Source organism: Celeribacter sp., from assembly GCF_048266405.1.
In the GTDB taxonomy this organism is placed as follows: domain Bacteria; phylum Pseudomonadota; class Alphaproteobacteria; order Rhodobacterales; family Rhodobacteraceae; genus Celeribacter.
Map to the genome: position 1 here is coordinate 1 of NZ_JBLWZO010000002.1, position 57,122 is coordinate 57,122.

The window sequence follows — 57,122 nt, forward strand, 5'->3', positions numbered from 1 at the left end:
TGCTTAACTATGAACGCTTTTTGCGCGTCCGTGAACTTTGATGCTTTCATCGCATTCGCTCCTCTCCCAGCCAAAGGGAAATACAGCGAAAAACTCTAATCATAAATGGCCGGAAAACAGGGTTTCAGAGCAAGACAGTATGGGAAGCGCCTTATCAGAAATCACAATTCTCAGTGAAACTCAGCGTTTCAAGCTAAAGTCATCCATAGAACACGCCGTGATCTATGGAGACTTAACAGTTCTACAAAAAGCCGTTAGCGAGCTGAGTGATGCAGATGCAAGATCAATAGCAGCGCGCGTAATAGGTGGCTGCTTATACTCGCATAGCTTTAAGGTTATTGGAGGTGAACTTCGTCTGATTAAAAAACAGAAACTCAAATGGCGGAAACGTGGGCTGGAAGCTTTGATAAGCAACTTTAGTCTTTCACTCCCTCGGATTAAGCGAGAATTCTCATCCGAATTCTATGAACGGCTAGAAGCCCTTTGAAGAAGCCCCCCGCTTTCGCGAGGGGCTTTCCAATTTTGTAGGCTTTAAGGCTGCGCCTTAGAGACCAGTCGAGACGTCGATAGAATTGCCGTCTTCGAGCGTCACATAGGCTTTTTTAACGTCCTTACGTTTGCCGGCCATGCCGCGAAAACGTTTGGTTTTACCTTTGGTGATCGCCGTGTTGACCGCTTTGACCTTCACACCGAAGAGCGTTTCAACAGCTTCTTTGATCTGGGGCTTGTTCGCGTCGATAGCGACTTCGAACACAACTGCACCATTCTCGGAGGCCATTGTGGCTTTCTCGGTGATGATCGGCTTGCGGATCACGTCGTAGAGTTCAGCTTTGTTGGTCATTTCAGGCGAGCCTCCAGAGCTTCGATACCCGACTTGGTGATCACGAGCGTGTCACGTTTCAAGATATCATACACGTTTGCGCCCATCGTTGGCAGCACGTCGATGCCCGCGATGTTCGAAGCCGCAGCTTTGAAATTCGCATCAACTTCGGCGCCGTCAATTACGAGAACGCGTTTCCAGCCCTGCTCTTTGATCGCTTTGGCCAGCAATGCTGTTTTGGCGTCTGCGAGCTTCGCATCTTCCAGAACAACGAGATTGCCAGTTGCGGCTTTCGCGGAGAGCGCGTGCTTGAGACCGAGCTTACGGAATTTCTTCGTAAGCTCGTGACCGTGCGAACGCGGGGTCGGGCCTTTGTAGATACCACCTTTACGGAAGATCGGCGCCTTGCGGGACCCGTGACGTGCGCCACCAGTGCCTTTTTGGCGATAGATCTTTTTGGTGGAGTAGGACACTTCCGAGCGGGTCTTTACCTTGTGGGTGCCGGCCTGCGCATTGTTACGCTGCCAGCGGACCACACGGTGCAGAATGTCGGCGCGTGGCTCAAGACCGAAGAGAGCTTCGTCAAGATCCAGAGTGCCGGCTTTACCGCCGTCCAGTTTGATTACGTCAAGTTTCATGCTTCACCTCCTTCAACCGGAGCATCTGCGGCGGGAGCCTCAGTTGCAGCGGCAGCGGCAGCAGATTTCAGACCGGCGGGAAGCGGCGCGTTCTCAGGGAACGGCTTCTTCACGGCGTCTTTCACGGTAACCCAGCCACCTTTGGAGCCAGGAACGGCGCCTTTGACCATGATCAAGCCACGGTCGGCGTCGGTACGGACAACCTGAAGGTTCTGCGTGGTGACACGAACGGCACCCATGTGGCCTGCCATTTTCTTGCCTTTGAAGACTTTGCCCGGATCTTGACACTGACCGGTGGAGCCGTGCGAACGGTGGGAGATGGACACACCGTGGGTAGCACGAAGGCCGCCAAAGTTGTGACGCTTCATCGCACCAGCAAAGCCTTTACCGATCGACGTGCCGGACACGTCAACATATTGACCGTCAAAGTAGTGATCAGCGGAAATCTCTTCGCCAACGGCGATGAGGTTTTCTTCGTCTACGCGGAATTCTGCAACCTTGCGCTTGGGCGCAACGTTTGCAGCGGCGAAGTGGCCGCGCATAGCTTTGGAGGTCCGCTTTGCTTTTGCGGAACCTGCACCGAGTTGAACAGCAACATAGCCGTCCTTCTCGTTGGTCCGCTGAGCAACAACCTGAAGGTTTTCGAGTTGAAGAACGGTCACAGGGATCTGTTTTCCGTCTTCCATGAAGAGACGGGTCATGCCCACCTTCTTCGCGATTACACCAGAGCGCAACATATCTGATTGCCCTCCTTAGACTTTGATTTCGACATCAACACCAGCCGCAAGGTCGAGCTTCATCAGCGCGTCCACGGTCTGGGGAGTCGGATCAACGATGTCGAGAAGACGCTTGTGCGTACGGATCTCGAACTGATCGCGGGATTTCTTGTCAACGTGAGGACCACGGAGAACCGTGAACTTCTCGATTTTGTTTGGGAGTGGGATCGGGCCACGAACCTGAGCGCCTGTGCGCTTGGCCGTATTTACGATTTCCTGAGTCGACGCATCGAGGACGCGGAAATCGAATGCCTTCAACCGAATACGGATGTTTTGGCTTTGCATTGCAATGCCTTTCGTAGGCTTATTGAGATTGAGAGGTCGAGGCACTTCATTGTACCCCCACGTCGAATCTTATGGAAAGGGAGCGAATCCCCTCCGGACGTCACCCAAAGGCGAACTAGCGCGAGATACAGGGGCAAAGGCGCTATGGCAACACTAATTCGCGCCTTGAGCGTAAGTTTACACGGGAAAAGTTGACTTTTTGTCCCTTGGGCACCGATTAGCAAAAGGCCGCCCCGAGGGACGGCCTTTCAATAGATTTGCCGCTAATGCGACGAAGCCTCGATTACTCGATGACTTTGGACACAACGCCGGAACCAACGGTGCGGCCACCTTCGCGAATAGCGAAGCGCAGGCCTTCTTCCATAGCGATCGGAGCGATCAGCTCAGCGGACAGTTTGAGGTTGTCGCCGGGCATAACCATTTCCGTACCTTCGGGCAGAACACAGGTGCCTGTCACGTCGGTTGTGCGGAAGTAGAACTGTGGACGGTAGTTCGCGAAGAACGGCGTGTGACGGCCACCCTCGTCTTTGGTCAGGATGTAGACCTCAGCTTCGAACTTGGTGTGTGGCGTCACCGAACCTGGCTTACACAGAACCTGGCCACGCTCAACGGCGTCACGGTCAACACCGCGCAGAAGCGCACCGATGTTGTCGCCAGCTTCACCGCGGTCAAGCAGCTTGCGGAACATTTCAACACCCGTACAGGTCGTTTTCGTGGTGTCTTTGATGCCGACGATTTCAAGTTCGTCACCAACGTTAACAACACCGCGCTCAACACGACCGGTTACAACAGTCCCGCGACCGGAGATCGAGAACACGTCCTCGATTGGCATCAGGAACGGCAGGTCAACTGCACGTGTAGGTGTTGGGATGTAGCTGTCGACAGCTTCCATCAGTTTCTTGATCGACTCTTCGCCGATTTCAGGATCGCGGCCTTCCAAAGCAGCAAGCGCGGAGCCTGCGATGATTGGAATGTCGTCGCCTGGGTAGTCGTAGGACGACAGAAGCTCACGGATTTCCATTTCAACCAGTTCGAGCAACTCTTCGTCGTCAACCTGGTCAACTTTGTTCATGTAGACAACCATGTGAGGGATGCCAACCTGACGACCGAGCAGGATGTGCTCGCGTGTCTGGGGCATTGGGCCGTCAGCGGCGTTCACAACCAAGATTGCGCCGTCCATTTGGGCAGCACCGGTGATCATGTTTTTCACGTAGTCAGCGTGGCCGGGGCAGTCAACGTGCGCGTAGTGGCGTGTTTCTGTCTCGTACTCAACGTGAGCCGTGGAGATCGTGATCCCGCGGGCTTTTTCTTCTGGTGCGCCGTCGATCTGATCGTAGGCTTTAAAATCACCGTAGTATTTGGTGATCGCTGCGGTCAGCGTCGTTTTACCGTGGTCAACGTGACCGATCGTGCCAATGTTCACGTGCGGTTTGGAACGCTCAAACTTTTCCTTAGCCATGATGGCCTCCTTGATGATGGGTTAGGGGAGCGACTGCCCGCTCCCCGAATTCTGTTAGGCGAATTTAGCTTGGATTTCTTCGGAGATGTTCGAAGGTACCGGCTCATAGTGATCGAACTGCATCGAGAACTGCGCACGGCCCGAAGACATGGAGCGCAATGTGTTGATGTAGCCAAACATGTTGGCGAGCGGCACGAAGGATTCAATAGCGACCGCGTTACCGCGAGGCTCTTGACCCGACACTTGACCACGACGTGAGGTCAAGTCCCCGATGATCCCGCCAGTGTATTCTTCTGGCGTAATCACTTCGACTTTCATCATCGGCTCGAGCAATTTCGCGCCGGCTTTTTTCATGCCTTCACGCATACACATACGAGCAGCGATTTCGAAGGCGAGAACCGAGGAGTCAACATCGTGGAACTTACCGTCGATAAGAGCCACTTTGAAGTCGATCACGGGGAAGCCTGCCAATGGACCTGAGTCCATGACCGAACGAATACCCTTTTCAACACCAGGGATGTACTCTTTTGGAACAGCACCACCAACAATTCTCGACTCGAACGAGAAGCCTTCGCCAGGCTCTGTTGGGGAAATGATCATTTTCACTTCACCGAACTGACCCGAACCACCCGACTGTTTCTTGTGGGTGTAGCTGTGCTCGACTTCGTGAGAAATCGTTTCACGGTAAGCCACTTGTGGGGCACCAATGTTGGCTTCCACTTTGAACTCACGCTTCATGCGATCCACAAGAATGTCGAGGTGAAGCTCGCCCATACCCTTCATGATGGTCTGACCGGATTCGAGGTCAGTCTCAACGCGGAAGGATGGATCCTCAGCAGAAAGACGCTGAAGTGCGATGCCCATTTTCTCTTGGTCGCCTTTTGTTTTCGGCTCAACAGCAATCTCGATCACAGGATCGGGGAAAGTCATTGTTTCGAGAACAACAGGTTCTTTGACGTCACAAAGCGTATCACCTGTGGTGGTATCTTTGAGGCCGGCCAGAGCAATGATGTCGCCTGCGAACGCTTCTTCGATCTCTTCACGGTTGTTGGAGTGCATCATCATCATACGACCGACGCGCTCTTTTTTACCTTTTGTAGAGTTCAGGAAGGTATCGCCCTTTTTCAATACGCCCGAGTAGATGCGCGTAAAGGTCAAGGAACCCACGAAGGGGTCGTTCATGATTTTGAACGCAAGAGCGGAGAACGCCATATTGTCGTCTGCACGACGAGCAATGTCACGTGTCTCTGTTTCATCACCAGGCTTAAAGCCCATGTAGTCAACAACGTCGAGCGGGCTCGGCAGGTAGTCGACAACAGCGTTCAACAGCGGCTGAACACCGATGTTTTTAAAGGCAGAACCACCAAGGATTGGCACGAAGGACAAGTTCAAGCAGCCCTTACGGATCAACTCGCGCATTGTTTTCACATCGGGCTCGTTGCCTTCGAGGTAGGCTTCCATCGCATCGTCGTCTTGCTCGACAGCCGCTTCGATCAGTTTCTCACGCCATTCGGTTGCTTGATCAACAAGGTCGTCACGGATCGGAGCTTTGATCCAGGACGCACCGAGGTCTTCACCCTGCCACAACCATTCTTCCATGGTCACAAGGTCAATCACGCCTTCAAGCGCGGTCTCGGCACCAATTGGCAGCGCAACAGGAATAGCGCGCGCACCAGTGCGGTCTTCGATCATTTCAACGCAGTTAAAGAAGTCAGCGCCGATTTTGTCCATTTTGTTGACGAAAACCAGACGTGGAACTTTGTAGCGGTCAGCTTGACGCCACACTGTTTCCGTCTGTGGTTCAACACCGGCGTTACCGTCAAGAACAACAACAGCACCATCGAGAACAGCCAAAGAACGTTCAACTTCGATTGTGAAGTCAACGTGACCTGGTGTGTCGATGATGTTCAGGCGGTGCTTGGGACCATCAGGCGCAGTACCTGTTTCAGTCCGTTCCCAGAACGTCGTGGTGGCAGCGGAAGTAATCGTAATACCCCGTTCCTGCTCTTGCTCCATCCAGTCCATGGTGCCCGCACCATCATGGGTCTCGCCCATAGTGTGGTTCTTACCTGTGTAGAACAGGATGCGCTCGGAACATGTGGTTTTACCAGCATCAATGTGCGCAATAATCCCGAAGTTCCGGTACAAATCGAGTGGATACTCGCGTGCCATTTCTAATGACTCCTATTACCAGCGATAATGGCTGAATGCTTTGTTAGCATCTGCCATTTTGTGCGTATCTTCGCGTTTCTTCACAGCAGAACCACGACCGTTCACTGCATCAAGCAGCTCACCGGCAAGGCGCTCTTCCATTGTGTTTTCGTTGCGACCGCGCGAGGCGGAGATCAACCAACGAATAGCAAGGGCTTCGCGACGCTCAACGCGCACTTCGACAGGCACCTGATAGGTTGCACCACCAACACGGCGGGAGCGAACCTCAACGGAAGGCTTCACGTTTTCAAGAGCTTCGTGGAAAACCTCGATTGGGGCTTTCTTCAGCTTATCTTCGACGCGGGTCAGGGCGTTGTAAACAATGCGCTCGGCGGCAGATTTTTTGCCATCGATCATCAGGTTGTTCATGAATTTTGTCAGAACCTTATCGCCATACTTGGCGTCAGGCAGGACTTCGCGCTTTTCAGCGGCGTGACGACGGGACATACCAGTCTCTCCTTACTTAGGACGCTTAGCGCCGTATTTCGAACGACGTTGCTTACGGTCTTTGACACCTTGGGTATCGAGAACACCGCGGAGAATGTGGTAGCGCACGCCGGGAAGGTCTTTTACGCGACCGCCACGGATCAGAACCACGGAGTGTTCCTGAAGGTTGTGGCTTTCACCGGGGATGTAAGAAATGACCTCGAAGCCATTCGTCAGACGCACTTTGGCGACTTTACGCATAGCGGAGTTCGGCTTTTTCGGGGTGGTGGTGTAGACGCGCGTACAAACGCCACGCTTCTGGGGACACTGCTCCAGATGCATGGACTTGGAACGCTTGACTTTAGGCTGACGCGGTTTGCGGATCAGCTGCTGAATCGTTGGCATGGGCTATTCCCGTTCCTAACTCAAGTGCTACCCCGACGACGCCGAGGCGGTGAATTTCGCTGCGCTATACGAGGTTCGCATAACGCAAAACGCCGCAATCGTTTCCATTCCGAGGCAAACGACGCGGTGAGTTCCCAGAGGGTCGGCACCAAATAAGCGGTAACGGACCTTGATCACTACAATTTTGAATTCGACAATTTCGGGAAAAACCCTCTAGTCGGATTGGGCGCGGTATATGGAGAGTCGGACCCCTTGTCAACAGGCGCTCATCCGCGGGGACTGATCACCCTGTCTTGTGGTCTGAGCGCCCTGTCAGCCCTACCTCGACGGCGGGCCAACTGCGCCTCGCGAAGTATCGTAAAGAGTCCCGTGGCCGCGATGATGGCCGCACCAACCAAGGACCAAATATCAGGCCATTCGCCAAAGAACACAAAGCCCAGAACCAAGGCCCACACAAGGCTTGTGTAACGATATGGCGCGGTAAATGTCATGTCAGCCATACGCACAACAACCACCGACAAGGCATACCCTACGATCAACAGCGCGGCGGCGGCAAAGATCAATCCGGCAACGGGCCATGTCACAGGAACCCAGTCCGCACTGAGCGAAGCCACGCCCGCCCCTGCGGTGACGAACAGGACGGCAAAGAGTGTCACCGTAGCCGTAGGAACATTGGGCGACATGGCTCGCACACAAGCGTCACGCAGGGTGATGAAGACCACCGCGCTCAACGCCCAGAGCGAATAGATCGAAAATGCACCTGTTCCGGGCTTGATGATCAAGAGCGCCCCGACAAACCCGAAGGCAACCGCAATGGTGCGCCGCCAACCCAACGGATCGCGAAAGACCAGAAACCCCGCGAGCGCGATGGTCAGTGGCGCCATTTGTTCAATCGCCACCGCATTGGCAAAACGCATATTGGCAACTGCGTAGAGGAACGTGAATGCGCCCCCTGTCTCGCAGATCGAGCGTCCGATCACGAGCGCCCAGTCGCGGCGTGACAGATCAAATTTCACGCGGCCCATGAGCGGCAGCACCACTGCAAAGACCATAACAACATTGACCAAGCCACGCAGAAAGATGGCCTGAAACAAGGGCAGATGCGCCAGAACGCCCTTCATAATAGAGTCGTTGATGGTAAAGGCGGCCATCGCGCCAACCATGACCAGAGCCGCCTTCGCGTTGTTGGTCTGACTGCTCATCTGGCTTCACCTTTCATTGCGTCGCCCAGACCCGCTACCATCGCGCACAGCGTTTGAAAAGTGATTTACATTCGCAGCACTGTGGGGTGACATGGCGCAAAGAGGCACACCCATGAGATACACAGTCGCAGCAACCGTCCGGAACGAGGGACCATTTCTATTGGAGTGGCTCGCATGGCAGAAAATGCTCGGATTTGATGACGTGCTGTTCGTCCACAATGACTGCACTGACCACTCTGCCGAGATGATGCGCGTTCTGGCCGATGCGGGATGGTGTCTTGAGCATGAGCATGTGCCCGGAGACAAGGCACCCGTGCGGTCTGGTTTGGACGCCATGCGCGCCCACCCCGTGATGGAGGAGACAGACTGGCTGTTCATCTGCGATGTCGATGAGTACCTGATCCCCAAAGTCGGCAATCGCACGGTGGCGGCTTTTCTCAAGGGCAAGGAAGACCGGTTTGCGGGTATTGCAGTGCAATGGAAGGTGTTCGGCACCTCGGGGTTGATCCTCTATGAGGATACGTTTCTACATCAGACCTTTTTGCGAGGAGCCAAGACCAAGAGCTTTCCCAATGGGTTCTTCAAAAGCTTTCTGTATAAACCGACGCGCTTTCGCAAATTCTCCCCTCACTCGCCGCGCGGCATCGAATTTGAGGGGACATGGGGTGAACCGCCCAACCAATGGGGACGCGCCAATGGGCGGGCGTTTGATCTTGACCCGAACGGCGAGCATCGCCAACGCACCAAGCGCCCCTACATCACCCATGATGGCGCGCAGCTAAACCACTATGTTACCAAGTGGATCGAGAGCGTAGGCTACAAGCTCGGCAATGTCTGCCCGCTGCGCAAAGGCGACGTGCCGCGCTATAGCGAAGAATTCTTCGAGATCCATGACCGCAATGACGAATATGATGGCAAAGCCCTACGGTTCGATGAGCGTTTCGAGGCCGTCTACGCGCAGATCGCATCGGTGCCGCGTGTGATGGAGCTACATCATCTATGCTGTGCCGATTATATTAAAGCGATGCACGAAAAACGCGGCACGAAGGTCGAGGAAGATGAACGCTACACCAAGCACATGGAACAGGCGGCAGCCCTCGCCCGTTCTTAGGCAGCAATTATTCTGCTCGTGAGTGCCCCCCACAACGCCCTCACCGTGCCAACGCTAAACAATCCAAATGCAAAAAGGGCCCCGCGATGCGGAGCCCTTTTCAATATCTTTATCGTTAGATTTACGCGTCGTCTGCGGGAGCCTCAGCGGGTGCGGCGTCCATGACGTCAGCAGAGACATCTTCGGACGGCGCGGCCAATGCTGCGGCGGCTTCTGCCTCTGCACGCGCTTCCTCAATCACAGCACCATCACGTTCAGCAGCGATTTTGCGCACGCGCATTGTCGCACCACCCGTCCCCGCGGGGATCAAGCGGCCCACGATGACGTTCTCTTTAAGGCCGACGAGTTTGTCACGTTTGCCCTGAACAGAGGCTTCGGTGAGAACGCGTGTGGTCTCTTGGAACGACGCAGCGGAGATGAACGAACGAGTCTGCAACGAAGCTTTGGTGATCCCGAGCAAGATTGGCTGACCCTTGGCAGGACGGCCGCCTTTGCTCTCGGCTTTCGCGTTGGCTTCTTCCAACTCGGCCTTATCCACGTTCTCGCCTTTGAGAAGTGTGGTGTCACCGCTTTCCAGAATTTCCCATTTCTGGAGCATCTGGCGGACGATCACTTCGATGTGTTTGTCGTTAATTTTCACACCTTGGAGACGGTACACGTCTTGGACTTCGTTGATCATATAATCAGCCAAAGCCTCGACGCCCATGATGGCAAGAATATCGTGTGGCGCGGGGTTGCCGTCCATCAGATATTCACCCTTCTGGATGAAGTCGCCTTCGCCCACAGGGATGTGTTTGCCTTTTGGCACCATGTATTCCACTGGCTCCAGCGAGTCGTCTGCTGGCTCAATGGAAATGCGACGCTTGTTCTTGTAGTCGCGGCCAAAGCGAACGTAGCCGTCGATTTCCGCGATGATCGCGTGATCTTTCGGACGACGGGCCTCGAAGAGTTCAGCAACACGCGGCAGACCACCGGTGATGTCTTTGGTCTTCGCACCTTCGCGTGGGATACGTGCAATCACATCACCCGCTTTGATGTCTTGACCGTCCTCAACAGAGAGGATGGCATCCACGGACATCAGGTAGGTGACGGGGTTGCCCGCGTCGTTACGCACAGGTTCGCCGTCTTCGCCAAGAATGAGCAACTCGGGCTTGAGGTCGCCGCCTTTGGGAACGGAGCGCCAGTCCGACACGATCTTCTGAGTCATACCTGTTGCATCATCGGTCACTTCACGAACCGAAAGGCCCGAAATCAGATCGACGAATTTCGCTTTACCCGCTTTTTCCGCAATGATCGGAAGTGTGTAGGGGTCCCATTCGAACAATTTGTCGCCACGTTTGATATCGTCCCCTTCGGAGACAAATACCTTGGTCCCGTAACCGAGTTTGAACGACGCGCGCTCCACACCATGCTCATCGACCAAGGCCATGGACATGCTGCGAGCCATGACGATTTTCTCGCCATGCACGTTTTCAAGCAAGTTGGCATTGGTAAAGACCACCTTACCCTCTTGGTTGGCTTCTTGGAACGACTGTTGGCCACCCTGCGCAACCCCACCGATGTGGAATGTCCGCATGGTCAGCTGTGTACCAGGTTCACCGATGGACTGCGCGGCGATAATACCGACAGACTCACCTTGGTTCACCAAGGTGCCGCGTGACAGGTCACGACCGTAGCACATGGCGCAAACGCCCTCTTCGGCCTCACAGGTCAGTGGCGAACGGATGCGCATAGATGCGACGCCCGCTTCCTCAACCAGGTCGGCTTTGCGCTCGTCGATGAGTTCGTTCTTGGCCAAAAGCACTTCGTCTGTGCCTGGTTTGAGAACTTCATCAGCGGAGACGCGACCGAGGATACGTTCGGCAAGCGAGGATACCACTTCACCATCGTTGACCGCAGCTTCTGCTGTGATCGCGATGTCGGTGCCACAATCCACCTGACGCACGATGCAGTCTTGTGCAACGTCCACGAGACGACGTGTGAGGTAACCGGAGTTCGCTGTTTTAAGCGCGGTATCGGACAGACCCTTACGGGCACCGTGGGTCGAGTTAAAGTACTCGAGCACGGTCAGACCTTCTTTAAAGTTTGAGATAATCGGCGTTTCGATAATCTCACCAGAAGGTTTCGCCATCAGACCGCGCATGCCGCCCAGCTGTTTCATCTGAGTGACCGAGCCACGCGCACCGGAGTGGGCCATCATGTAAACCGAGTTCGGTTCCATTTCGGCGCCATTCTCGTCACGCTTGCTGGCCGAGATGGTGGACATCATGGCTTCGGTGACTTTGTCGTTACACTTCGCCCAAGCATCGACAACTTTGTTGTACTTCTCGCCCTGAGTAATCAGACCGTCCATATACTGTTGTTCGAAATCTTTGACGAGGGCACGGGTTTCATCAACCAGTGTCCACTTGTTGTCAGGGATCACCATGTCGTTCTTACCGAACGAAATGCCGCCCTTGAACGCTTCGCGGAAACCCAAGGTCATGATCTGGTCACAGAAGATGACGGACTCTTTCTGACCGCAATAGCGGTAGACAGTGTCGATGACCTTTTGCACGTCTTTCTTACGCAGAAGCTGGTTCACCAAGGAGAACGGCGCTTTTGCGTTCAGTGGCAACAGGCCCCCAAGACGCAAGCGGCCTGGAGTGGTTTCGAACAGAACGTTCACTTCCTGGCCATGCTCGTCGATCTGTGGGATGCGCGCTTTGATCTTGGCGTGCAGGTGCACTTCGCCAGCGTTCAATGCGTGCTCTACTTCTTCGATATCGGAGAAGATCATGCCCTCACCGACCATGCCCTCACGTTCCATCGTGACGTAGTAGAGACCCAAAATCATATCCTGCGACGGAACAATGATCGGTGCGCCGTTGGCGGGCGACAGAACGTTGTTCGTGGACATCATCAGGACGCGAGCTTCAAGCTGTGCCTCAAGAGAGAGCGGCACGTGAACAGCCATCTGGTCACCGTCAAAGTCGGCGTTAAACGCAGAACACACGAGCGGGTGAAGCTGGATGGCTTTCCCTTCGATCAGCGTGGGTTCGAACGCTTGGATACCAAGACGGTGAAGCGTAGGCGCACGGTTCAAAAGAACGGGGTGCTCGCGGATCACTTCGTCGAGGATGTCCCACACTTCGGGACGTTCTTTTTCAACGAGTTTCTTCGCCTGCTTCACGGTCGAGGAATAGCCTTTGGCTTCCAGACGCGAGTAGATGAACGGCTTGAACAGTTCGAGCGCCATCTTCTTGGGCAGACCACACTGGTGCAACTTCAACTCAGGGCCCGTCACGATGACGGAACGACCGGAGAAGTCGACGCGTTTACCCAAAAGGTTCTGACGGAAGCGACCTTGCTTACCTTTCAGCATGTCGGAGAGCGATTTCAGCGGGCGCTTGTTGGCACCCGTGATGACGCGACCACGACGGCCGTTGTCGAACAGAGCGTCGACGGATTCTTGCAACATACGTTTCTCGTTGCGCACGATGATATCGGGCGCACGCAGCTCGATGAGGCGCTTGAGACGGTTGTTACGGTTGATCACACGACGGTAGAGGTCGTTGAGGTCGGAGGTCGCGAAACGACCACCGTCAAGCGGCACAAGAGGGCGAAGCTCTGGCGGGATCACAGGGACCACGGTGAGGATCATCCACTCAGGACGGTTGCCAGACTCAAGGAAGCTCTCGACGATCTTCAAACGTTTGATGATCTTCTTGGGCTTCAATTCGCCTGTGGCCTCTTTGAGGTCTTCGCGCAGTTGCTCCGCGGCGGACTCGAGGTCGATGTTGGACAACATTTTACGGATGGCTTCGGCGCCGATGTCGGCTTCGAATGCGTCCATACCGTAGATGTCTTGCGCGTCCATGAACTCCTCTTCGGTCATCATCTGACCGTAGGTGAGATCGGTAAGACCCGGCTCAATCACGACGTAGTTTTCAAAGTAGAGCACACGCTCAAGATCGCGCAGCGTCATGTCGAGCATGAGGCCAATACGGCTTGGCAGTGATTTCAGGAACCAGATGTGAGCAACAGGCGCGGCCAATTCGATATGGCCCATACGCTCGCGGCGCACTTTCTGAAGCGTGACTTCGACACCACATTTCTCGCAGACAACGCCGCGATATTTCATGCGCTTATATTTGCCACACAGACATTCGTAGTCTTTGATTGGGCCAAAAATACGCGCACAGAACAGACCGTCACGCTCGGGTTTGAACGTCCGGTAGTTGATGGTTTCAGGTTTTTTGATCTCACCGTAGGACCACGACAGGATGCGCTCTGGCGACGCGAGAGAGACCTTGATCTCGTCAAACGTCGAAGGCTGTGCCAGCGGGTTGAACGGGTTGGTTGAGAGTTCCTGGTTCATATTATGAGTTCCTCATACGGTTGCGGAAGGGGGGAGGGAGTAAGGCGCGAGGCCTTACTCCTCATCCTCCGCATCCAGGAGTTCCATGTTCAGGCCGAGGCCACGGACTTCTTTGACAAGCACGTTGAAGCTTTCGGGGATACCCGCTTCAAAGTTGTCTTCGCCCTTGACGATCGACTCGTAGACCTTGGCACGACCTGCGACGTCATCCGACTTAACTGTTAGCATTTCTTGCAGCGTGTATGCCGCGCCATATGCTTCCAGTGCCCAGACTTCCATCTCACCAAAGCGCTGACCACCAAACTGCGCCTTACCACCGAGCGGCTGCTGGGTGACGAGCGAGTATGGACCCGTGGAACGGGCGTGGATTTTGTCATCCACAAGGTGGTGCAGTTTGAGCAGGTACTTCACGCCCACGGTGACTTTACGTGCGAATTGCTCGCCCGTGCGGCCATCGAAGAGAACCGATTGAGCCGAGGTGTCGAAACCGGCGCGGCGCAGAGCCTCGTCAATATCGGCCTCTTTTGCACCGTCAAAGACGGGCGTGGCAATCGGAACACCGACTGAGGTCACATTGGACGCTGCTTCGATCATCAGATCGTCGTCCATGCTCTCAAAGCCTTCGGCGTAGACATCGTCGCCGTAGACGAACTTGAGTGCGTCACGCACAGGGGTCATATCGCCGGAACGACGGTATTCCTGAAGCGCTTCGTCCACTTGGAGACCAAGCGCACGAGACGCCCAACCCATGTGTGTCTCAAGGATCTGACCGACGTTCATACGCGATGGCACGCCGAGCGGGTTGAGACAGAAGTCAACGGGCGTACCATCGGCAAGGAACGGCATGTCTTCCATCGGAACAACGCGGGAAATAACACCTTTGTTGCCGTGACGACCGGCCATTTTATCACCAGGCTGAAGCTTACGCTTCACAGCGATGAAGACTTTGACCATCTTCATCACACCCGGGGGCAGATCGTCGCCGCGGCGCACTTTCTCGACCTTATCCTCAAAGCGGTGCTCAAGTGCACGTTTCTGAACATCGTACTGACTGTTCAGAGCTTCGACGATTTGGGCATCGGCCTCATTTTCGAGAGCAAGCTGCCACCACTGACCTTTGGACAGTTGGCTCAGCAACTCTTCGTCAACAACCACATTCGGCTTCACACCTTTGGGGCCTTTGACGGCGACTTTGCCAAGCAACTGGTCTTTGAGACGGGCGTAGATGTTGCGATCGAGGATCGCCATCTCGTCGTCGCGGTCACGTGCGAGGCGTTCGATTTCCTCACGCTCGATCTGAACCGAACGTTCGTCTTTTTCGACGCCGTGACGGTTAAAGACGCGAACTTCCACAACAGTCCCGTAGTCACCAGGTTTCACACGCAGCGAGGTGTCACGCACGTCAGAAGCTTTCTCACCGAAGATGGCGCGGAGGAGTTTTTCCTCTGGCGTCATTGGGCTTTCGCCCTTCGGTGTGATTTTACCAACGAGAATGTCACCGGGTTCAACGTGTGCACCGATGTAAACGATACCCGCTTCGTCAAGGTTGCGCAGGGCTTCCTCGCCAACGTTCGGGATGTCGCGGGTGATTTCCTCTGGACCGAGTTTTGTATCGCGGGCCGCGACTTCGAATTCTTCGATGTGAACCGATGTGAAAACGTCGTCACGCGAGATGCGCTCGGAGATCAGAATGGAGTCTTCGTAGTTGTAGCCGTTCCAAGGCATAAACGCGACGATCACGTTTTTACCCAGAGCCAACTCGCCCATATCGGTCGACGGACCATCAGCGATCACTTCGCCTTTGGCCACTTTCTGACCGACCTTCACCAGTGGGCGTTGGTTGATACAGGTGTTCTGGTTCGAACGCTGGAATTTGCGCAAACGGTAGATGTCCACACCAGCGTCGCCGAGTTCGAGATCGGACGTTGCACGGACCACAACGCGGGTCGCGTCCACTTGGTCAATGATCCCTGCGCGTTTGGCTTGAATAGCCGCACCGGAGTCGATGGCCACTTTGCCTTCCATACCGGTGCCCACAACGGGGGCCTCGGCACGCAGGAGTGGAACGGCCTGACGTTGCATGTTCGAGCCCATGAGAGCGCGGTTGGCGTCATCGTTTTCAAGGAACGGGATGAGCGCCGCAGCAACGGAGACCAGCTGTTTTGGCGAAACGTCGATCAAGTCCACGTTTTCAGGCGGGTTGAGCGCGTGCTCGCCCGACTGACGTGTCGACACGAAGTCATTCACAAAACGACCTGTTTCGTCGAGTGTCGCGTTGGCCTGAGCCACCGTGTGACGCATCTCTTCGGTTGCGGACATGTATTGAACGTCGTCTGTCACCTGACCGTCGACAACTTTACGATACGGAGTTTCAATGAAGCCGTATTTGTTGACGCGAGCAAAGGTTGCGAGCGAGTTGATCAGACCAATGTTCGGCCCCTCGGGGGTCTCAATCGGACACATACGACCGTAGTGCGTGATGTGAACGTCGCGAACCTCAAAGCCTGCACGTTCGCGTGTCAGACCGCCTGGCCCAAGCGCGGAGAGGCGACGCTTGTGCGTCACTTCAGAGAGCGGGTTGGTTTGGTCCATGAACTGCGACAGCTGCGAAGAGCCGAAGAATTCACGCACAGCCGCAGCTGCGGGCTTCGCGTTGATGAGGTCTTGCGGCATAACCGTGTCGATCTCGACGGAGGACATACGCTCTTTGATCGCGCGCTCCATGCGCAACAGACCAACGCGGTACTGGTTCTCCATCAATTCGCCAACGGAACGGACACGACGGTTACCGAGGTGGTCGATGTCGTCGATGTCGCCGCGACCGTCACGCAATTCAACGAGCGCTTTGATACATTTGACGATATCTTCGCGATCGAGCGTACGCTGCGTGTCCTCTTTGTCGAGAGCAAGGCGCATGTTCATTTTCACGCGACCAACAGCGGAAAGGTCATAGCGCTCGCTGTCGAAGAACAGACTGTCGAACAGGTTCGACGCAGCTTCAACGGTGGGAGGCTCACCCGGACGCATAACGCGGTAGATGTCCATGAGCGCGGTTTCGCGGTTCATGTTCTTATCTACAGCAAGCGTGTTGCGGATGTAGGCGCCAACGTTCACGCCATCAATGTCGAGGACAGGAATATCGGTGATGCCTGCGTTTTGCAGATCAAACAGCGTACCGCCAATGACGTCGCCATCTTTGTCGAACTCAAGGGTCAACTCATCGCCGGCCTCGACGTAGATTGCACCAGTCTCTTCGTTGATGATGTCTTTGGCGACATAGCGACCAACGATGTTCTCGTAAGGGACGAGCAACTCGGTGATTTCACCACCGTCGATGATCTGCTTGACCTTGCGAGGGGTCATTTTCTCGCCAGCTTTACAGATCAGCTCGCCAGTTGCTGCATCGACCAGATCGAATGTCGGACGGGTTCCGCGCACACGCTCAGGGAAGAACTTGGTCACCCAACCTTTGTTCTTCTCCAGTTTATAGTCGACAGTATCATAGTAAGCATCACAGATGGCTTCCTGATCCAGACCCAGAGCATAAAGCAGGGTCGTGACAGGCAATTTACGACGACGGTCGATCCGCGCGAAGACAACGTCTTTCGCGTCGAACTCAAAGTCGAGCCAAGAGCCACGGTATGGAATGATGCGGCACGCAAAGAGCAATTTACCCGAGGAATGGGTTTTGCCTTTGTCGTGGTCAAAGAACACGCCTGGGGAGCGGTGCATCTGGGACACGATCACACGCTCGGTGCCGTTCACAACAAAGGTGCCGTTTGGCGTCATGAGAGGCATGTCGCCCATGAAGACGTCTTGCTCTTTGATGTCCTTAACCGATTTCGCTCCTGTATCCTCGTCCACATCAAACACGATGAGGCGCAGGGTCACTTTGAGCGGCGCAGAGTAGGTCATGTCACGTTGCTGACACTCTTCGACGTCATATTTGGGAGCTTCAAGTTCGTATTTCACGAACTCGAGAACGGAGGTCTCGTTGAAATCCTTAATCGGGAAAACCGATTGGAAAACGCCTTTGATCCCTTCGCCGTCCAAGGGCTCGGGCGCATCGCCAGAGTTCAAGAACAAGTCATAGGAAGCTTTCTGAACCTCAATGAGGTTCGGCATTTCGAGAACTTCACGAATTTTGCCGTAGTATTTGCGGAGCCGTTTCTGGCCGAGGAAGGTCGAAGCCATTCGCGTCTTTACCTTTCGATTTTCGAGAGCCGCATGAACCGGTGGGCGCCGGCGCATGTACCCATACGAAACGAAGCTGTCCGGTCTATTCCTGCACTCGTCCCACCGAATGCTCCCGACCATGGACCCTTCTTAGAAAACGTCTTTCCCGTAGCTTGAGCGCACAAGCAGGCGTTTTCTGAGAGGGGCATCTTAGGATTTTACAGCCCTAAGACAGGTTCGGCTGGACCCCGAAATTCGGGATCCAGCCTTTGATTTGAACGCCCTCGAAAGGGCAATATCGCTTAGGCGACCTCGACGGTTGCGCCAGCTGCTTCCAGCTTGCCCTTAACGTCTTCGGCTTCGTCCTTGGACACGCCTTCTTTGATTTTGCCGCCAGCTTCAACAAGCTCTTTAGCTTCTTTGAGGCCGAGACCAGTGATCGCACGAACTTCTTTGATCACGTTGATTTTGGAGCCGCCAGCGTCTTTGAGAACGACGTCAAATTCAGACTTCTCTTCTGCTGCTGCGCCACCGGCGTCGCCGCCACCAGCGACCATTACGGCGCCGCCAGCTGCTGGCTCGATGCCATATTCGTCTTTAAGGATTTCTTTCAGCTCTTGAGCTTCGAGAAGTGTGAGACCTACGATCTCTTCTGCAAGTTTCTTCAGATCAGCCATTTTACTGTTTCCGTTTAGTTAAAGGTGTGTTCCAGCGGGCGCTTAGCGTCCCACGCAGATACAAAAGATTGCTTAGGCAGCCTTTTCCTCGATTGTGGAAAGGATGCTCGCGATGTTCGAAGCGGGTGCGCCGATCGCGCCAGCGATGTTGGAAGCAGGTGCCCCAATGCAGCTCGCGATTTGAGCAAGAAGCTCTTCGCGGGAAGGCATTTTGGAAACGCGTTCAACACCAGCAACGTCAAGACCTTCGCCGCCCATAGCACCGCCGAGAATTTGAAGCTTCTCATTGGTTTTCGCAAATTCCACAGCAACCTTAGCGGCCGCAACGGGATCTACAGAATAGGCGAGGACTGTCATGCCGTTGAGAAGGTCGCCAACAGGTTCGTTGGGTGTGCCTTCCAAGGCGATTTTAGCAAGCCGGTTCTTGGCAACGCGAACTGCACCACCTGCGTCACGCATTTTTGCGCGCAGATCCTGCATTTCAGCAACCGTAAGACCTGCGTAGTGTGCAACCACGACTACGCCAGAGCTTTCAAAGATTTGGCCGAGTTCGTCGACCACTTGTTCTTTTTGTGCTCTATCCACAGTTTTACTCCAAGTGTGGAGGGTTTCCCCTCCGGCTCATTGTACCGGATCTCTCCGGCGGTTCGGTCCTATCTACGGGAACGTCACCGCCGCGAGCTCACGGGAGCCCTTGGCTAAATGGCCTATCCCGTCTCAGGCAGGAATTTATGGACCCAAATGGGCCCACCCACCGTCTCGGACGAAAGCAAAAAGAGCGCACGACGAATCGCACGCTGATTTGCAAGTGTGTCTTTAGAGGGAATTAACAGTGCGCGCAAGGGTAGGTTCACCGCCGCGCCCCATCAAAAAGGCCGCCGCGCGCAAAGCATCATCAAAAAAGGCGCTCCCGAAGGAGCGCCTTTAAATCTGTCACATCACACCGCTTGGATCAAGCGGCACGATAATGGCTTAGTTGCCTGCCGCGTTATCGACGTCGAGCGTCACGCCTGGGCCCATTGTAGAAGATACGACGATCTTCTGCATGTAAGAGCCTTTGGCACCTGTTGGCTTGGCTTTCATGACAGCGTCAACAAAGGCGCGCACGTTTTCAACCAATTGCGCTTCGCTGAAGGACACTTTGCCAACACCAGCATGAACAACACCGGCTTTTTCGGCTTTGAACTGCACTTCGCCACCTTTAGCGGCTTCAACAGCTGCTTTGACGTCCATGGTCACTGTGCCAATTTTTGGGTTTGGCATCAGGTTGCGTGGGCCAAGGATTTTGCCGAGGCGACCAACGATGGGCATCATGTCAGGAGTTGCGATGCAACGATCGAAATCGATCTTGCCGCCCTGAACAGCTTCCATCAGGTCTTCTGCGCCGACAACATCTGCGCCTGCTGCGGTTGCTTCGTCTGCTTTTTCGCCACGAGCGAACACAGCAACGCGAACCGTTTTACCAGTGCCGTTTGGCAAGGTGACGGAGCCGCGAACCATTTGGTCTGCGTGACGGGGGTCAACGCCGAGGTTCAGAGCGATGTCGATGGTTTCGTCGAACTTGACGTTCGAGTTGCCTTTGATCAGCGCTACTGCGTCTTCGACGGAGAGGTTTGCTTTGCCTTCAAATGCGGCACGAGCTGCGGTGGTACGTTTGCCAAGTTTAGCCATTACTTCACCTCGATGCCCATAGAGCGCGCGGAACCGAGGATGATTTTCATAGCAGCCTCGATGTCGTTTGCGTTCAGGTCTTTCATTTTTGCTTCGGCGATTTCTTTCACCTGAGCAAGAGACACAGAACCTGCGGTGTCACGGCCAGGGTTTGTTGCACCCGACTTGAGCTTCGCAGCTTTCTTGAGGAAGTAGGACGCAGGTGGCGTCTTGATTTCCATCGTGAAAGATTTGTCTTGGTAATAGGTAATGATGGTTGGGCAGGGGGAACCCGGCTCCATTTCCTGTGTTTTGGCGTTAAATGCCTTACAGAATTCCATAATGTTGATACCGCGCTGACCGAGCGCCGGACCCACGGGTGGGGACGGGTTTGCTTGACCGGCGGGAACTTGCAGCTTCATCTTGCCTGCGAGCTTCTTAGCCATTGGCTTTTTCCTTTTCCAACCTCCGATGAGACGCGTCTCACGGAGAACTATGTTGTGTGGTCAGGGTCGAGACTCGCGTGCCTCTTGCCTCCCACGGGGCGTAGCGTCCCTTACAGGACGCGTCTCGCTCAGGACTGTTTCATGACCTGAGTGAATTCCAATTCGACCGGCGTTGCGCGGCCAAAGATCGATACGGACACCTTGAGGCGTTGGCTAACCTCATCGACCTCTTCAACCATGCCGTCAAAGCCCTCGAACGCACCCTCGGCGACAGAGACTTGCTCGCCGACTTCGAAGGTGATTGTGGAGCGTGGCGCTTCGGCGCCCTCTTCGACTCGGCCGAGGATCGCTTCAACTTCGCTGTCACGCATTGGCACAGGTTTGCCAAAGGAGCCCAAAAAGCCCGTGACGCGGTTGATCGAGTTGACGAGGTGATAACCTTCGTCGGTCATTTCCATGCGGACGAGTACATAGCCCGGCATGAAGCGGCGCTCTACGGTCACTTTTTTACCGCGGCGCACTTCAATGACTTCTTCGGTCGGGACCAGAACTTCGTCGAACTGATCCTGAAGGCCCTTTTCTTCCACGGCCGCTTTAATCGCTTCGGCAATCTTTTTCTCGAAGTTCGAGAGAACGCTTACCGAATACCAACGCTTCGCCATGGGTCATTGCCTTTGTCTAACTCCGGCGTCGCCACCGGATCGTGTTTCAATCTCAAGCACTTAAGTGCTACTCGCCCGAACAATAAAGCGGCGCGCAACTCGAATCGCTGCACGCCCTATCAGGTGAGTGCGCCCGCTCTACCGCCTCAGGCGTTCAAGTTCAAGCCTTTAGGGCGTAAACACTCACCTCACGCCTCAGCATCACCCTCTCCCAAAAGGCCTGTCGGAAGACCATCCATCGAGGTACGGTTCTTCTTATGCCAGTAGGCGCGGATATCGGCGTCGCTCTTTTGAGCCGTCCAATTGCGCAAACCCGGGCGCTCCTGTTTATACTCAAACAATGGCACACCATACCCGCAGGACGTTTGCACAAGGTCGATATCCTGCACAAATATCTGTCGGGCATTGCGCGGGACATCACCGCCGATATGCGCCTCGAACAGTGCGGAAAATTCCGGGGTTTCACGACCAACCACACGACCGCGCCCATACAGGCGCAAGATCATCGGCGGGCCGTCAAAGGCGCAAAACATCAACGTCATACGCCCATCCGCCAGCATATGCGCCGCGGTTTCGTTTCCCGATCCTGTCAGATCAAGAAACATAGCCTCATTTGGCCCCGTCAGACGTAAATACTCGGTCGGGCGCGGCGAGACGTTCACGCGCGTATCTTCGGCGGCAGAGGCGCAGAAAAAGACATGCTGGCGCTCGATAAAGGAGCGCAATTTTTCGGTAATGGAAGCGAACTGTTCGGCCATAAGGAGCCCTCTAAAGTGGCCCCGATCCTATTCAGAAAAGCGCGTGAGCTTATCCGACGAGATCCAAAAGGCCTTGCAATCCCAGTTTGATGATGAGGTCAACGAGGAAGAAGAAAACGGCGGTGATTGCCGCCATGATAAAAACCATAATGGTCGTTAGCATTACTTCGCGGCGCGTTGGCCAGACGATCTTCGAAACCTCCGAGCGAACTTGCTGGATGAACTGAAGCGGGTTTGTCTTCGTGGCCATTGTCTATTCCTGAACCTTCATGTGGTTTGGGGCATGTACGCCAGTGCGGCGGGGATTTCAAGCCCAACGCGCTCTGATGTCCTTCAAGCGGCGTAAAACTCCGATCACCGCGCTATTGCGGTAACGGGTTTGGGCGGCGATGTCGCTATCCGAGGACCGTTGCGTGACAAGCTGCTTAGCCGAGCGCACCGCCGATAGATCGGGATGAGCGTGGCGAAACCAGTTGTAAGCGCCATCGACATGCATCGGCCCTCCCGCAAGATCACCTGCCTCACGGGCCAGCATCGCATCAAGATAGGGAATGACCCGCGCGACAGCCGCCCTGCGCCACATGATTGCATGAGCGCAAGTGAGGTCGGTCTGGGGCGTCAAATTGCGCCACCCGCGCCCACGTGGACGCCCCTCACCCGCAAGACGGAATCCGAGGTAACTCATATCCCAATCGGGGGTATCTAGATGTGCAGCAAGCGCGGTAGGGTTCTGGCTCAGGCGGCGCGTAAATAGAGCATCGTCCTCCAGAATCAGTATCTGTTTGTGGCCCGCGCCATGCGCCGCCTTGAGCGCGGTCAGATGGCTGATGAAGCAACCACGTGCGCCAAGTGAGGGAAAGCTGCCCTTACTCTGAGGACGGTAAGCGGCATGACGGATAACATTGGGTGACGAGAGTGACAGTCCCACCCGCGCCAATTCCGCCTCAATGGCACGCAAACGGTCAGGGCGACTGTCGAGATTGATCACGTAAATCGCATCCAGATCGGCAAAGGGATGGGGGGCCACATGGTTCTCCGCACAAACGTTTCTCGCCATACTGGTAGCGACACAGTTTGGTCTGCGCAAATGAATCACGATAGTCTTGGCGGAAAATGGCAGGGGCACCAGGGCTCGAACCCGGGACCTACGGTTTTGGAGACCGTCGCTCTACCAACTGAGCTATACCCCTACACGGTGCGCGAGTGGATACGAGAGGCAGGGTAGGTTTGCAAGCGCGAATCTGCGCCAGCGGCGAATTTTCGGCCCTAGCCGTGTCCTGAGGCTAACGTCGGCGGTCTGGATGGGACAGCCAACGCAGCCAAAACACGACGCCTGCCTGCACCACAACGACCCCCACAAGCGACACACACAGCCAAAGAAACGCAGTTCGACTCTCAAGACCCGGCATGCCGCCAACATTGACCCCGAACAGCCCCGTCAGAAACCCGAGCGGCAGGAAAATCGCGGAAATCACCGACAATACGAACATGTTGCGGTTCAAACGGTCGGAGAGTTGCCCCGATAGCTCTTCCCGCAACACAATTGCCTGATCGCGCAACTCGTCGAGATCTTCGACCACGCGAGTCATTTTCTGCGCTTCCTCTTCGATCTCACGGCGGGTCTCGCCATCAATAATATCGCACTGGCTGTCCGCGATGGCATGAATCACATCCCGTTGAGGCGCAATAAAACGCCGCGCTGCGATAACTTTAAGCCGCAAATTCACAACCTCTGAGCGCAGACCGTCATCGCTATCACGCACGATCCTGTCCTCTAAGGCCTCAGTCTGAGTATCAAGGTCAGATTGGAAGTCGGCAATTTTGCCAGTGATATCCTCAATCAGGCGCGTCAGGAACTGTCCTGCCCTTTCGGGGCCGTGGCCTGCCGCAAGAGCCGCATCCATGCGCTCTACGGCGCGGACACGGCGCAGGGATACGGTGACAATCCTGTGCGCGTCGATCCAGATACGCAGCGACACCATATCCTCGGGATCTTCGCCCTCGTTGAAATTAATCAAGCGCAGAATGATCATCAACCCGCCGCCGAGCGCCGTCATGCGAGGGCGCGATGCGGGATCAAGGAGCGCCTCAATGGCCTGGGGGTCAAGGTAGTCGAGGTGGCTTGTGATCCAACTCTCGGAATCGGCATGCGTGCCGTCGATATGAACCCACCCGAGCGTTTCAGCCTTCAGCACATGGCGCATTGCCTCATCATCAAGCGTCTTGCCTCGCGCTTCGCCACTTAGCACATGGGCGAATTGGATGTGGCTGTCGAGCATGATGGATATCCTTCGGTGTCGCCGTTTCTATGATGATAGGGCGCGCCGCGCGAAGTGCAATCATTGGAGGATGACCACGCAAAAAGGCCGCCCTGAGGGACGGCCTTTTCGATTTCAGTGTGCTGTAAGCTTACGCGAGGATTTTGGACACAACGCCGGAACCGACGGTGCGGCCACCTTCGCGGATAGCGAAGCGCAGACCTTCTTCCATAGCGATCGGAGCGATCAGCTCGGCGGTGAACTTCAAGTTGTCGCCAGGCATAACCATTTCGGTACCAGCAGGAAGCTCAACAGTCCCTGTCACGTCAGTTGTACGGAAGTAGAACTGTGGACGGTAGTTCGCGAAGAACGGCGTGTGACGGCCACCCTCGTCTTTGGTCAGGATGTAGACCTCAGCTTCGAACTTGGTGTGTGGGTTCACGGAACCTGGGGCACAAAGAACCTGACCACGCTCAACGGCATCACGGTCAACACCGCGCAGAAGCGCGCCGATGTTGTCGCCAGCTTCACCGCGGTCAAGCAACTTGCGGAACATTTCAACACCCGTACAGGTCGTTTTCGTGGTATCTTTGATACCGACGATTTCGATTTCGTCACCCACGTTGATCACACCGCGCTCAACACGGCCAGTTACAACAGTCCCGCGACCGGAGATCGAGAACACGTCCTCGATTGGCATCAGGAACGGCTGGTCAATCGCACGCTCGGGCTCAGGGATGTAGCTGTCGACAGCTTCCATCAGTTCTTTGATTTTGTTCTCGCCGATTTCAGGATCGCGGCCTTCCATAGCAGCAAGCGCGGAGCCTGCGATGATTGGAATGTCGTCGCCTGGGAAGTCGTATTCGGTGAGGAGTTCACGGACTTCCATTTCAACGAGCTCAAGAAGCTCTTCGTCGTCAACCTGATCAACTTTGTTGAGGAACACAACAAGCGCAGGAACACCAACCTGACGGGCAAGCAGGATGTGCTCACGGGTCTGAGGCATTGGGCCGTCAGCTGCGTTCACAACAAGGATACCGCCGTCCATTTGGGCAGCACCAGTGATCATGTTTTTCACGTAGTCAGCGTGACCTGGGCAGTCAACGTGCGCGTAGTGGCGGTTCGGAGTTTCGTACTCAACGTGCGCCGTAGAAATTGTGATGCCACGTGCTTTTTCTTCGGGTGCACCGTCGATCTGATCGTAGGCTTTAAAATCACCGAAGTATTTCGTGATCGCTGCGGTCAGCGTCGTTTTACCGTGGTCAACGTGACCGATCGTGCCAATGTTCACGTGCGGTTTGGAACGCTCAAACTTTTCCTTAGCCATATCGAGGCGCCTCTTGTTTTGAAGGGGCCGTACGGGCCCGAATTAACATCGCGGGCTAGTTATTGGCAATCGAGAGAAAAATCAAGCACCAGTTATAAATTGGCGCATTCTATTCACGAGCACGGGCAGACACGCCTCAAGCTATTGCTCTTCGGAGGCCGCTTTTTCCGCTGCTGCAGCCTTTTCGGCCGCAGCCAGAGCCTCCGAATCTGCATTGAGCTCGAGCAGTTCCAAAGCCGCAGCAGCATCTTCCTCTTGGGTGGTTTCCGGCCCTTTTGAGGCAACACCGAACCATTCACCGTTTTCTTCAAGCCAGCGCTCGATCCGACGCGCCGCGTTGCGACTGAGAATCTCGATTTGCTCTTCTTTCTTTCGGGTAAGGCCAGAACCAACCAAAGTCTTGGCGGACGTGCCCTCGAAAATTGTCAGAACTCGCGGCTCCTCGTTGAGCTTTGCACCAGCTGCGTCATCCCATGCCGTGACCGTCAGGATATAGGCCGACTTCGGCTTGAACAGCACCGGGATTCCCGGCATCGCCAGAGCGTAGGCTTCGACTTTGATTCCAAGGTGATAAAGTTTGTCGCCATCATAGCGCCCCAGACGTTCTTGCAAGGCAGCGGTTAGGGACGCCTGAATTTCCTCGGGCTCCGCCGTGCGCGAAAACGCTCCCTGTTGCATGCCTTCCGCGACCACAATGTTGTGACCAAACGAAAAGTCACCAAGGTTCAGCATGGGCGTTTCTTCCGTCACAACCTTCGCTTCGCCACAGGCGACGAGCGTGAGGGTGGCGAAAATGGCGAAAAGCGTGCGGAATGTCAGCATGTGAGCCTCTGTTTATGAAAACGTGTTATCGCGCGGGAAGCCGTGCGGCGGCTGTTTGCCGACCCCTGCCCGTTTGCCGAGCCAAGGCCCGATGTCTTTTTCCGTGCGGGTGTTGCCGCCGCCCATCGTCCAACTCAGGCCCTCTTCTAGCACGAAGGTTGTCAGATCGGACAGGCCGCCATCAATTTCCAACACACCCTGAGCGCCACGTGCTTGGACATATTTTTGCAAGCGGACCCCTTTACCGCGCCCCATTTCAGGGACTTCGGACAGTGGGAAGACGAGGAAGCGGCGGTTTTGAGAAATGACCGCCACGTGATCGCCCTTGATCCGATGCGCGACCTTGGCGACTTCGCCATCTTTGACGTTGAGCACCTGTTTGCCGCTGCGGGTTTGGGCGATCATGTCCTTTTGCGCGATGACAAAACCATTGCCCACATTGGATGCAATCAGGATTTTAGCCTCGGGCTCGTATTTCAGGATATCGACGATCTCGACTTCATTGGGCAGATCAACCATCAAACGCAATGGTTCCCCCATACCGCGCCCTCCAGGAAGGTTCGCGGCGGAGAGCGTAAAGACGCGCCCGTTTGTGCCCACGATCAACAACCTGTCGGTGGTCTCGGCGTGGAAGATAAAGCGCGGCCCATCGCCGTCCTTGAATTTCAACTCGCGGTTCAGATCAATGTGGCCCGACATGGCCCTGATCCACCCCATTTGCGAGCAAACTACGGTGATCGGTTCGCGCTCGATCATGGCTTCCAATGGCACCTCTTCGACCTCGGTTGCCTCGGAGAATTGCGTCAGGCGCATTCCGCGTGGGTAATCTTTGCCAAAGGTCTTTTTGATCTCGCGCAGCTCATCCGAAATCCGCGCCCATTGCACGCCTTCGTTGAGAAGAAGGTCTTCGAGGATCGCCCGCTCCGCCATCAGGGCATCCCGCTCTTTGATCAGTTCGATCTCTTCGAGGCGACGCAAACTGCGCAGGCGCATGTTGAGAATCGCTTCGGCCTGAACCTCGGTCAATTCGCCCTGCCCCTCGGCGGCAGGCAGTGGGGAGACGTAGTCCTTTTCCGTCATGGCGCGCGCAACGTCGCGGCCCCATTCCTCGGCCATTAGCGCGGCTTTGGGGTCATCGTCATAGCGGATAATGTCGATCACACGATCAAGGTTGAGGAAGGCGATGATAAAGCCCTCAAGCACCTCAAGACGATGGTCGATCTTGTCCATACGGTGTTGGCTACGGCGTGAAAGCACCTCACGGCGGTGATCAAGCCATGCACGCAATACCTCTTTGAGCGAACAGACCTTGGGCGTCCGTCCGTCGATCAACACGTTCATGTTCATCGAGAATCGCGTTTCCAGATCGGAATTGCGGAACAAGGTATTCATCAAAACATCTGGATCGACGTTCTTGGATTTCGGCTCCAAAATGATGCGGATGTCTTCGGTGCTTTCGTCGCGCACGTCGGCAAGGATCGGAACCTTTTTGGTCTGGATCAACTCGGCGAGCTTTTCGATCAGCTTGGATTTGGCAACCTGATAGGGAATCTCTGTGACCACGATCTGCCATAGACCACGACCAAGATCCTCGACCTCCCATTTTGCCCGAAGGCGGAACGATCCGCGCCCAGTAGCATAGCTTTTCGCCATGCTTTCTTGTGGCTCGACGATGATACCACCGGTGGGAAAATCCGGCCCTTTGACGTAATTCAATAGCGTCTCGTCACGCACATCGGGTGTCTTGATCATATGCAGTGAGGCATCGACCAATTCCACAATGTTATGTGGTGGGATATTTGTGGCCATGCCAACCGCGATCCCGCTCGATCCGTTGGCAAGCAGATTCGGGAATGCGGCGGGCAGCACAACAGGCTCGGTGAGTGTTCCGTCGTAGTTGTCGCGAAAATCGACCGCATTCTCGTTGAGGCCCTCAAGCAGCGCCTCTGCGGCAGCGGTCATACGGGCTTCGGTGTAGCGCGATGCCGCAGGGTTATCGCCGTCCACGTTACCGAAGTTCCCCTGACCATGAACGAGTGGATAGCGGACGTTGAAATCCTGCGCCAAACGCGCCATCGCGTCATAGATCGCCGCATCGCCGTGCGGGTGGTAGTTGCCCATCACGTCGCCGGAAATCTTGGCTGATTTGCGAAAGCCCCCCGTGGATGACAGGCGCAATTCACGCATAGCATATAGAATGCGACGGTGGACGGGTTTCAGGCCGTCACGCGCATCCGGAAGCGCGCGGTGCATAATCGTGGACAGCGCATACGTTAAGTAGCGCTCACCAATTGCGCGGCGTAACGGTTCGAATACTTCGCTGCCCTCAGGCGCGGTGTCTGACAAATCACTGCTCATGCTTATGTGAATACAGCCCCATGTCCGCGCCGACAAGCGGCGCTGTAGCAACACTGACCAAGACAACTGGTTTTCGGCCTGTTGCTCTAGAAGTTTTCTCGGCTTAAACGGAGCGAATCGTATATGCTGTCTTTTGTGTAATTGGTGACTGGGGGGTTACTATGCTACGTTTGACTTTCTGGACCGTGATCGGTCTTTTTTCTGCACTCTATCTATTTGGCGGCGAGTTATCGCCCGAAGAACAGGCCGAACTCGACGCGCGGCGCGCGGCGCGTGAGCCTGTATTGGCCATGCTTCAAAACGCGTTTAATGATAGCAGCAAGCGTAAGGGTGCCTACGTCCCTGTGCTTGCGGACCTCAATGACGCGCCATCGACCAATGTACCAGACATCCAAGTGGCCTCGAACGCGCCCTTGCAACCCAGAACGCAAACACCTGCGCTTATGCAAGTGAGCTATTCGCAAGAGGCAAACACGGACCTGATCCAAACGCCAACCCACGCGACAACATCCGCCACAGATCCCGCGAAACTCGCCGCCTTGGTTGCCGCGGACCAAACAGACGATCAAAATGACAATGACATGATTTTGCGTGTTGTGACCGCCAAACGGGTCAACGTGCGCTCCGGCCCGTCCACCTCTAACGAGGTGCTCGGCCAAGTTGTTCAGGCCGACATTGTGCGGTTGCTATCCTCGCCCTACGCCGAGTGGGTGAAAATTTCGGTCGAGGGCGCGGGCGTGGAAGGCTACATGGCAGCACGTTTCCTTGATGAGCTAAGTGACTAAACACCCGCGACGGGTTTTCACAACGCACCGCATTGAGTAAGCCTTTCCCAAACACGGGAAGGGCTTTTTCATGCGCAGTATTTTGATCACGGGTTGCTCGACGGGCATCGGCCATCACGCCGCTCACGCATTGCACGATGACGGGTGGCGTGTCTTGGCAACCTGTCGCAGCGAAGCAGATTGCGCCCGTTTGCGCGACGAGGGGCTTGAGAGCTTTCGCCTTGATTACGAGGACTCGGCCTCAATCGCTACGGGGTTTGATGAGGCCATGACACGCACGGGTGGCGTGCTTGATGCCTTGTTCAACAACGGGGCCTATGCCATTCCCGCCGCTGTCGAAGACTTGCCCGTAGAGGCGCTGCGCCAGAATTTCGAGGCGAATCTGTTTGGTTGGCATGACCTCACCCGCCGCGTCATTCCCGTGATGCGGACGCAAGGTTACGGGCGGATTGTGCAATGCTCGTCAGTTTTGGGCCTGATGGCGATGCCGTGGCGTGGTTCCTACAATGCGACCAAGTTTGCGCTTGAGGGGCTGACCGACACGCTAAGGTTGGAAATGCGCGGCACAGGGATTGATGTCGTCACGATCGAACCCGGGCCGATTGCCACCGCCTTTCGCCTCAACGCGCGCAAACAATTCGACAAATGGATCGACTGGGAACGCTCGGCCCGCGCGGACGATTACCGCGCAACCCTCGTGCCGCGCCTGTATAAAGCTGCAGAGAAGAGCACCCCTGATCCGTTCGAGCTTGGCAGCGAAGCGGTCACAGCGAAACTCAAACGCGCGCTGAATGCCCGCCGCCCCAAGGCGCATTACTATGTCACCACACCGACCTATGTGGCCGCCCTCGCGCGACGTTTTTTACCTCAACGGATGATCGACGCGATGATGGCAAAGGCGTGACTGACCTTCGGCCCGCGTCGTTTCGCGTATTTTGACAACGCCAAAAATGCGCTATGTCCGTGACAGAACGCGCCCAAAGACGCGCCCGAATACTTTCGCCACACCCAATTGGCTTCACAAAGGATATGCCCATGAGCCCTATGATTTACGTTATCGGCATCGGTTGCCTCATCGTCGCGCTGATCTTGGCACGCGGCATTTCACTTATGGGGCGTGGTGGCGTTGAAGGGGCCAAGAAAAGCAACCAGATGATGAAATGGCGAATCGTCGCCCAGTTGATCGTTGTCATCATGGTCGTGGTCTTTGTCGCCCTTGGCGGCAAACCGTAAAGGAGTGATTGACGATGGTTGTACTCAACAAGATTTACACCCGCACGGGCGATAAGGGCGACACCGCATTGGGCGATGGTAGTCGTGTGGCCAAACATTCCGCCCGCGTTACCGCCTATGGCACCGTCGATGAATTGAATGCGACGCTCGGTCTGGCGCGGCTTCATGCTGCTGGCGATCTCGACACCGCATTGTCGCGCATCCAGAACGATCTGTTCGATCTTGGCGCTGACCTGTGTCGTCCGAATATGGCCGATGACGCCGAGGCCGAATACCCGCCCCTTCGGATTATCGCCGCACAAACCGAACGTCTGGAGGCCGAGATTGACGCGATGAACGCCGATCTCGAACCGCTACGCTCGTTCATCTTGCCGGGCGGGTCGCCCTTGGCCGCGCATCTGCACCTATGCCGCACAGTCTCGCGCCGTGCCGAACGTCTGGCTGTGGAGCTATCCACGATTGAAGAGGTCAACTCAGATGCCGTGACCTATCTCAACCGCCTGTCAGATTGGTTCTTTGTCGCCGCCCGCGTCGCTAACAACGGCGGCAAGGATGACGTGCTCTGGGTGCCCGGTGCGAACCGGTAAGAACAGTGTTCTCGATGTGAGCGCTATCGGCTGCCACTTTTTCGCCGAACGTCACGTCTTTGGACCGAAGCGCGACGTTTTGGGGGTGTTTTCTGCATCCGCGAAAGGGTAATAAAGTTGCTGAAATGATGAACTCTACGACACTCGTGGAGAACCTAAGGGAGTTTACGCAGATGAAGGTGATTGTACCTGTCAAGCGCGTGATCGACTACAACGTGAAGGTCAAAGTTAAGGCCGATGGCACGGGTGTCGATCTCGCCAACGTCAAAATGTCCATGAACCCGTTCGACGAAATTGCCGTCGAAGAGGCGATCCGCCTGAAAGAAGCGGGTGTCGTTGAGGAAGTGGTCATCGTCTCCATCGGTGAGAAAAAAGCCACGGACACGATCCGCAATGCTCTCGCTATGGGCGCAGACCGCGGCATTCTCGTGACGGACGACAACGGTGTGGACATCGAGCCGCTTGCGGTTGCCAAAATCCTTGCCAAAATTGTCGAAGAAGAAGCTCCCAAAATGGTAATCTTGGGCAAGCAAGCTATCGACAACGATATGAACGCAACGGGTCAGATGCTTGCCGCTCTGCTCGGTTGGGGTCAGGCGACCTTTGCCTCCGAAGTTAAGGTCGAAGGCGACAAGGCGGTTGTGACCCGCGAAGTAGACGGTGGCCTTCAAACCATCTCCGTGAACCTTCCGGCAATTGTGACCACGGACCTGCGCCTCAACGAACCGCGCTATGCGTCCCTGCCCAACATCATGAAAGCGAAGAAAAAGCCGCTCGACGAGAAATCTGCTACCGATTACGGCGTCGATACCACGCCGCGCCTCACCGTGGTCTCCACGGAAGAGCCCGCAACCCGTCAGGCCGGCGTTATCGTCGGCTCGGTTGACGAACTTGTCGCGAAACTCAAAGAGGGGGGCCTTATCTGATGTCCGTACTTCTTCTTGCTGAAACCGCAGGTGGCGAACTCGCTGTCGATGCAACCGCAAAAGCCGTCTCCGCAGCCACCAAACTTGGTGACGTGACCGTTCTGGTGTGTGGCCCACAAGCCGCAGCGGATGCCGCCGCCAAAATCAACGGCGTGTCCAAAGTGCTCTGCGCCGATGACGCCGCTTATGCCAACGGGTTGGCGGAAAACGTCGCAGACTTGATCATCTCCTTGGCTGATGGCACCACCCACATCGTGGCCCCCGCAACCACCGCAGGCAAAAACGTCCTGCCCCGCGTTGCGGCCTTGCTCGACGTGATGGTGATCTCCGATGTGACCGAAGTGGTCGATGCTGACACGTTCAAGCGCCCTGTCTATGCAGGCAACGCCATCCAGACCGTGAAATCGGGCGATGCGACCAAGGTCGTCTCTTTCCGCACCTCGACTTTTGACGCCGCAGGCGATGGCGGCTCCGCTGCCGTTGAGGCGGCATCGGGTGCAGGCGACAAAGGTCTCTCGACCTTCGTCGAGGACAAAGTGGCCGTTAGCGATCGCCCCGAACTGACCTCCGCAAAGGTTGTTGTGTCCGGTGGTCGTGGCGTTGGCTCCGAGGAAGACTTCGCGATCATTTCCGCCTTGGCCGATAAACTTGGTGCTGCGGTTGGCGCCTCCCGTGCTGCTGTGGATAGCGGCTTTGCTCCGAACGATTGGCAAGTGGGCCAGACTGGCAAGGTCGTCGCTCCCGAGCTTTACATCGCTGTCGGCATTTCGGGTGCGATCCAACACCTCGCAGGGATGAAAGACTCCAAAGTCATCGTCGCGATCAACAAAGACGAAGAAGCGCCAATTTTTCAAGTGGCCGACTTCGGCCTTGTCGCCGACCTCTTCGATGCGGTTCCGGAACTGACAGAAAAGCTCTAAGCCACAGGCAAAGAGCGATAGAATTCAGATAGGCCCGCCACATTGGCGGGCCTTTTTCTATGCCGCAGGCGCTTTGCCCTTTAAATCAGCTTTGTCACAACAGACAGCAGCTCGCGGGCCGCACGCGCGTGGACAACCGGTCCGAGCATTTCCTTGGCGGCGGGCGCATCCAGATCGGAAAATTCCATCAGGTCATATCCCTTTTGAATCTCTTCACGCGTCCCCACGATTTCAACAACACCCGAGACCAAAGGTCGAATTTCCTCGATCATATCGCGGTCAACAAACAACGGGTCACCTTTGATCACATTGGTCGCGTGAGCATCGTCCGGTGAATGGCCTGACAGCCAGACTAGGACCACATGACCAGGAATGCGTTGAACCATCGTGCGCATCCGTGCCACCCATGCGTCCTTGAGCTCCTGACGGACCATTGCGAACTTTTCCTCCGAGGCCTTTTCAAGCGCACTCAGTAGATGTCGTGTGAAATTGAAATCCGTGAAATCAATGTCGGGATAGAGTGTTTTGAGCAGCGTCGAAGCCCTTAAGAACCGATCATTCCGCCGCGGATGCACGGCATAGAAACGGTTCGACATATTCTGTGCCCCCGTGAGTTGAAGCACCGTCACCTTTGCATTTTCACAGATGTCCATGACAGTATCGTCATTGAGGAACACATCCGTACCCGCGTTGACGCACCCGAGATTTACGGTCGCAATCTTCGCACCCGCACTAACGAGCTCACTAAAAGGCACCTCGACATATTTACCGTAGGTCTCCGTTCCGCCGAGGAAGGCAATATAGTCGTCACGCAGATCTTTTTTCGGGCCTCGAAACAGCAATTTCGATTTGCCATATCGGCACGGATCGTAATCGAGAGACCCCTCTGAAGGATATTGATAAGCCATGTAACCACCCACTGGTTTGATTTCACCCAACGCCGAGATTCGCAAAGACAGGTTGCGATATTGCTAAAGTCACAATTCGCGGCAAATTTTCACGGTCGGGGCACAGCGGACGCCCTTGCACCCAGTCGATGGCAAAGCGTAAGGTTCGGCACATCAAATAAGGAGTTCAGAGCATGAGCATTTCCACAGTAGGAATCGTCGGCGCGGGTCAAATGGGCAACGGCATCGCCCATGTCTTTGCGCTCGCGGGCTACGATGTCGTGCTCAATGACATTTCCGCCGAAGCGCTCGAAAAGGCCATAGCGGCGGTCTCCAAAAACCTTGATCGCCAAGTAAGCAGAGACAAGATCACGGCCACGCAAAAAGACGCCGCGATGGCGCGGATCAAAACCACGCAAACGCTTGAAGACCTTGGCACAACCGATCTGGTGATTGAGGCGGCAACCGAACGTGAAGACGTCAAAAACGCAATTTTTGCACAGCTTTTGCCGCACCTCCAAGAGCACACGATTCTGACGTCCAACACGTCGTCCATCTCGATTACACGCCTCGCATCCCGCACGGATCGCCCCGAAAAATTCATGGGTTTCCACTTTATGAATCCCGTCCCCATAATGCAGCTTGTCGAGCTTATTCGCGGGATTGCCACAGATGAGGCCACCTACAAAACCCTGCTAGAAGTCGTCGAGCGCCTAGGAAAAACCGCGGCAAGCGCCGAAGATTTTCCGGCCTTCATCGTTAACCGCATCTTGATGCCGATGATCAATGAGGCGGTCTACACACTCTATGAGGGCGTGGGCTCTGTTAAATCCATTGACGAGTCGATGAAACTTGGCGCGAACCACCCAATGGGGCCGCTTGAGCTTGCCGACTTCATCGGTCTCGACACATGTCTGGCAATTATGAATGTGCTGCACGACGGTTTGGCCGATACCAAATACCGCCCCTGCCCGCTGTTGACCAAATATGTCGAGGCAGGGTGGCTTGGCCGCAAAACGCAGCGGGGATTCTATGATTATCGCGGTGAGGTTCCTGTGCCGACACGCTAGGGTGCCACAGGCGCCTGAGATCCTCTAATCCGTGCGGCCGCCGAGGGCGAGGGTATGACCGCGCAGCCAACTCATAAATCCACGCGGATTTGACTTCCATTCACCCAGTTCCTCGGCCGGAATCGGATCACCGATGATGGGTGATTGCGGCTTGTTCATAGAGCGGGCAATCTCATGCAGCAAAAGTCCCTGACGGAACGTGGCCGAGATTTTATCCGCGACCTGATAGAGCCGCGTGTTACGGCCAGGGAAATAGATCGGCAGAACCGTCGCCCCCGATTTCAAAATCATTTTCGCCGTAAACGGATTCCATTCCTTTTCGATCACAGGGCCGAACAGGGTTGCCGATGCGGAAACTGCACCTGCAGGGAACAGAACGATCACACCACCCGCTTTCAACTGTGCCATCGCTTCATTACGCATAGAGATGGACTTGCGGTGGCTGTCCTCTTCGTGCGGGAATGGCACGGGCAACATGAAGGGATCAATTTCGGGAATACCCGTCAACAGCGACCGCGTCAGGATTTTATAATCGGTGCGCACACGACCAATCAGTTCAGCCATGACCAACCCGTCGGTCAACCCGTGCGGATGGTTGGCGACAACGACAAGCGGGCCCGTCGCGGGAATTTTCGCGGTATGTTCTTCTGGCGTCGTGACGGTGATATTCATCACGCTCAACGCTTGGGTAAAGAAAGCATGGCCTTGCGGCGCGCCGAGTTTCTCGAACCGCCGAATACGGCGGATCAACGGCAACTTGCCCGTCACCCATTCGATGGTGCGGATAATGGCAACTTTTGAAGGGTCTGAAAAGGTGTTGGCATATGACAGACGGCGCGCATCATAAGGGACGAAGTCGGGGTTCCCCGCCTTTATCACATCTTCGACGGCGTTCTGCTCGGTCATAGTATCCTCTAATCCGTGTGGCGACGGTTACATGCCTTCGCCAAAACGGTCCTGTATCAATGCGTCGAGAGCCTCGGAAAGTTCGCTTGCTTGCGGGCCACTCGTCGTCACCTCAATAGTGGTTCCTTTTGAGGCTGCCAACATCAAAAGCCCCATGATGCTGTCGCCTTCTGTACACATCCCGTCCTTGCAGACTTCAGCAGTGGCATCGAACTGTTCGACCAGTTCGACAAATTTAGCAGAAGCCCGCGCATGCAGGCCCTTTACATTGATAATCTCATGAGTGCGCGAAACTGACGACATTTATAATCCTAATTTTAATACGCAACTATTGGCCAGCGACATCGAAACTGTCGATGTATTTGCGGCCTGCGGCGAGGGCATTTTTCACCGCCTCGTCCACGGATTTGTGGCGCGATTTTGCCAGCTTGATCAGCATGGGAAGGTTTGCGCCGTAAATAATTTTTCGATCATCATGATGACAGGCGAGCAGCGACAAATTGGATGGGCTGCCCCCGAACATATCCGTGACCACCACCACGCCGTTACCCGTATCAACCGCATCCGCAGCGACACAGATTTCTTGCTGTTTACTCGACCGATCATGGTCTGGCGCAATAGCAATGGCTTCAATACCCGACTGCCTGCCGACGACATGCTCGACAGCAGAGAGGTATTCCTTGGCCAAACCACCATGTGCGACGATGACAATTCCAATCACGCCGACGTCCCCGATTGATTCACGGGCGCGACATAATCGCGCCGTTCCATTTCCCGATGTCTAACTGACACCCGCGAGCCATTTTCTGCAAGGGCTTGTGATAAGTTTTCCGCAAGAGTGACGGAACGATGCTGCCCGCCCGTACATCCAAACGCGATGGACAAATGCCGTTTTCCCTCCTGCTCGTAAGCAGGCAACAATAGCACGGTCAGATCGAAAACCTTCTCGAAGAACGCCGCATAGCGGGGGTCGGCCTCGACATAGGCACGCACCTTCGGGTCCATTCCGTTCATGCCGCGCAGACTAGCGTCCCAATATGGGTTCGCAAGAAAACGAACATCAAACACCATGTCAACGCCGCGCGGCATACCGCGTTTATAGGAAAACGACTGAATTGAGATCGCCATATTTGAGTCGGCATCGCTGGAAAACCACCGTTCGACCTCGTCGCGCAATTGATGGGGCGTAAGATCAGATGTGTCGATCAACACATCCGCGCGGGAGCGGATGGGCAAAAGAAGGTCTTTCTCTCGCAACACGCCTATATGTGCCGTCTCGGCGGGGGCCAAGGGATGACGCCGACGGGTTTCCGAGTAGCGCCGCACAAGCACATCTTCGCTCGCATCGAGGAACAAAAGTTCGACGGCATAAGTGGTACTTTGCGCCAGCCCGTCAATCAACTCTATCATGCCCGCGATAGTGAAATCACGGTTTCGCACATCAATGCCGAGCGCAAGAGGGCGTGTTGTGCCACCCGCATCAAGCAGCCGCGGCAGGATGGACAACGGCAAGTTGTCGATGGTCTCGTAACCGAGATCTTCGAGGACATTGATCGCGGTGGATCGTCCCGCCCCTGACGGTCCGGTCACCAAGACCACGCGGTGGCGTTGCTCGGTTGCATGTGTTGTGATGTCGTCGTTGGTCACGCCACACGGCCTCCTTTAAGCCATTGTATCAAACTTGGGGCAAACTGGGGCCCGTCGACTCGATAGAACAAGGGAATCGAAACACCGACTACGCGCTGTTTTCGCTCAGGAGGCAAGCGGTCCTCTTCACTTTGTGATAGATCGACAACAGCGCGAATGCGGCAATGATCGAAAACACGTGCCGAGAGAATACCTAGGCCACGGGCTTCAATCTGCCCTTTGATGGTTGTGGGTGCCGTCGCGATGAGGCCATCACCATCCGCCCGAACAAAGGTTTGATCGTCGCTCACCAAGGTGGTGCCCAAGGCCATCAAAGTCAGTGCAAGTGTTGATTTCCCACTGCCCGAGGGGCCTGTGATCAACACACCTGCGTCCGGTGTCAGGGCGACACAAGTGGCATGAAGAAGAGTGCCTTTGGCGGCGAAGACGGGCGACGAGGGCGCGCCACTCACACCGGCAAACCCACCACAAAACGCGCCCCGAGTGGCTCGGAGGTGACGTCCGCATCGGTGGGACGAATATTCTCCGCCCAGATCACGCCACCATGCGCCTCGACAATCTGTTTGGAAATCGCCAAACCAAGCCCCGAGTTATTGCCAAACTGCCCTTCGGGGCGTTCGGAATAGAAGCGTTTGAAAATTTTCGACAACGCTTGATCGGGTATGCCTGGTCCGGTGTCTTCAACCACGATCAGAACGCGGCTGTCGCGCTTGCGGACCCAGACCCGAATGGCATCACCATCTTCGCAAAACGAAATCGCGTTGGTGATCAGGTTAACGAATACCTGTGCGAGACGCGCCTCAAGCCCTGCGACGATGATCGGCTCGTCGGGGAGATCGGCGATAAAATCAACGCCTTTTTCTTGGGCATCCTGACCAAGAAACTCGGTCAGGTTCGTGAGCATCGTGAGCAGGTTGAATTCTTCTTCTTCCTCTTTCACCAGCTCGCTATCAAGGCGCGACGCATTGGAGATATCGGAGACAAGGCGATCAAGGCGGCGCACATCATGTTCGATGACATCGAGCAGTTTAGTGCGATGCTCTTCTTTCTTGACCATGCGCAGGGAGCCAACGGCGGAGCGCAGAGAGGCCAGAGGGTTCTTGATTTCATGGGCCACGTCGGCGGCGAACTGTTCGTTGGCGTCGATGCGGTCATATAAAGCAGATACCATACCGCGCAGCGCACTCGACAAACGCCCGATTTCATCGGGACGTCCAGACAGATCGGGAATGCGCACCCGACCGGGGGACACTTTTCGACTGTTCTTGTCACGACCAACTTCGGCAGCCGCAGCGAGATCGGCAAGGGGATTGGCAATGGTAGAGGCAAGCACGAGGCTCAACCCGATGGACACCAGAATTGCGATGATAAAGACTTGAAGGATCTGCTCGCGTTCGACACGCACCAGTTCGTCGATTTCGCCCTCTGCCGATACAAGGCCCACGACACCAACAGTCTCGACCCCGTTGTCGGTTTTCACAGAAATCGGCGCAGCAACCGCGAACACCGTCGATCCCGATTTGCTAAAGCCCGTATCGACACCGATTTGATTTTTGAGCGCACCATTCACCAATGGGGAAATATGAACGATGTCATCCTCTTCGGTGCGCACGTCGAGGTTTTTGCTCCCCCCCGAAAAGGTCATGGCAGTCCAAACTTTGTTCAGAAAGTCGGAGATCACTGTGGGGCGTGTGTCCCGCGCATAACCAGCAAGGCTCGTCGGATCGAGGCGTTTGCGTCCAAGCGTTGAGGCCACCAGATCGCCACCTGCGTCATATAGAAAGACATTCTCAAGCAACGGAATATCAAGGACAGCAAGAACCGCCTCATCATCCGCCCGCAAGACAAGTGGCCCATCGCTGCCCGCTGTGGCTTCGAGCATATCGGCAATCAGCGCCGCTTCCGTCACCATTGCAATTTCGCGCTGTGTCACGAGGCTGTCGCGGAACGGATTGAGATAGAGAATGCCCGCCACCATCAAAATGATCGCGACGAGATTAAAGGTGATGATCTTTTGCGCCAAAGGCGAGCGATTAACGGCGATAAACTTTCGCCGCGACCGTTTTTCGCGCAAATCTACATCGGAGGTTTTCGGTGCAACCCAATCGTCGCCAAGGACAACAGTCGTATCCTTGGCGTCTTTGCGCGAACCTTCAACATGGGAGGACACCGACATCTCTGCCCCTATTCCTCGTTGTAGCGATAACCGATACCGTACAGTGTCTCGATAGCGGAGAACTCGGGATCAACCGTGCGCATTTTTTTCCGCAGACGTTTGATGTGGCTATCGATTGTACGGTCATCGACATAGACCTGATCGTCATAGGCCACGTCCATCAACTGATCGCGAGACTTCACAAATCCGGGGCGCTGCGCGAGAGCTTGCAACAACAAGAACTCTGTGACGGTCAAAGTCACGTCCTTGCCCTTCCAGCTTACAGCATGGCGCAAGGGGTCCATCACCAACTCGCCGCGTTCCATCAGCTTTGTGTCTTCGGTCTCAGCGACCTCAACCCCGTCAAGCGCCTCTTGGCGTCGCAACAGGGCGCGGATGCGTTCCACAAGCAAACGTTGGGAGAACGGCTTTTTCACATAGTCGTCTGCACCCATGCGCAGGCCGAGAACCTCGTCAATCTCGTCGTCTTTCGACGTCAGAAAAATGACGGGCATATTTGTTTTCTGGCGCACGCGCTGCAACAAATCCATTCCGTCCATGCGCGGCATTTTAATGTCGAACACAGCCATATCGGGAAGTTTTTTGTTGAAAGCATCAAGTGCGGATTGGCCGTCGTTATATGTTTCCACTTCGAACCCTTCGGCTTCGAGTGTCATAGAGACGGACGTGAGGATATTCCGGTCGTCATCGACCAAGGCGATCCGAGACATGTTCGGTTTCCTTCAACTGCTCAATAGTTTCGTTTCTGCTTTGACGTTTTGCCGGACATATTCGTCCAGACGCGTGTCCAAATCAAGTGAAACCGCGAATCACCCCGCGGATGGACTCATTGAAAAGCTAAAAGATTCAATGTTTGACTAATATGCCTCACTTATTCCGATTTCGGGCGATTTTCTCTCCTCTCCCTGTGCCATTTTGATCGGTGTTTGCGCTAACCCCAAAAAGTTTGCGCAAACACGAATGTGGTTGCGCTAACTTTGACTTAGCTCCTGTTTACGGAATTTTTTCGCATGTTATAGCCATACCTGTCTGTTGGCTCAGACAGATCGCGAGAGGCCCCTCGCGGCATGATTGAAAACAATGACGCCCACTTTTGAGTGCGGCGGGGAGCTTACACAATGGCAACAGGACGCGTGAATCCAGACTTCACTCTAGACACCCAAGGGATCACTGACCTCGGCAATGTCTACTACAACCTTCTTGAGCCTGCGCTCATCGAACATGCGCTCAAGCGCAACGAAGGCACACTTGGCAAGGGCGGGTCGCTTTACGTCGCCACAGGCGTTCACACTGGCCGTTCACCAGACGACAAGTTTATTGTTCGCACGCCAAACGTCGAGGATGCCATCTGGTGGGAAAACAACCACCCAATGGAGGCAGACAAGTTTGATGCCCTCTATGAGGATATGCTCGACCATATGAAGGGTGGCGATTATTTCGTTGAAGATCTGTACGGCGGCGCCGACCCCGCACACCGTCTTGATGTGCGCATGATCTCAGAGCTTGCATGGCATGCCTTGTTCAACCGCACTATGTTGCGCCGCCCCGCTCTTTCCGAGCTGGACCACTTTGAACCTGACTACACCATTATTAACTGCCCGAGCTTCCAAGCTGATCCCGAGAAACACGGCTGTCGCTCTGGAACCGTGATCGCGCTCAACTTCGACCGCAAGATCATCCTTGTGGGTGGCACATCCTATGCGGGCGAAAACAAGAAAGGCGTGTTCACGCTTCTCAACTACATCCTGCCTGGCAAAGGCGTCATGGCGATGCACTGCTCTGCCAACCACGCCCCCGGCAACCCTGTAGATACGGCGATCTTCTTTGGCCTGTCAGGCACGGGAAAAACCACACTGTCTGCGGACCCGAGCCGTGTGCTGATCGGGGATGACGAGCACGGGTGGTCCGAACGCGGCACCTTTAACTTCGAGGGGGGCTGCTACGCCAAGACCATCGACCTGTCCGCCGAAGCAGAACCAGAAATCTACGCTACCACATCCAAATTCGGTAGCGTCGTCGAGAATATGGTGTTTGACCCCTACACCAAAGACCTCGACTTCCAAGATGACAGCCTGACCGCAAACATGCGTTGCGCCTATCCGTTGCACTACATCTCGAATGCGTCGGAAACCGCCCTTGGGGGCCATCCAAAAAACATCATCATGTTGACTTGTGATGCCTTCGGCGTTTTGCCTCCCATTGCGCGCCTCTCGCCTGCGCAGGCCATGTACCACTTCCTTTCAGGCTTCACCTCGAAGGTGGCAGGTACAGAGCAAGGGATCACCGAGCCTGTGCCAACCTTCTCGACCTGTTTCGGTGCGCCCTTTATGCCGCGCCGCCCAGAGGCCTACGGCAACCTGTTGCGCGACAAGATCGCAAAACACGGCGCAACCTGTTGGTTGGTAAACACCGGTTGGACTGGTGGGGCCTACGGGACAGGATCGCGGATGCCGATCAAAGCAACCCGCAACCTGTTGCATGCCGCTCTTGAAGGCACCTTGGCCGAAGTTGAGTTCCGCAAAGACGAGAATTTCGGCTTCGAAGTCCCCGTCTCTGTTCCTGGCGTTGCTGATGTGCTTCTCGATCCGCGCCGCACTTGGGCCGACAAAGAAGCCTATGACGTTCAGGCTGCCAAGTTGGCGTCGATGTTCTCGGAGAATTTCGAGCAATACATCGACTACATTGACGACGACGTCAAAGCCGCCGCTATCGGCTAAAGCTTCATCACATCACGACATAGAAAGGTGCGCTCTCGGGTGCACCTTTCTTCGCTTGGAGTACGCGACTTTTCTGGATCAGTCCAAACCATACCGCATTAGCTCGCTCACATCACCGCCCGACGGATCAGGTTGAGTCCAGCAATGATAAGGACAATCAAGGTCATACGCCGAAACTTCTTTTGGTCCAAACGATCCTGCACCAGATTACCGAGGGTTTGACCTATGGCCACGGGAATGATCATCATCAGCGACAAGGGCAAGGTCTTTGCGTTCAAAATACCAGACTGGATATGCGCAAGACTCAACGTGATTGCCCCCGCCGTAAAGATCACGCCTGTGATTCTGATCTGCTGCTTCATAGGCGTATTGATCGCCGTGAGGTAGGTCACCGTCAACGGCCCCCACGTGCCAGCAAGCCCGCCCAGAAACCCCGACGCCGCACCGATCAACACATCCGCCCGTCCTCGCTTGCTCGGGTCGACATACATGACGTGACCTTTGAGCAAGAACAACGCCAATGCGACGATTGGGACGCCTAGAACGAGCAAGAAAACGTTTTGCGGCAGTGCAGCAACAAGTTGAGCGGCGATAACGATGAATATAAGCAGAGTGGCGATGTAAAGCTTAAAGGCGCGCGCCACATCGACAACTGCGCCGATCCCGCCGCCCCGTAAGGATTGCCACACATTGGACAGGACTGTCGGCACGATCATGGAGGCGATAGCCGTCTCCGGCGGCAGCACCGACGCAAGGCCAGAGACCATAATCATTGGCAAAGCGAAGCCTGTGGCTCCTTTTACGAAGCCTGCCAGAACAGTGACCGCAAATGCGAAAACAAGTTGCGGGAGGGTCAGGAGGTCTGTGAGCGTATCTATAAACATAGCCCCTTCATAGGCATCAAAGGGCAAGGGGTCACCCAAATTCCGACGCGACACTTTAGATCATAATTTTACAATTTCGCAAAATATTATTGCGCTGCGACTGCAAAATGATTAGACCTGCTGATGACTTTCCCAGAGGAGAGTCCCTTGGCCCCAGACACGCAGGATACGCTCATGACGACCGCAATTTTGTCCAATCTTCTGACACTCACCGCCGCCGCGGTTCCCGCGGTGCAAGAGCTTCAAGGCCGCGCGAAAGATGCGTTGAGGGTCGAGTTTCTCGATGGGAGCCGCATTTCAGGGGCCAAGCTGGACGCCAACCAAACAGCGGCGCACGGCCTCGCATGGCTGTCCACCTACGTCGAAGCCCTGCGCCAGATGCAAAAATGGGGCGAAGCTCTAGAGGCCGATGGGAAATTCGGCGAGATGGAGCAACTGATCCATCAGATCGCCTTCGGTGAATACCTCAGCCAGATTTACGGGGGAATCCCCATGAACCAAGGCGAGGTTGCTCGTCTCTCTGACATGGGGCTTGGATTTTTGCAGCCCTCTGAAAACAGCGTGACCAAGCTTATGCTCGAAGGCAACACACTGGCGGCTCGGTCCCGTCTCGTCGAATTGATGCGCGACAATCACGGACATGCAACTTTCGGAGCGTCTGGTCTAAATGACGAATTGGAAATGGTCCGCGATCAATTTCGCCGTTTTGCAGATGAAAAGGTTGCCCCCTTTGCCCACGAGTGGCACCTCAAGGACGAGTTAATCCCGATGTCAGTGATTGACGAATTGGCGGAAATGGGTGTCTTCGGCCTCACAATTCCCGAAGAATTCGGTGGTTTCGGTTTTCCAAAAGCCGCGATGGTCGTTGTGTCCGAGGAGCTTTCACGCGGCTACATCGGCGTCGGCTCCCTTGGCACGCGAACCGAGATCGCCGCAGAATTGATCCTGACGGGAGGCACCCAAGAGCAAAAAGAGAACTGGCTCCCGAAATTGTCGAGCGGAGAAATTCTGCCCACGGCGGTGTTCACCGAACCCAACACAGGCTCCGACCTCGGAAGCCTGCGCACCCGCGCCGTGAAAGACGGAGAGACTTACACAGTGACGGGCAACAAGACGTGGATCACCCACGCGGCCCGCACAAATCTGATGACACTTTTGGCCCGCACCGATCCCGCCACCTCGGACTACAAAGGTCTGTCGATGTTCCTCGCTGAAAAGACACCCGGCGATGCCTCCAACGCCTTCCCCACCGCGGGCATGACGGGCGGCGAGATCGAAGTGCTCGGCTACCGTGGCATGAAGGAATACGAACTGGCTTTTGATGGTTTCGAGGTGAAGGCGGAGAACCTGCTTGGTGGCGAAGAGGGCAAGGGCTTCAAACAGCTTATGGAGACCTTCGAGAGCGCCCGCATCCAGACCGCCGCCCGCGCCATCGGCGTGGCTCAGAACGCGCTTGAAGTCGGAATGCAATATGCAGAGGACCGCAAACAATTCGCCAAATCCCTGATTGAATTCCCACGCGTCTCGGGCAAGCTCGCCATGATGGCCGTCGAGATTATGGTGGCTCGCCAGCTGACCTATTTCGCCGCATGGGAAAAAGACAACGGACACCGCTGTGACGTGGAGGCGGGCATGGCGAAACTGCTTGGCGCGCGCGTGGCATGGGCGGCGGCCGATAATGCGCTGCAAATTCACGGTGGCAACGGCTTTGCGCTTGAGTATCAGATCAGCCGCATTCTCTGCGATGCGCGGATTCTGAACATTTTCGAAGGCGCAGGCGAAATTCAGGCACAGGTCATCGCGCGGCGTCTGCTAGCCTAATCCGACCTGAACAGAACGTTAGAAAGGCGGAGCTTCTTGCGCCGCCTTTTTTGCGAGACGATCCAAAAACCGCTCCCGCGCCTGAGGCAATGGTTTGTCCGATAGTTCTGCAAGGATTTTGGCGATGAAATGTCCCGTCGTTGTCATCCCTTCGATGATCTCGGCGTAGACAAGAGACGATTGGCCGAGCAGGCACTGCGGCAAGGGTAGCAACTTGTCAGCCCATTCCCCTGCACCCTGACGGCTCACCGCGCGACCCGATCGTGGCGAGACATAGGCCAGGTCATCGGGGCTACCCGTAACGGCGCAGGCCGAGAGATCAAGCCCGAACCCCAACTCCTCGAGTAACGACACTTCCCAATGCAAATAGGCAAGCGGCCAATTGGGATCAGTACCCAGACGGTCAAATAGGCTCATTGTCTCGAGATAAAGATAGTCGTGCGGCTCACGCTCGGGCAGCGTTGAAGTCAACAGGGAGGTGAGTGTATTGAGACCCTCCAGCGCTAAAGGATCACTCATCACATCCGCCGCCCGTGACCGTAATGGCTCCACCGTAAAGGTGCCCAAATGGTCCTCAAGTCGCGCCTTCCATGTGACTGAGATCTGTCCGCCGGGTTGAAGGTGTGGCGTCATTTTACGAGACACGCCACCGCGCACCACACCCGCATGACGCCCGTGTGCTTCGGTGAAGACTTCTAAAACTACCGAGGTTTCGCCGTACTTCCGCACGGCAAGAACTGTGCCTTGATCACGCCACTCCATACCACACCATGCCCCTCTCGCCCTTGCCCGTGCAAGCGCGGAATGCAGCGATTTCCCCCAACATGCCGCACAATGTGACGTCACGTCGAACAGGTGCCAAACGCATTGCGCCGCAATGCAACGGGCGATTACCGTCGAGACCCATGATGACACGCTTGCCTACTTCACCGCATTCGCCCTATTCGTGATCGAAGCCACAGCCTATGGGGCATCAACACTCAAACATATTTTAGAGGGCGATAAATCCGTGCCCTTTGGGATACTGTCGCATCAATTCAAATTCTTCACCCTATGGACAAACGTTTTGGTCATGGGGCTGTTCGCGCGGATCGCATGGACGCGCCGCCTGCCACATGACGGATGGTTAGCCGCAACTACGCTTTGGCTTTTGATTGTGATGACGGTCTGGCATGCACTGCTTGGCAATGACACGCCGCCGACAGGATTAGATTGGGTGTCGGACACGCTCTTTCACAGTGTCTCGCCCGTTGTCCTTGCGCTTTGGTGGGTCGCATTTGCCCCCAAAGTCCGCCTCGGATGGCATCACGCCACGATATGGCTATTGTGGCCACTCGCCTACCTCGTCTACGCCGTAACGCGGGGACTCTTTACGGGGTTCTACCCCTATTTCTTTGTCGATCTTGAGGCTTTGGGATGGGGCGGCTTGCTTGGATGGGCGGGTAAGTTCCTCATCGCATTTTATCTCGCAGGACTGCTCATCGTTGCCATTGGCAAGAACATCAATCGCTCAAACCGATCTCGTCAAGAAGTGTCCGCCCCTGACGGTCCTCAACCTCGATAATCCACAAGTCCGCATCAAAGCTGCGTTGCTTGGCCAAGGCGGCATCGACATCACGCTCGTCGCCCTCGGACAGGATACGCCATTCGCGGCGGTCCTCCATGAGATTGAATTCGCGCTGGAACACTTTGGCTTGTCCGTCGAGGGTGTTGAGTTTGATCAAAACTGCCCCCGCTGTTGCGTCGCCTTTTTTAACGACGAACGCCGGAATGTCCGCGAGGCGCAGCCGTGACAGATAGGCCGAAACCCAAAAGTCTGCGGTTAAACGCGCCACGGGTCACGCGTTTCCGTCTTTGAAATCCAAGCCCATCTCGCCGTAGCGTTCGGCCTCTTCAAGCCAGTTGGGGCGCACTTTGACCTGCAAAAAGAGGTGGATTTTACGACCCAGAAATTCGGACAGTTCTTCGCGGGAGGCGCGTGAAATGCGTTTAATGGTCTCGCCCTTTTTGCCCAAAATGATACCTTTGTGCCCGTCGCGCGAGACATAGACGATCTGGTCCACACGTGCGGAGCCATCATCGCGCTCTTCCCATTTCTCCGTCTCAACGGTGAGTTGGTAGGGCAGTTCTTGGTGCAGGTTCAGGGTCAGTTTTTCACGGGTCATTTCTGCAGCAATCATGCGCAGCGGCAGATCGGCAATCTGATCTTCGGGATAAAGCCACGGCCCCGCAGGCACCTCTTTGGCTAGCCATTTGCGCAGATCGTCAACACCACGGCCTTTTTCAGCGGAGATCATAAAAGTCTCCACAAAATCAAACCGCTCATTGAGTTTTTGGGTCATGGCGAGCAGCTTCTCAACGTCAACCATGTCGATCTTGTTGATCGCAAGCGCAACTTTTCCACGTACAGGGTTTTCAGACAAAGCGGTCAGAATGCCCTCGACACCTTCGGACAGGCCACGATGCGCCTCGACCATAAGGACCGTAATATCCGCGTCAGCGGCCCCGCCCCATGCAGCTGTGACCATCGCGCGGTCAAGACGGCGTTTGGGTTTAAAGATGCCCGGCGTGTCCACAAACACAATCTGGCTATCGCCCTCGATAGCAACGCCACGAATACGGGCGCGTGTTGTTTGCACCTTGTGGGTCACAATGGACACCTTTGCGCCAACCATACGGTTGAGCAACGTCGATTTACCTGCGTTCGGTTCGCCGATCAGGGCGACAAAGCCCGCGCGGGTCTGGTCGTTTGCGTCAGCCATGTTTGGCCTCCAGTTTGTTCAAAAGAGCCTTTGCGGCGCCTTGTTCTGCGTTGCGTTTCGAGGGCGCTTTTGCAATTTCGCTCTCGCCGCTGTCCAACACCACTTTAATCGTAAAGACGGGCGCGTGGTCAGGGCCAGTGCGCTCCACCGTCTCGTAACGTGGTGGGTTCTGTTTACGGGCCTGCGCCCATTCCTGAAGCGCGGACTTCGGATCACGCGCATCATCTTCGACATGATCAATCCGTTCACCCCACAGGCGCAAGACCATTTCACGAGCCGTCTCGAATCCTGCGTCCAGATAGACGGCGGCGATCACAGCTTCCATCGCGTCGGCCAAAAGCGCCTCTTTGCGGCGTCCGCCCGACAACATCTCCGAACGGCCCAGTTTAAGAACATCACCCAGATTGATCTGGCGGGCGACATCGGCGCAGGTTTCTTTACGCACCAACGCGTTAAACCGAGGGGCAAGCTGCCCTTCAGCGGCGGACTTGTCCGCTTGGAACAGAGCCTCGGACATGGTCAGTCCAAGCACCCTATCCCCGAGGAATTCAAGGCGTTGGTTGTCGGGACGTGTCGCGGAGGACAGCGAGCTATGCGTGGTGGCGCGAACGAGGAGTTCAAGGTTTTTGAACTCATGCCCGAGGCGCGTCTGGAACGCTTTGAGGTCGGCTGAAATTTTCAATTGATTTTCTCGTAGAAGCGATCAAGTCGCCACGTCCAGAAGAACAGCAGCGATTTCCCTGCGGCGGAGAACATCACACGATCCACACGGCCAAGTAGGTATTCCTCAGGCACGAACCCGACGCCCACGGGCTGTGCCACGCGGCTGTCTGCGGAGTTGTCACGATTGTCTCCGAGGAAAAAATACTGGCCTGCTGGCACAGTGAAGACAGATGTATTGTCAACACGGGTTTCACCAATGTTGAGGATCGAATGCGCATGTCCGTCAGGGAAGGTCTCGACATATTTTTCTTTGATGCACTGCCCACCCAAGCCTGGCGCGGGGTTGGCGCAGCGTGGCGGATTGCCTGCCGACCCTTGACCTTCATAGGTTTCGACAAAAACACCATCTGGCGTCTGTTTAGATTCTTCGCCATTGATGAACAGTACGCCATCCTTCATCTGGATTTTGTCTCCTGGAAGGCCGACAAGACGTTTCACAAAAGCACGGTGTTGGGTCGGGTGCTCAAACACGACAACGTCGCCACGCTCAGGAGCCTTATCCAAAATGCGCCCCGAGACAGGGCACATGAAGGTGAACGGGCAGGAGTATTTTGAATAGCCGTAGCTCATCTTGTTGACGAACAAGAAGTCCCCGATGAGCAGCGTGTCTTTCATAGACGACGACGGGATAAAGAACGGTTGGAAAAAGAAGGACCGGAAAATGCCTGCGATCAAAAGGGCGTAGACGACTGTTTTTACAGTTTCGATCGCACTGTCTTTAAAGCTGCTCATTTCTACTCATGTCCGTTCTGCAAAATCTTTGCGCTATGCCACGCGGTATATGTCGCTAAATGATTGGCGCAGGACATGGAGTCAAGGTGAAGCCGTGATACAGGGCACCAATGAGCAAGGAAGTGTAGGGTTTTCACGTCACCTTTAAGGCATTACGCATCCCGTTTGCGTGCTTCGATCACGACAAAGGCCTGCGCCCACGGGTGGTCGTCGGTTAAAGTGACGTGAATGATGGCCTCGTGGCCCTCAGGGGTCATCGCCTCCAAGCGTTCTTTGGCCCACCCTGTGACACGCATTACGGGCTGCCCCGTCTCAAGGTTGCTCACTGACATATCGATCCACGAGATCCCCATCGCGAGGCCCGTTCCGAGCGCCTTTGAGCACGCCTCTTTCGCGGCCCACCGTTTGGCATAGGTGCCCGCGACATCGCGGCGGTTGTTGGCCTTACGTTGCTCGGTCGGCGTAAAGACACGGTTTTTGAAGCGGTCCCCGAACCGGTCCAAGGTGCCTTGTATCCGTTCAATGTTTGCCAAATCTGTGCCAATGCCGAGGATCATTCTATCCGCGCGCCTCATCCATCAGGCGGCGCATCTCCGCAATGGCAGGATTGATCCCGCGAAAAATGGCCTCCCCGATCAGAAAGTGACCAATGTTCAATTCCACGATCTGCGGCAAGGCGGCGATGGGTTGGACGGTCTCGTAGGTCAGGCCGTGGCCCGCATGGACTTCCAATCCTAGACTGTCGGCAAACTCGGCCATCTCGGTGAGCCGCGCCAACTCTGCGTCCCGCCCTGCAAAATCTCCGTCAGAATGCAGGTCGCAATAAGCGCCAGTGTGCAGCTCTACAACGGCCGCCCCGATACGTGCTGCGGCCTCAATCTGTGGACGGTCGGCGGCGATAAAGATCGACACACGGCACCCTGCTTCGCGCAGCGGGGCGATGAAGTGCGCGAGACGGTTCTCTTCACGGGCGACTTCCAATCCGCCTTCGGTGGTGCGCTCTTCGCGCTTTTCTGGCACAAGGCACACCGCATGGGGTTTGTGGCGCAACGCGATGGATTGCATCTCGTCCGTGGCCGCCATTTCAAAGTTGAGCGGCACGGTGAGGGCCTCCACCAGTCGCTCGATATCAGCGTCCGTGATGTGGCGGCGATCTTCGCGCAGGTGCGCCGTGATCCCGTCAGCGCCCGCCTCTTCGGCCAGTTTCGCGGCTCGGATAGGGTCGGGATAAGTTGATCCGCGGGCATTGCGGACGGTGGCGACGTGGTCGATATTCATGCCAAGTCGAAGGGGCGCTGTATCGGTCATAGGGGGGCCTTTTCTACGCAGTTATGTGCTCTCTCAACGCGACAATAGACCTCCGCGATCAAATCCGAAACGGCGAAATCGTGATTATGCCGATCAGGGCTTGCGATGATTTGCTTGTGCCTTGATGCGCAGCTTTTCGAGCTTCGCCTTGAACTTTTTGCGGCGGCGCGCCTGATAAGCAACGATCATTGGCAGCGTCACGTAATACCCGACGAGCCCCGCCACGAGACCAGGTACGATCCCGCCGACAAGATAGGGTAAAAACACCTCATGGAAAAATCGCCCTAACGCATCCCAGTTCGCATCGGCATCGGAGAAAATCGCCAGAAAATTACGCCAGAAATCATCTGCTGCATCGACAAATTTGCCCAAGAACGACCGCTCATGGACGTGATCGAACTCCGTTCCGAGAATAAAGTGGCCCATCTTCAACGACACGATACCAATCGGCACGTAGGTCAGTGGATTGCCGACGAAGGTCGCCAAAAGGGCGGCGATCACATTGCCACGCACAAGCTTTACAAGCGCATAAGCGACAAAAAAATGCAGCCCGAAGAACGGCGTGAACACCGAGAAGATGCCCGCAAAGACGCCCCGCGAAATGGTCTGAGGCGTGTCAGGCAGGCGGTGCAAACGGTGCTGAAGATAGAGTGCGGCACGATGCCAGCCCCCTTTTGGCCAAAGGGACCGTGCGAGCCAAGTTAAAGGGGGTAGCTTGTTACGGCGTTTGAAGACCATGTTTCCCCTCCCTGACTCTACGGTTTCCGGTCAAGGTCGCGGTAGCGACGGATACGCGCCACATCGCTTTCGGCCTCAAGGGCAAGCATCACCGCATGCAGGTGTTCCAGATCACGCAGATCGACGTCGACGATGAGACGGTAAAAGTCGGGTTTGCGGTCGACAAAGTTGAGATCGGAAATGTTGGCCTTTTGCTCGCCGATGAGGGTGCAAATCCGCCCCAAGACGCCCGCGCCATTTGCAATTGTAACGTCGAGAGACACGGTATGCTCCGCCGCATGTGGCCCCGCGTGCCATTGCAAATCGACCCAACGGCTCGTATCGGCTTCCAGTTCTTCAAGTGCAGGACAATCAATCGCGTGCGTCACAACTCCTTTGCCGCGATAGGTGATGCCAACGATCCGCTCCCCCGGTACGGGTTGGCAGCAATCTGCGCGGTGGTAGGTCTGTCCCTCTTCAAGGCCCAGAACGGCACGCTTGGCCTCGATCTCATCGCTTTCATGGATAAGTTCGGGATAAACGGCACGCACGACTGCGGAGGCGGTCAATTCGGCAGACCCCACCCGTGCGAGCAATTCCTCACTTGAAGGCAACGAGAGTTGGTTGGCTGCGGTTTTAAGAGCCTTATCAGTCGCTTTCTTGCCAATGTGTTCAAACGACACGCGCACCAATTCACGCCCCAGTTTGACGAAGCGTTCACGGTCCTCTTCGCGCAGAGACTTGCGGATCGCGGCCTTGGCGCGGCCCGTCACAACGATGTCGATCCATGTCCCTTGCGGGCGTTGCCCCTCGGCAGTGAGAACAACAACGGACTGGCCGTTTTTGAGACGCGTCCAGAGCGGCACACGGATACCGTCCACTTTGGCACCGACACAGCTATCGCCAATCCGCGTGTGGATCGCATAGGCAAAATCGAGCGGCGTGGCCCCTTTGGGCAGGGAAATCACCTCGCCCTTTGGCGTGAAGCAGAACACCTTATCGGCGTACATTTCCATCTTCACATGCTCAAGAAACTCGCTGTGGTTTTCGGAGTTCTCAAACCGCTCGGTCAATTGGGCCAGCCACTTTGCCGGATCAACAGCAAACGGGTTTTGCGCCCGCACACCGTCGCGATAAGACCAATGCGCTGCAACACCGCTTTCGGCCACTTCGTGCATTTGGCGGGTGCGGATTTGCACCTCGACACGTTTACCATCACGTCCCGACACCGTGGTGTGGATCGAGCGATAACCATTGGATTTGGGTTGGCTGATGTAGTCTTTGAACCGTCCGGGGACGACTTTCCACCGCTGATGGATCACGCCCAAAACGCGGTAGCAATCCGCCTCGGAGCGGGTAATGATACGGAACCCGTAGATGTCGGACAGGCGGGAGAAACTTTGCTGCTTCTCCTCCATCTTACGCCAGATTGAATAGGGCTTCTTGGCACGGCCAAACACATCGGCATCCACGCCTGCCTTTTCCAATGAGGCGCGAATGTCGGTGGTGATCTTGTGGATCACATCGCCTGTTTCGCGTTGCAGCGTGATGAAGCGGCGAATGATCGAATTGCGGGCTTCCGGATTGATGACGCGGAACGAGAGATCCTCAAGTTCCTCACGCATCCACTGCATCCCCATGCGCCCTGCAAGCGGCGCATAAATGTCCATCGTTTCCCGCGCTTTTTGCAGCTGTTTCTCGGGCCGCATGGATTTAATCGTGCGCATATTGTGCAGACGGTCAGCGAGTTTGACGAGGATCACCCGCAAGTCTTTGGACATCGCCATGAACAGCTTACGGAAGTTTTCCGCCTGTTTGGTCTCTGTCGAGGACAGTTGCAGGTTGGTAAGTTTCGTGACGCCATCAACCAGTTCGGCCACATCTGTGCCAAACCGACGCTCAACCTCGGCGTAGGACGCGCGGGTGTCTTCGATAGTGTCGTGCAAAAGAGCGGTGATGATTGTCGCGTCGTCAAGCGCCTGTTCGGTCAGGATCGCTGCAACGGCAACAGGGTGGGAGAAATACGGCTCACCGGAGTGGCGGAATTGTCCCTCATGCATCTCACGACCATAGGCATAGGCATCGCGAATGAGATCGGCATCTGTTTTGGGGTTATAGTTGCGGACCAGAGCGATCAGGTCTTCGACGTCGATCATGTTCGGTCCGCAAACTCCGCTTGTGGGGCCTCTTACGAGGTCTTTGTCTTACTGCTGCCCTTGCGCTTCCATAAGAGCGCGAAGCAATTTCTCTTCGGACATATCGTCATCGGCAGGTTTATCAGTCTCCTGACCCATCAAAAGCGCCATTTGGTCTTCTTCGGGTTCATCGACTTCGATCTGTGTTTGGTAGAACTCAATCGCACGTTCACGCAGCGCGTCAGCGGATTGTGTTTCTTCCGCAATTTCGCGCAAGGCGACGACGGGATTTTTGTCGTTGTCACGATCCACAGTCAGGGCGGAACCCGCGGCAATCTCACGCGCACGGTGAGAGGCGAGCATAACGAGCTCGAAGCGGTTCGGAACCTTGTCGACGCAATCTTCTACGGTGACGCGAGCCATGGGATCTCCAATTCTTAAACTGTGCGGGGCAACAAAGGCACTATCTAGGGGCAGATACCCCGCATTGCAAGTTGAGAATGCGTATAATCCACCTGCAAATCACCAGATCACAGTGGTTTTATCCCCGCAAGCTCGCTTTCGGGGAGCTCATCACACATTTGCGCAACCGTTTTGCCCGAAATCGGGTGAACCCAATCGGGAGCGACATCGCGCAAGGGAATCAGGACAAAACCCCGATCCTGAATGCGGGGATGCGGCAAAAGCAGGCCCTGTGGCGAGCGTGACCGTTGCTCCGCCGCGGGCATGGTGATCCAATTATTCACAGTTGTGACGTCAGGGAATATTTGGTCGCCAAGGCCCAAAAGATCGAGATCAAGCGTCCGTCCCACCCACCGCGCGTGTCGTTCACGGCCAAACTGCGCCTCGATTTCATGCAAAAGTGCTAAAAGATCCGCCGCGCTCAGGTTCGTTTCGACCGTAGCACAGGCGTTCACAAAATCTGGCCCCGCACCGGCGGGAAAACAGGGCGTGCGGTAAAAAGGACTGATTGCACAAACAGTTAGGCCGCCACGCTCTAAGGCCGCCAAGGCGGCGCGCAGGGTCTCAGAAGGGGTCCCTATCGACGACGGTAAATTCCCCCCCAAAGCAAGATACGCAATTTGTCGCTGATTATAATCGCTCATGCGCGGGGTCCCTGTATATTTTGGCAGGTTACAGATATGTGACACGGGCATTACTGGTCAGCTCAACTACATCGAATTACATACTGGAAAACGTAGTTCGACGGAATACATACTGGCACACGTAATAAGTCCGATATGCACAAAAGGGCAAAACATGTTTTATAAAGACGAACGACTTGCTTTGTTTATAGACGGGTCAAATCTCTACGCCGCAGCAAAGGCACTTGGATTCGATATCGACTACAAACTCTTACGCCAAGAGTTCATGCGCCGCGGCAAAATGCTCCGCGCCAACTACTACACCGCTTTGTTGGAAAACGATGACTATTCGCCAATTCGACCCCTTGTCGACTGGCTGAATTACAACGGGTTCACAATGATCACCAAACCCGCCAAAGAGTTCACGGACTCGATGGGGCGGCGCAAGATCAAAGGCAACATGGACATCGAACTGACCGTCGATGCGATGGAACTGGCCCCGCGGATTGATCACATCGTGATTTTCTCTGGCGACGGCGACTTCCGCCCTCTGATTGAAAGCCTGCAGCGCCAAGGCGTGCGTGTATCCGTGGTCTCCACAATCCGCAGTCAACCACCAATGATCGCTGACGAGTTGCGTCGCCAAGCCGATAACTTCATCGAATTGGACGATTTGCGCGATGTGATTGGCCGCCCGATCCGTGAGCCGCGTGAACATGTTGTTGGAGCGGACGACTAGTCCCGACCACAAACTCCATCTGAAAACGCCTCCGCAATGTCGGGGGCGTTTTGCATTCGCACTGCCACATGAGCCGCAGGCATTGCCAATTCGTGCGCAAGCCAATACCTCTAGAGCCAAGGAGCGCACGCATGACACAAACCCCTCTCACACTCTATCTCGCCGCTCCGCGCGGCTTTTGCGCAGGCGTAGACCGCGCGATCAAGATCGTTGAAATGGCGATCGAGAAATGGGGGCCGCCCGTCTATGTGCGCCACGAAATCGTGCACAACAAATTCGTGGTCGATAGCCTCAAGGACAAAGGCGCGATTTTCGTTGAAGAGCTGGACGAATGCCCCAACGACCGCCCTGTGATTTTCTCAGCCCACGGGGTGCCAAAATCCGTCCCTGCGCTGGCTGAGCAACGCGAAATGATCTACGTAGACGCCACCTGTCCGTTGGTGTCAAAGGTCCACATCGAAGCCGAGCGCCACCATGCGGACGGCTTGCAAATGGTGATGATCGGTCATGCGGGCCACCCTGAGACCATCGGCACGATGGGACAATTGCCAGAGGGCGAAGTGCTGCTTGTCGAGACACCCGAAGACGTTGCGGGGCTTGAGGTGCGCGATCCCGAAAAGCTCGCCTTCATCACCCAGACAACGCTTTCAGTGGACGACACGGTGGATGTGATCGCAGCCCTTCGTGCACGGTTCCCCACTATCGTCGGCCCCCACAAAGAAGACATCTGCTACGCCACGACCAACCGCCAAGCCGCAGTCAAAGCCATCGCATCGAACATCGACGCGCTCTTGGTTATCGGTGCGCCAAATTCCTCCAACTCACAACGCTTGGTCGAGGTGGGCCGTGCCAATGGCTGTGCCTATAGCCAACTCGTTCAACGGGCCACAGATATTGATTGGCGCGCTCTTGAGGGCATTACAAACGTCGGCATTTCTGCGGGCGCCTCAGCACCCGAAGTGCTCGTCAACGAAGTGATCGACGCATTTAAGGCGCGTTTCAAAGTCACCGTCGAACTTGTGGAAACCGCACAAGAGAACATCGAATTCAAAGTCCCGCGTGTATTGAGGCAGGCCAATGTCGGTTGAGTTTTTAGCAACCGCGTTCATCGTGTGCCTCGTCCCCGGCATCGGCGTGATCTTCACACTGTCGACCACCTTGGGGCGTGGGTTGCGAGCAGGCTTTTGGGCCATTGTCGGCTGCACCTTGGCCACGGTGCTGCATCTGTGTGTCGCCCTTGCGGGGCTCGCCGCGGTTTTGCAAACCTCCGCCCTGCTGTTTTCAGCGATCAAATATGCGGGGGTTGCCTACCTGCTCTATATGGCTTGGGGCACGCTCAAAGGCACGGGATCACTCAAAGTCACGCCTGACACCACGCCGCTGTCTGCCCGTCAACTGGTGCGGCGCGGATTGGTTTTGAACATCCTCAACCCAAAACTGCCGATGTTTTTCGCGGCCTTCCTGCCACAGTTCATCCCCGCGCAAGCCACCCACCCCACCCTGCTCTTGATCGAACTTGGTCTTGGATTTGTCGC

57 protein-coding genes and 1 tRNA gene (1 of these 58 running past the window's edge) are annotated in these 57,122 nt (G+C 55.5%); 14 read left to right on the forward strand and 44 right to left on the reverse strand.

Annotated elements, in window-relative coordinates; translation table 11 throughout:
• Window positions 1-544: 544 nt before the first annotated feature.
• The 9 genes from ACN0TS_RS04750 to ACN0TS_RS04790 form a co-directional block, all read right to left on the reverse strand.
• A complete protein-coding gene (locus tag ACN0TS_RS04750; protein WP_417258189.1) occupies window positions 545-841 on the reverse strand; it encodes a 50S ribosomal protein L23 in 297 nt (98 codons plus the stop codon).
• On the reverse strand, window positions 838-1,458 hold the full coding sequence (rplD, locus tag ACN0TS_RS04755) for a 50S ribosomal protein L4 (protein WP_417258190.1): 621 nt from the start codon (window positions 1,456-1,458) through the stop codon (window positions 838-840). Before rplD ends, ACN0TS_RS04750 begins: the two co-directional genes overlap by 4 nt.
• Window positions 1,455-2,195, reverse strand: coding sequence for a 50S ribosomal protein L3 (gene rplC, locus ACN0TS_RS04760; protein ID WP_417258191.1), 741 nt, complete (start codon window positions 2,193-2,195; stop codon window positions 1,455-1,457). Before rplC ends, rplD begins: the two co-directional genes overlap by 4 nt.
• Window positions 2,196-2,210: 15 nt before the next feature.
• The gene (gene rpsJ, locus ACN0TS_RS04765; RefSeq protein WP_085848206.1) at window positions 2,211-2,519 is read right to left on the reverse strand and encodes a 30S ribosomal protein S10; all 309 of its coding nucleotides are present in this window, start codon (window positions 2,517-2,519) and stop codon (window positions 2,211-2,213) included.
• Window positions 2,520-2,802: 283 nt separating this feature from the next.
• Window positions 2,803-3,978, reverse strand: coding sequence for an elongation factor Tu (gene tuf / locus ACN0TS_RS04770; RefSeq protein WP_417258192.1), 1,176 nt, complete (start codon window positions 3,976-3,978; stop codon window positions 2,803-2,805).
• Between the two features lie 54 nt (window positions 3,979-4,032).
• On the reverse strand, window positions 4,033-6,150 hold the full coding sequence (gene fusA / locus ACN0TS_RS04775) for an elongation factor G (protein WP_417258193.1): 2,118 nt from the start codon (window positions 6,148-6,150) through the stop codon (window positions 4,033-4,035).
• A 15-nt stretch (window positions 6,151-6,165) separates the two neighbouring features.
• Complete coding sequence (rpsG, locus tag ACN0TS_RS04780) at window positions 6,166-6,636, reverse strand: 30S ribosomal protein S7 (protein WP_417258194.1); 471 nt, start codon at window positions 6,634-6,636, stop codon at window positions 6,166-6,168.
• 12 nt (window positions 6,637-6,648) lie between these two features.
• On the reverse strand, window positions 6,649-7,020 hold the full coding sequence (gene rpsL, locus ACN0TS_RS04785) for a 30S ribosomal protein S12 (protein ID WP_005621086.1): 372 nt from the start codon (window positions 7,018-7,020) through the stop codon (window positions 6,649-6,651).
• A 266-nt stretch (window positions 7,021-7,286) separates the two neighbouring features.
• Complete coding sequence (locus tag ACN0TS_RS04790; RefSeq protein WP_417258195.1) at window positions 7,287-8,222, reverse strand: DMT family transporter; 936 nt, start codon at window positions 8,220-8,222, stop codon at window positions 7,287-7,289.
• 112 nt (window positions 8,223-8,334) lie between these two features.
• Here ACN0TS_RS04790 and ACN0TS_RS04795 point away from each other — a divergent pair, with 112 nt between their 5' ends.
• Window positions 8,335-9,333, forward strand: coding sequence for a glycosyltransferase family 2 protein (locus tag ACN0TS_RS04795; RefSeq protein WP_417258196.1), 999 nt, complete (start codon window positions 8,335-8,337; stop codon window positions 9,331-9,333).
• A gap of 121 nt (window positions 9,334-9,454) precedes the next feature.
• On the opposite strand, the gene rpoC is transcribed toward ACN0TS_RS04795, so the two are convergent.
• From rpoC to ACN0TS_RS04870, 15 genes are all read right to left on the reverse strand, one after another.
• Window positions 9,455-13,693, reverse strand: a complete 4,239-nt coding sequence (gene rpoC, locus ACN0TS_RS04800; RefSeq protein WP_417258197.1) for a DNA-directed RNA polymerase subunit beta' — start codon at window positions 13,691-13,693, stop codon at window positions 9,455-9,457.
• A 54-nt stretch (window positions 13,694-13,747) separates the two neighbouring features.
• On the reverse strand, window positions 13,748-17,887 hold the full coding sequence (gene rpoB / locus ACN0TS_RS04805; RefSeq protein ID WP_417258198.1) for a DNA-directed RNA polymerase subunit beta: 4,140 nt from the start codon (window positions 17,885-17,887) through the stop codon (window positions 13,748-13,750).
• 284 nt (window positions 17,888-18,171) lie between these two features.
• Window positions 18,172-18,546, reverse strand: a complete 375-nt coding sequence (rplL, locus tag ACN0TS_RS04810; RefSeq protein WP_417258199.1) for a 50S ribosomal protein L7/L12 — start codon at window positions 18,544-18,546, stop codon at window positions 18,172-18,174.
• 72 nt (window positions 18,547-18,618) lie between these two features.
• Window positions 18,619-19,131 (reverse strand): 50S ribosomal protein L10, encoded by a 513-nt coding sequence (rplJ, locus tag ACN0TS_RS04815; protein ID WP_417258200.1) that lies wholly within the window; start codon window positions 19,129-19,131, stop codon window positions 18,619-18,621.
• A gap of 387 nt (window positions 19,132-19,518) precedes the next feature.
• Window positions 19,519-20,217 carry a 50S ribosomal protein L1 gene (gene rplA / locus ACN0TS_RS04820; protein ID WP_417258201.1) on the reverse strand — a complete coding sequence of 233 codons (699 nt, stop codon included), beginning with the start codon at window positions 20,215-20,217 and terminating at the stop codon, window positions 19,519-19,521.
• Window positions 20,217-20,642 carry a 50S ribosomal protein L11 gene (gene rplK, locus ACN0TS_RS04825; RefSeq protein WP_417258202.1) on the reverse strand — a complete coding sequence of 142 codons (426 nt, stop codon included), beginning with the start codon at window positions 20,640-20,642 and terminating at the stop codon, window positions 20,217-20,219. Before rplK ends, rplA begins: the two co-directional genes overlap by 1 nt.
• A gap of 128 nt (window positions 20,643-20,770) precedes the next feature.
• Entirely contained in the window at window positions 20,771-21,304 is a 534-nt protein-coding gene (nusG, locus tag ACN0TS_RS04830; protein WP_417258203.1) for a transcription termination/antitermination protein NusG, read from the reverse strand.
• A gap of 188 nt (window positions 21,305-21,492) precedes the next feature.
• Window positions 21,493-22,062 carry a pyridoxamine 5'-phosphate oxidase family protein gene (locus tag ACN0TS_RS04835; protein WP_417258204.1) on the reverse strand — a complete coding sequence of 190 codons (570 nt, stop codon included), beginning with the start codon at window positions 22,060-22,062 and terminating at the stop codon, window positions 21,493-21,495.
• A 49-nt stretch (window positions 22,063-22,111) separates the two neighbouring features.
• Window positions 22,112-22,312, reverse strand: coding sequence for a preprotein translocase subunit SecE (gene secE, locus ACN0TS_RS04840; RefSeq protein WP_417258205.1), 201 nt, complete (start codon window positions 22,310-22,312; stop codon window positions 22,112-22,114).
• A 57-nt stretch (window positions 22,313-22,369) separates the two neighbouring features.
• The gene (locus tag ACN0TS_RS04845) at window positions 22,370-23,089 is read right to left on the reverse strand and encodes a glycosyltransferase family 25 protein (RefSeq protein WP_417258206.1); all 720 of its coding nucleotides are present in this window, start codon (window positions 23,087-23,089) and stop codon (window positions 22,370-22,372) included.
• An 87-nt stretch (window positions 23,090-23,176) separates the two neighbouring features.
• Window positions 23,177-23,252: transfer RNA gene (locus ACN0TS_RS04850), tRNA-Trp, on the reverse strand.
• A gap of 93 nt (window positions 23,253-23,345) precedes the next feature.
• Entirely contained in the window at window positions 23,346-24,341 is a 996-nt protein-coding gene (locus ACN0TS_RS04855) for a zinc transporter ZntB (protein ID WP_417258207.1), read from the reverse strand.
• Window positions 24,342-24,471: 130 nt separating this feature from the next.
• On the reverse strand, window positions 24,472-25,647 hold the full coding sequence (gene tuf, locus ACN0TS_RS04860) for an elongation factor Tu (protein WP_417258208.1): 1,176 nt from the start codon (window positions 25,645-25,647) through the stop codon (window positions 24,472-24,474).
• Window positions 25,648-25,788: 141 nt separating this feature from the next.
• Window positions 25,789-26,469, reverse strand: a complete 681-nt coding sequence (locus ACN0TS_RS04865; RefSeq protein WP_417258209.1) for a hypothetical protein — start codon at window positions 26,467-26,469, stop codon at window positions 25,789-25,791.
• Between the two features lie 12 nt (window positions 26,470-26,481).
• Window positions 26,482-28,827 (reverse strand): DNA topoisomerase IV subunit A, encoded by a 2,346-nt coding sequence (locus tag ACN0TS_RS04870; RefSeq protein WP_417258210.1) that lies wholly within the window; start codon window positions 28,825-28,827, stop codon window positions 26,482-26,484.
• A gap of 161 nt (window positions 28,828-28,988) precedes the next feature.
• On the opposite strand from ACN0TS_RS04870, the gene ACN0TS_RS04875 reads away from it, so the two are divergent.
• The 6 genes from ACN0TS_RS04875 (at window position 28,989) to ACN0TS_RS04900 (ending at window position 33,278) form a co-directional block, all read left to right on the forward strand.
• Window positions 28,989-29,612 (forward strand): SH3 domain-containing protein, encoded by a 624-nt coding sequence (locus ACN0TS_RS04875; protein ID WP_417258211.1) that lies wholly within the window; start codon window positions 28,989-28,991, stop codon window positions 29,610-29,612.
• A gap of 70 nt (window positions 29,613-29,682) precedes the next feature.
• The gene (locus tag ACN0TS_RS04880) at window positions 29,683-30,516 is read left to right on the forward strand and encodes an SDR family NAD(P)-dependent oxidoreductase (protein ID WP_417258212.1); all 834 of its coding nucleotides are present in this window, start codon (window positions 29,683-29,685) and stop codon (window positions 30,514-30,516) included.
• A gap of 131 nt (window positions 30,517-30,647) precedes the next feature.
• A complete protein-coding gene (locus tag ACN0TS_RS04885) occupies window positions 30,648-30,845 on the forward strand; it encodes an HIG1 domain-containing protein (protein WP_417258213.1) in 198 nt (65 codons plus the stop codon).
• A 14-nt stretch (window positions 30,846-30,859) separates the two neighbouring features.
• Complete coding sequence (locus ACN0TS_RS04890) at window positions 30,860-31,432, forward strand: cob(I)yrinic acid a,c-diamide adenosyltransferase (RefSeq protein WP_417258214.1); 573 nt, start codon at window positions 30,860-30,862, stop codon at window positions 31,430-31,432.
• 173 nt (window positions 31,433-31,605) lie between these two features.
• A complete protein-coding gene (locus tag ACN0TS_RS04895) occupies window positions 31,606-32,358 on the forward strand; it encodes an electron transfer flavoprotein subunit beta/FixA family protein (RefSeq protein WP_417258215.1) in 753 nt (250 codons plus the stop codon).
• A complete protein-coding gene (locus tag ACN0TS_RS04900) occupies window positions 32,358-33,278 on the forward strand; it encodes an electron transfer flavoprotein subunit alpha/FixB family protein (protein ID WP_417258216.1) in 921 nt (306 codons plus the stop codon). The genes ACN0TS_RS04895 and ACN0TS_RS04900 overlap by 1 nt, the downstream gene beginning before the upstream one ends.
• A gap of 80 nt (window positions 33,279-33,358) precedes the next feature.
• Here the strand turns inward: ACN0TS_RS04900 and ACN0TS_RS04905 are convergent, their stop codons facing one another.
• Entirely contained in the window at window positions 33,359-34,186 is an 828-nt protein-coding gene (locus tag ACN0TS_RS04905; protein ID WP_417258217.1) for a DUF6473 family protein, read from the reverse strand.
• A 173-nt stretch (window positions 34,187-34,359) separates the two neighbouring features.
• Between ACN0TS_RS04905 and ACN0TS_RS04910 the strand changes: the two genes are divergently transcribed.
• Window positions 34,360-35,235: a 3-hydroxybutyryl-CoA dehydrogenase gene (locus ACN0TS_RS04910; RefSeq protein WP_417258218.1), complete on the forward strand. Its 876-nt coding sequence runs from the start codon at window positions 34,360-34,362 to the stop codon at window positions 35,233-35,235.
• 24 nt (window positions 35,236-35,259) lie between these two features.
• Here ACN0TS_RS04910 and ACN0TS_RS04915 read toward each other — a convergent pair whose 3' ends face one another.
• The 7 genes from ACN0TS_RS04915 to ACN0TS_RS04945 are packed head-to-tail and all read right to left on the reverse strand — an operon-like array spanning window position 35,260 to window position 40,674.
• Complete coding sequence (locus ACN0TS_RS04915) at window positions 35,260-36,141, reverse strand: lysophospholipid acyltransferase family protein (protein ID WP_417258219.1); 882 nt, start codon at window positions 36,139-36,141, stop codon at window positions 35,260-35,262.
• A 27-nt stretch (window positions 36,142-36,168) separates the two neighbouring features.
• A complete protein-coding gene (locus tag ACN0TS_RS04920; protein WP_417258220.1) occupies window positions 36,169-36,444 on the reverse strand; it encodes an HPr family phosphocarrier protein in 276 nt (91 codons plus the stop codon).
• A 25-nt stretch (window positions 36,445-36,469) separates the two neighbouring features.
• On the reverse strand, window positions 36,470-36,862 hold the full coding sequence (locus ACN0TS_RS04925) for a PTS sugar transporter subunit IIA (protein ID WP_417258221.1): 393 nt from the start codon (window positions 36,860-36,862) through the stop codon (window positions 36,470-36,472).
• Window positions 36,859-37,788 carry an RNase adapter RapZ gene (rapZ, locus tag ACN0TS_RS04930; protein WP_417258222.1) on the reverse strand — a complete coding sequence of 310 codons (930 nt, stop codon included), beginning with the start codon at window positions 37,786-37,788 and terminating at the stop codon, window positions 36,859-36,861. The genes ACN0TS_RS04925 and rapZ overlap by 4 nt, the downstream gene beginning before the upstream one ends.
• Window positions 37,785-38,240, reverse strand: coding sequence for an HPr kinase/phosphorylase (locus ACN0TS_RS04935; protein ID WP_417258223.1), 456 nt, complete (start codon window positions 38,238-38,240; stop codon window positions 37,785-37,787). Before ACN0TS_RS04935 ends, rapZ begins: the two co-directional genes overlap by 4 nt.
• Window positions 38,237-39,964 (reverse strand): sensor N-terminal transmembrane domain-containing protein, encoded by a 1,728-nt coding sequence (locus ACN0TS_RS04940; RefSeq protein WP_417258224.1) that lies wholly within the window; start codon window positions 39,962-39,964, stop codon window positions 38,237-38,239. The genes ACN0TS_RS04935 and ACN0TS_RS04940 overlap by 4 nt, the downstream gene beginning before the upstream one ends.
• Before the next feature lie 8 nt (window positions 39,965-39,972).
• Entirely contained in the window at window positions 39,973-40,674 is a 702-nt protein-coding gene (locus tag ACN0TS_RS04945; protein ID WP_417258225.1) for a response regulator transcription factor, read from the reverse strand.
• 408 nt (window positions 40,675-41,082) lie between these two features.
• On the opposite strand from ACN0TS_RS04945, the gene ACN0TS_RS04950 reads away from it, so the two are divergent.
• Window positions 41,083-42,681, forward strand: coding sequence for a phosphoenolpyruvate carboxykinase (locus tag ACN0TS_RS04950; protein ID WP_417258226.1), 1,599 nt, complete (start codon window positions 41,083-41,085; stop codon window positions 42,679-42,681).
• A 107-nt stretch (window positions 42,682-42,788) separates the two neighbouring features.
• Here the strand turns inward: ACN0TS_RS04950 and ACN0TS_RS04955 are convergent, their stop codons facing one another.
• Window positions 42,789-43,565 carry a sulfite exporter TauE/SafE family protein gene (locus ACN0TS_RS04955; protein WP_417258227.1) on the reverse strand — a complete coding sequence of 259 codons (777 nt, stop codon included), beginning with the start codon at window positions 43,563-43,565 and terminating at the stop codon, window positions 42,789-42,791.
• A gap of 174 nt (window positions 43,566-43,739) precedes the next feature.
• Here ACN0TS_RS04955 and ACN0TS_RS04960 point away from each other — a divergent pair, with 174 nt between their 5' ends.
• A complete protein-coding gene (locus ACN0TS_RS04960) occupies window positions 43,740-45,386 on the forward strand; it encodes an acyl-CoA dehydrogenase family protein (protein WP_417258228.1) in 1,647 nt (548 codons plus the stop codon).
• Window positions 45,387-45,404: 18 nt separating this feature from the next.
• Here the strand turns inward: ACN0TS_RS04960 and recO are convergent, their stop codons facing one another.
• A complete protein-coding gene (recO, locus tag ACN0TS_RS04965; RefSeq protein ID WP_417258229.1) occupies window positions 45,405-46,148 on the reverse strand; it encodes a DNA repair protein RecO in 744 nt (247 codons plus the stop codon).
• A gap of 115 nt (window positions 46,149-46,263) precedes the next feature.
• On the opposite strand from recO, the gene ACN0TS_RS04970 reads away from it, so the two are divergent.
• Window positions 46,264-46,950 (forward strand): Pr6Pr family membrane protein, encoded by a 687-nt coding sequence (locus ACN0TS_RS04970; protein WP_417258230.1) that lies wholly within the window; start codon window positions 46,264-46,266, stop codon window positions 46,948-46,950.
• Here the strand turns inward: ACN0TS_RS04970 and ACN0TS_RS04975 are convergent.
• The 10 genes from ACN0TS_RS04975 to folK form a co-directional block, all read right to left on the reverse strand.
• Window positions 46,889-47,221 (reverse strand): DUF1491 family protein, encoded by a 333-nt coding sequence (locus ACN0TS_RS04975; protein ID WP_417258231.1) that lies wholly within the window; start codon window positions 47,219-47,221, stop codon window positions 46,889-46,891. The two genes, ACN0TS_RS04970 and ACN0TS_RS04975, sit on opposite strands and share 62 nt — an antisense overlap.
• Before the next feature lie 3 nt (window positions 47,222-47,224).
• Window positions 47,225-48,148 (reverse strand): GTPase Era, encoded by a 924-nt coding sequence (era, locus tag ACN0TS_RS04980; protein WP_417258232.1) that lies wholly within the window; start codon window positions 48,146-48,148, stop codon window positions 47,225-47,227.
• A complete protein-coding gene (rnc, locus tag ACN0TS_RS04985; protein ID WP_417258233.1) occupies window positions 48,141-48,830 on the reverse strand; it encodes a ribonuclease III in 690 nt (229 codons plus the stop codon). The genes era and rnc overlap by 8 nt, the downstream gene beginning before the upstream one ends.
• A complete protein-coding gene (gene lepB, locus ACN0TS_RS04990) occupies window positions 48,827-49,603 on the reverse strand; it encodes a signal peptidase I (protein WP_417258234.1) in 777 nt (258 codons plus the stop codon). The genes rnc and lepB overlap by 4 nt, the downstream gene beginning before the upstream one ends.
• A gap of 152 nt (window positions 49,604-49,755) precedes the next feature.
• Entirely contained in the window at window positions 49,756-50,160 is a 405-nt protein-coding gene (acpS, locus tag ACN0TS_RS04995; RefSeq protein WP_417258235.1) for a holo-ACP synthase, read from the reverse strand.
• Between the two features lies 1 nt (window position 50,161).
• Window positions 50,162-50,911, reverse strand: coding sequence for a pyridoxine 5'-phosphate synthase (locus ACN0TS_RS05000; RefSeq protein WP_417258236.1), 750 nt, complete (start codon window positions 50,909-50,911; stop codon window positions 50,162-50,164).
• 93 nt (window positions 50,912-51,004) lie between these two features.
• A complete protein-coding gene (locus ACN0TS_RS05005) occupies window positions 51,005-51,649 on the reverse strand; it encodes a DUF2062 domain-containing protein (RefSeq protein ID WP_417258237.1) in 645 nt (214 codons plus the stop codon).
• A 17-nt stretch (window positions 51,650-51,666) separates the two neighbouring features.
• The gene (locus ACN0TS_RS05010; RefSeq protein WP_417258238.1) at window positions 51,667-53,784 is read right to left on the reverse strand and encodes a RelA/SpoT family protein; all 2,118 of its coding nucleotides are present in this window, start codon (window positions 53,782-53,784) and stop codon (window positions 51,667-51,669) included.
• 48 nt (window positions 53,785-53,832) lie between these two features.
• Entirely contained in the window at window positions 53,833-54,186 is a 354-nt protein-coding gene (rpoZ, locus tag ACN0TS_RS05015; protein WP_417258239.1) for a DNA-directed RNA polymerase subunit omega, read from the reverse strand.
• Between the two features lie 107 nt (window positions 54,187-54,293).
• Window positions 54,294-54,869, reverse strand: a complete 576-nt coding sequence (gene folK / locus ACN0TS_RS05020; protein ID WP_417258240.1) for a 2-amino-4-hydroxy-6-hydroxymethyldihydropteridine diphosphokinase — start codon at window positions 54,867-54,869, stop codon at window positions 54,294-54,296.
• Between the two features lie 154 nt (window positions 54,870-55,023).
• On the opposite strand from folK, the gene ACN0TS_RS05025 reads away from it, so the two are divergent.
• From ACN0TS_RS05025 to ACN0TS_RS05035, 3 genes are all read left to right on the forward strand, one after another.
• The gene (locus ACN0TS_RS05025; protein WP_417258241.1) at window positions 55,024-55,587 is read left to right on the forward strand and encodes an NYN domain-containing protein; all 564 of its coding nucleotides are present in this window, start codon (window positions 55,024-55,026) and stop codon (window positions 55,585-55,587) included.
• 131 nt (window positions 55,588-55,718) lie between these two features.
• Window positions 55,719-56,675, forward strand: coding sequence for a 4-hydroxy-3-methylbut-2-enyl diphosphate reductase (gene ispH / locus ACN0TS_RS05030; RefSeq protein WP_417258242.1), 957 nt, complete (start codon window positions 55,719-55,721; stop codon window positions 56,673-56,675).
• On the forward strand, window positions 56,665-57,122 hold the 5' portion of the coding sequence (locus ACN0TS_RS05035) for a LysE family translocator (RefSeq protein WP_417258243.1). The gene runs 154 nt beyond the window's last position; only the first 458 of its 612 coding nucleotides appear in the window; it begins with the start codon at window positions 56,665-56,667; its stop codon lies beyond the right edge, outside the window. Before ispH ends, ACN0TS_RS05035 begins: the two co-directional genes overlap by 11 nt.

Bases quoted from the DNA above. Each gene is read 5' to 3' on its own strand.
- ACN0TS_RS04855 (WP_417258207.1), bottom strand. From the start codon at position 24,341: ATGCTCGACAGCCACATCCAATTCGCCCATGTGCTAAGTGGCGAAGCG.
- rplK (WP_417258202.1), bottom strand. From the start codon at position 20,642: ATGGCTAAGAAGCTCGCAGGCAAGATGAAGCTGCAAGTTCCCGCCGGT.
- ACN0TS_RS05025 (WP_417258241.1), top strand. From the start codon at position 55,024: ATGTTTTATAAAGACGAACGACTTGCTTTGTTTATAGACGGGTCAAAT.
- ACN0TS_RS04865 (WP_417258209.1), bottom strand. From the start codon at position 26,469: ATGCTGACATTCCGCACGCTTTTCGCCATTTTCGCCACCCTCACGCTC.
- ACN0TS_RS04950 (WP_417258226.1), top strand. From the start codon at position 41,083: ATGGCAACAGGACGCGTGAATCCAGACTTCACTCTAGACACCCAAGGG.
- folK (WP_417258240.1), bottom strand. From the start codon at position 54,869: ATGAGCGATTATAATCAGCGACAAATTGCGTATCTTGCTTTGGGGGGG.
- tuf (WP_417258208.1), bottom strand. From the start codon at position 25,647: ATGGCTAAGGAAAAGTTTGAGCGTTCCAAACCGCACGTGAACATTGGC.
- era (WP_417258232.1), bottom strand. From the start codon at position 48,148: ATGGCTGACGCAAACGACCAGACCCGCGCGGGCTTTGTCGCCCTGATC.
- rplC (WP_417258191.1), bottom strand. From the start codon at position 2,195: ATGTTGCGCTCTGGTGTAATCGCGAAGAAGGTGGGCATGACCCGTCTC.
- ACN0TS_RS04970 (WP_417258230.1), top strand. From the start codon at position 46,264: ATGCAACGGGCGATTACCGTCGAGACCCATGATGACACGCTTGCCTAC.
- rpsJ (WP_085848206.1), bottom strand. From the start codon at position 2,519: ATGCAAAGCCAAAACATCCGTATTCGGTTGAAGGCATTCGATTTCCGC.
- ACN0TS_RS04795 (WP_417258196.1), top strand. From the start codon at position 8,335: ATGAGATACACAGTCGCAGCAACCGTCCGGAACGAGGGACCATTTCTA.
- ACN0TS_RS04870 (WP_417258210.1), bottom strand. From the start codon at position 28,827: ATGAGCAGTGATTTGTCAGACACCGCGCCTGAGGGCAGCGAAGTATTC.
- ACN0TS_RS04875 (WP_417258211.1), top strand. From the start codon at position 28,989: ATGCTACGTTTGACTTTCTGGACCGTGATCGGTCTTTTTTCTGCACTC.
- ACN0TS_RS04920 (WP_417258220.1), bottom strand. From the start codon at position 36,444: ATGTCGTCAGTTTCGCGCACTCATGAGATTATCAATGTAAAGGGCCTG.
- rplD (WP_417258190.1), bottom strand. From the start codon at position 1,458: ATGAAACTTGACGTAATCAAACTGGACGGCGGTAAAGCCGGCACTCTG.
- rpsG (WP_417258194.1), bottom strand. From the start codon at position 6,636: ATGTCCCGTCGTCACGCCGCTGAAAAGCGCGAAGTCCTGCCTGACGCC.
- ACN0TS_RS05005 (WP_417258237.1), bottom strand. From the start codon at position 51,649: ATGGTCTTCAAACGCCGTAACAAGCTACCCCCTTTAACTTGGCTCGCA.
- rpsL (WP_005621086.1), bottom strand. From the start codon at position 7,020: ATGCCAACGATTCAGCAGCTGATCCGCAAACCGCGTCAGCCTAAAGTC.
- ACN0TS_RS04890 (WP_417258214.1), top strand. From the start codon at position 30,860: ATGGTTGTACTCAACAAGATTTACACCCGCACGGGCGATAAGGGCGAC.
- rpoC (WP_417258197.1), bottom strand. From the start codon at position 13,693: ATGAACCAGGAACTCTCAACCAACCCGTTCAACCCGCTGGCACAGCCT.
- ACN0TS_RS04895 (WP_417258215.1), top strand. From the start codon at position 31,606: ATGAAGGTGATTGTACCTGTCAAGCGCGTGATCGACTACAACGTGAAG.
- ACN0TS_RS04885 (WP_417258213.1), top strand. From the start codon at position 30,648: ATGAGCCCTATGATTTACGTTATCGGCATCGGTTGCCTCATCGTCGCG.
- ACN0TS_RS04955 (WP_417258227.1), bottom strand. From the start codon at position 43,565: ATGTTTATAGATACGCTCACAGACCTCCTGACCCTCCCGCAACTTGTT.
- rpoZ (WP_417258239.1), bottom strand. From the start codon at position 54,186: ATGGCTCGCGTCACCGTAGAAGATTGCGTCGACAAGGTTCCGAACCGC.
- ACN0TS_RS04945 (WP_417258225.1), bottom strand. From the start codon at position 40,674: ATGTCTCGGATCGCCTTGGTCGATGACGACCGGAATATCCTCACGTCC.
- ACN0TS_RS04750 (WP_417258189.1), bottom strand. From the start codon at position 841: ATGACCAACAAAGCTGAACTCTACGACGTGATCCGCAAGCCGATCATC.
- acpS (WP_417258235.1), bottom strand. From the start codon at position 50,160: ATGATCCTCGGCATTGGCACAGATTTGGCAAACATTGAACGGATACAA.
- recO (WP_417258229.1), bottom strand. From the start codon at position 46,148: ATGGAGTGGCGTGATCAAGGCACAGTTCTTGCCGTGCGGAAGTACGGC.
- fusA (WP_417258193.1), bottom strand. From the start codon at position 6,150: ATGGCACGCGAGTATCCACTCGATTTGTACCGGAACTTCGGGATTATT.
- ACN0TS_RS04915 (WP_417258219.1), bottom strand. From the start codon at position 36,141: ATGACCGAGCAGAACGCCGTCGAAGATGTGATAAAGGCGGGGAACCCC.
- ACN0TS_RS04910 (WP_417258218.1), top strand. From the start codon at position 34,360: ATGAGCATTTCCACAGTAGGAATCGTCGGCGCGGGTCAAATGGGCAAC.
- ACN0TS_RS05010 (WP_417258238.1), bottom strand. From the start codon at position 53,784: ATGATCGACGTCGAAGACCTGATCGCTCTGGTCCGCAACTATAACCCC.
- ACN0TS_RS04940 (WP_417258224.1), bottom strand. From the start codon at position 39,964: ATGTCGGTGTCCTCCCATGTTGAAGGTTCGCGCAAAGACGCCAAGGAT.
- ACN0TS_RS04960 (WP_417258228.1), top strand. From the start codon at position 43,740: ATGACGACCGCAATTTTGTCCAATCTTCTGACACTCACCGCCGCCGCG.
- ACN0TS_RS04880 (WP_417258212.1), top strand. From the start codon at position 29,683: ATGCGCAGTATTTTGATCACGGGTTGCTCGACGGGCATCGGCCATCAC.
- ispH (WP_417258242.1), top strand. From the start codon at position 55,719: ATGACACAAACCCCTCTCACACTCTATCTCGCCGCTCCGCGCGGCTTT.
- secE (WP_417258205.1), bottom strand. From the start codon at position 22,312: ATGGCCACGAAGACAAACCCGCTTCAGTTCATCCAGCAAGTTCGCTCG.
- lepB (WP_417258234.1), bottom strand. From the start codon at position 49,603: ATGAGCAGCTTTAAAGACAGTGCGATCGAAACTGTAAAAACAGTCGTC.
- ACN0TS_RS04835 (WP_417258204.1), bottom strand. From the start codon at position 22,062: ATGGCCGAACAGTTCGCTTCCATTACCGAAAAATTGCGCTCCTTTATC.
- tuf (WP_417258192.1), bottom strand. From the start codon at position 3,978: ATGGCTAAGGAAAAGTTTGAGCGTTCCAAACCGCACGTGAACATTGGC.
- rplL (WP_417258199.1), bottom strand. From the start codon at position 18,546: ATGGCTGATCTGAAGAAACTTGCAGAAGAGATCGTAGGTCTCACACTT.
- ACN0TS_RS05000 (WP_417258236.1), bottom strand. From the start codon at position 50,911: ATGACCGATACAGCGCCCCTTCGACTTGGCATGAATATCGACCACGTC.
- ACN0TS_RS04900 (WP_417258216.1), top strand. From the start codon at position 32,358: ATGTCCGTACTTCTTCTTGCTGAAACCGCAGGTGGCGAACTCGCTGTC.
- rpoB (WP_417258198.1), bottom strand. From the start codon at position 17,887: ATGGCTTCGACCTTCCTCGGCCAGAAACGGCTCCGCAAATACTACGGC.
- rplA (WP_417258201.1), bottom strand. From the start codon at position 20,217: ATGGCTAAACTTGGCAAACGTACCACCGCAGCTCGTGCCGCATTTGAA.
- ACN0TS_RS04905 (WP_417258217.1), bottom strand. From the start codon at position 34,186: ATGGCTTATCAATATCCTTCAGAGGGGTCTCTCGATTACGATCCGTGC.
- nusG (WP_417258203.1), bottom strand. From the start codon at position 21,304: ATGGCGAAGCGTTGGTATTCGGTAAGCGTTCTCTCGAACTTCGAGAAA.
- ACN0TS_RS04790 (WP_417258195.1), bottom strand. From the start codon at position 8,222: ATGAGCAGTCAGACCAACAACGCGAAGGCGGCTCTGGTCATGGTTGGC.